At 66.4% G+C, this 47,390-nt stretch carries 43 protein-coding genes and 1 pseudogene; 18 read left to right on the top strand and 26 right to left on the bottom strand.

Translation table 11 applies throughout. From position 1 onward, the window contains the following. Positions 1-294: 294 nt before the first annotated feature. Both ABWP84_RS07720 and ABWP84_RS07715 read right to left on the bottom strand, forming a co-directional pair. Positions 295-1,041, bottom strand: a complete 747-nt coding sequence (locus ABWP84_RS07720) for a CHAP domain-containing protein (RefSeq protein ID WP_353211433.1) — start codon at positions 1,039-1,041, stop codon at positions 295-297. Between the two features lie 456 nt (positions 1,042-1,497). After that, the gene (locus tag ABWP84_RS07715) at positions 1,498-2,352 is read right to left on the bottom strand and encodes an ATP-binding protein (protein ID WP_353211432.1); all 855 of its coding nucleotides are present in this window, start codon (positions 2,350-2,352) and stop codon (positions 1,498-1,500) included. Between the two features lie 120 nt (positions 2,353-2,472). On the opposite strand from ABWP84_RS07715, the gene yajC reads away from it, so the two are divergent. Beyond that, entirely contained in the window at positions 2,473-2,805 is a 333-nt protein-coding gene (gene yajC / locus ABWP84_RS07710; protein ID WP_353211431.1) for a preprotein translocase subunit YajC, read from the top strand. Positions 2,806-2,809: 4 nt separating this feature from the next. Beyond that, positions 2,810-3,676, top strand: a complete 867-nt coding sequence (locus ABWP84_RS07705) for an alpha/beta hydrolase (RefSeq protein ID WP_353211430.1) — start codon at positions 2,810-2,812, stop codon at positions 3,674-3,676. Positions 3,677-3,725: 49 nt separating this feature from the next. On the opposite strand, the gene ABWP84_RS07700 is transcribed toward ABWP84_RS07705, so the two are convergent. Next, a complete protein-coding gene (locus ABWP84_RS07700) occupies positions 3,726-4,364 on the bottom strand; it encodes a superoxide dismutase (protein ID WP_353211429.1) in 639 nt (212 codons plus the stop codon). A gap of 76 nt (positions 4,365-4,440) precedes the next feature. Between ABWP84_RS07700 and ABWP84_RS07695 the strand changes: the two genes are divergently transcribed. Together ABWP84_RS07695 and galE are read left to right on the top strand one after the other, a co-directional pair. Further along, positions 4,441-5,220: a squalene/phytoene synthase family protein gene (locus ABWP84_RS07695; RefSeq protein ID WP_353211428.1), complete on the top strand. Its 780-nt coding sequence runs from the start codon at positions 4,441-4,443 to the stop codon at positions 5,218-5,220. Positions 5,221-5,288: 68 nt separating this feature from the next. Then, positions 5,289-6,284 carry a UDP-glucose 4-epimerase GalE gene (galE, locus tag ABWP84_RS07690; protein ID WP_353211427.1) on the top strand — a complete coding sequence of 332 codons (996 nt, stop codon included), beginning with the start codon at positions 5,289-5,291 and terminating at the stop codon, positions 6,282-6,284. 198 nt (positions 6,285-6,482) lie between these two features. On the opposite strand, the gene ABWP84_RS07685 is transcribed toward galE, so the two are convergent. The 9 genes from ABWP84_RS07685 to ABWP84_RS07645 form a co-directional block, all read right to left on the bottom strand. Then, complete coding sequence (locus tag ABWP84_RS07685; protein ID WP_353211426.1) at positions 6,483-7,691, bottom strand: MFS transporter; 1,209 nt, start codon at positions 7,689-7,691, stop codon at positions 6,483-6,485. Further along, positions 7,688-9,046: an amidase gene (locus ABWP84_RS07680; RefSeq protein WP_353211436.1), complete on the bottom strand. Its 1,359-nt coding sequence runs from the start codon at positions 9,044-9,046 to the stop codon at positions 7,688-7,690. The genes ABWP84_RS07685 and ABWP84_RS07680 overlap by 4 nt, the downstream gene beginning before the upstream one ends. A 70-nt stretch (positions 9,047-9,116) precedes the next feature. Continuing rightward, complete coding sequence (phoB, locus tag ABWP84_RS07675) at positions 9,117-9,833, bottom strand: phosphate regulon transcriptional regulator PhoB (protein ID WP_353211425.1); 717 nt, start codon at positions 9,831-9,833, stop codon at positions 9,117-9,119. Positions 9,834-9,847: 14 nt separating this feature from the next. After that, positions 9,848-10,570 carry a phosphate signaling complex protein PhoU gene (gene phoU, locus ABWP84_RS07670; protein WP_353211424.1) on the bottom strand — a complete coding sequence of 241 codons (723 nt, stop codon included), beginning with the start codon at positions 10,568-10,570 and terminating at the stop codon, positions 9,848-9,850. Between the two features lie 14 nt (positions 10,571-10,584). Further along, a complete protein-coding gene (gene pstB, locus ABWP84_RS07665; protein WP_408904251.1) occupies positions 10,585-11,418 on the bottom strand; it encodes a phosphate ABC transporter ATP-binding protein PstB in 834 nt (277 codons plus the stop codon). Between the two features lie 10 nt (positions 11,419-11,428). Beyond that, on the bottom strand, positions 11,429-12,337 hold the full coding sequence (gene pstA / locus ABWP84_RS07660; RefSeq protein WP_353211423.1) for a phosphate ABC transporter permease PstA: 909 nt from the start codon (positions 12,335-12,337) through the stop codon (positions 11,429-11,431). Positions 12,338-12,341: 4 nt separating this feature from the next. Further along, on the bottom strand, positions 12,342-13,307 hold the full coding sequence (gene pstC / locus ABWP84_RS07655) for a phosphate ABC transporter permease subunit PstC (protein WP_353211422.1): 966 nt from the start codon (positions 13,305-13,307) through the stop codon (positions 12,342-12,344). Positions 13,308-13,376: 69 nt separating this feature from the next. Continuing rightward, positions 13,377-14,444 (bottom strand): phosphate ABC transporter substrate-binding protein PstS, encoded by a 1,068-nt coding sequence (gene pstS, locus ABWP84_RS07650; RefSeq protein ID WP_353211421.1) that lies wholly within the window; start codon positions 14,442-14,444, stop codon positions 13,377-13,379. A gap of 126 nt (positions 14,445-14,570) precedes the next feature. Then, positions 14,571-15,374, bottom strand: coding sequence for an enoyl-CoA hydratase-related protein (locus ABWP84_RS07645; protein ID WP_353211420.1), 804 nt, complete (start codon positions 15,372-15,374; stop codon positions 14,571-14,573). A 95-nt stretch (positions 15,375-15,469) separates the two neighbouring features. Here ABWP84_RS07645 and ABWP84_RS07640 point away from each other — a divergent pair, with 95 nt between their 5' ends. From ABWP84_RS07640 to ABWP84_RS07605, 8 genes and pseudogenes are all read left to right on the top strand, one after another. Further along, positions 15,470-17,149, top strand: a complete 1,680-nt coding sequence (locus tag ABWP84_RS07640) for a gamma-glutamyltransferase (RefSeq protein WP_353211419.1) — start codon at positions 15,470-15,472, stop codon at positions 17,147-17,149. Positions 17,150-17,647: 498 nt separating this feature from the next. After that, positions 17,648-18,280 carry a ribosome maturation factor RimP gene (gene rimP, locus ABWP84_RS07635; protein WP_353211418.1) on the top strand — a complete coding sequence of 211 codons (633 nt, stop codon included), beginning with the start codon at positions 17,648-17,650 and terminating at the stop codon, positions 18,278-18,280. Position 18,281: 1 nt separating this feature from the next. Continuing rightward, positions 18,282-19,805 carry a transcription termination factor NusA gene (nusA, locus tag ABWP84_RS07630; protein ID WP_353211417.1) on the top strand — a complete coding sequence of 508 codons (1,524 nt, stop codon included), beginning with the start codon at positions 18,282-18,284 and terminating at the stop codon, positions 19,803-19,805. After that, positions 19,798-20,424, top strand: a complete 627-nt coding sequence (locus tag ABWP84_RS07625; protein WP_353211416.1) for an RNA-binding protein — start codon at positions 19,798-19,800, stop codon at positions 20,422-20,424. Before nusA ends, ABWP84_RS07625 begins: the two co-directional genes overlap by 8 nt. 151 nt (positions 20,425-20,575) lie before the next feature. Beyond that, positions 20,576-20,752 (top strand): annotated as a pseudogene (locus tag ABWP84_RS07620) (translation initiation factor IF-2 associated domain-containing protein); the annotation flags it as partial. Between the two features lie 438 nt (positions 20,753-21,190). After that, a complete protein-coding gene (infB, locus tag ABWP84_RS07615; RefSeq protein ID WP_408904252.1) occupies positions 21,191-23,791 on the top strand; it encodes a translation initiation factor IF-2 in 2,601 nt (866 codons plus the stop codon). Next, the gene (gene rbfA, locus ABWP84_RS07610; RefSeq protein WP_353211415.1) at positions 23,788-24,189 is read left to right on the top strand and encodes a 30S ribosome-binding factor RbfA; all 402 of its coding nucleotides are present in this window, start codon (positions 23,788-23,790) and stop codon (positions 24,187-24,189) included. The genes infB and rbfA overlap by 4 nt, the downstream gene beginning before the upstream one ends. Before the next feature lie 34 nt (positions 24,190-24,223). After that, positions 24,224-25,033 (top strand): hypothetical protein, encoded by an 810-nt coding sequence (locus ABWP84_RS07605; RefSeq protein ID WP_353211414.1) that lies wholly within the window; start codon positions 24,224-24,226, stop codon positions 25,031-25,033. Between the two features lie 99 nt (positions 25,034-25,132). Here ABWP84_RS07605 and ABWP84_RS07600 read toward each other — a convergent pair whose 3' ends face one another. Further along, complete coding sequence (locus tag ABWP84_RS07600) at positions 25,133-26,455, bottom strand: amidase (RefSeq protein WP_353211413.1); 1,323 nt, start codon at positions 26,453-26,455, stop codon at positions 25,133-25,135. A gap of 62 nt (positions 26,456-26,517) precedes the next feature. Here ABWP84_RS07600 and ABWP84_RS07595 point away from each other — a divergent pair, with 62 nt between their 5' ends. Beyond that, the gene (locus ABWP84_RS07595) at positions 26,518-27,357 is read left to right on the top strand and encodes an NAD(P)-dependent oxidoreductase (protein WP_353211412.1); all 840 of its coding nucleotides are present in this window, start codon (positions 26,518-26,520) and stop codon (positions 27,355-27,357) included. Positions 27,358-27,360: 3 nt separating this feature from the next. On the opposite strand, the gene ABWP84_RS07590 is transcribed toward ABWP84_RS07595, so the two are convergent. After that, on the bottom strand, positions 27,361-27,573 hold the full coding sequence (locus tag ABWP84_RS07590; protein ID WP_353211411.1) for a hypothetical protein: 213 nt from the start codon (positions 27,571-27,573) through the stop codon (positions 27,361-27,363). Between the two features lie 112 nt (positions 27,574-27,685). On the opposite strand from ABWP84_RS07590, the gene ABWP84_RS07585 reads away from it, so the two are divergent. After that, positions 27,686-28,612 carry a 3-keto-5-aminohexanoate cleavage protein gene (locus ABWP84_RS07585; protein WP_353211410.1) on the top strand — a complete coding sequence of 309 codons (927 nt, stop codon included), beginning with the start codon at positions 27,686-27,688 and terminating at the stop codon, positions 28,610-28,612. Between the two features lie 226 nt (positions 28,613-28,838). Here the strand turns inward: ABWP84_RS07585 and ABWP84_RS07580 are convergent, their stop codons facing one another. Genes ABWP84_RS07580 through ABWP84_RS07565 form a run of 4 tightly spaced genes read right to left on the bottom strand, consistent with a single transcriptional unit; the run spans position 28,839 to position 32,406 of the window. Then, positions 28,839-29,885 (bottom strand): dihydrodipicolinate synthase family protein, encoded by a 1,047-nt coding sequence (locus ABWP84_RS07580; protein ID WP_353211409.1) that lies wholly within the window; start codon positions 29,883-29,885, stop codon positions 28,839-28,841. Continuing rightward, positions 29,885-30,892 (bottom strand): NAD-dependent epimerase/dehydratase family protein, encoded by a 1,008-nt coding sequence (locus ABWP84_RS07575; protein WP_353211408.1) that lies wholly within the window; start codon positions 30,890-30,892, stop codon positions 29,885-29,887. The genes ABWP84_RS07580 and ABWP84_RS07575 overlap by 1 nt, the downstream gene beginning before the upstream one ends. Before the next feature lie 12 nt (positions 30,893-30,904). Beyond that, positions 30,905-31,603, bottom strand: coding sequence for an amino acid racemase (locus tag ABWP84_RS07570; RefSeq protein WP_353211407.1), 699 nt, complete (start codon positions 31,601-31,603; stop codon positions 30,905-30,907). After that, on the bottom strand, positions 31,600-32,406 hold the full coding sequence (locus tag ABWP84_RS07565) for a sulfite exporter TauE/SafE family protein (RefSeq protein WP_353211406.1): 807 nt from the start codon (positions 32,404-32,406) through the stop codon (positions 31,600-31,602). Before ABWP84_RS07565 ends, ABWP84_RS07570 begins: the two co-directional genes overlap by 4 nt. Before the next feature lies 1 nt (position 32,407). On the opposite strand from ABWP84_RS07565, the gene ABWP84_RS07560 reads away from it, so the two are divergent. After that, complete coding sequence (locus ABWP84_RS07560) at positions 32,408-33,238, top strand: sulfite exporter TauE/SafE family protein (protein ID WP_353211405.1); 831 nt, start codon at positions 32,408-32,410, stop codon at positions 33,236-33,238. 13 nt (positions 33,239-33,251) lie between these two features. On the opposite strand, the gene ABWP84_RS07555 is transcribed toward ABWP84_RS07560, so the two are convergent. From ABWP84_RS07555 to ABWP84_RS07525, 7 genes are all read right to left on the bottom strand, one after another. Continuing rightward, positions 33,252-34,454 carry an HAD-IIIA family hydrolase gene (locus ABWP84_RS07555; protein WP_353211404.1) on the bottom strand — a complete coding sequence of 401 codons (1,203 nt, stop codon included), beginning with the start codon at positions 34,452-34,454 and terminating at the stop codon, positions 33,252-33,254. Continuing rightward, complete coding sequence (locus ABWP84_RS07550) at positions 34,447-35,019, bottom strand: SIS domain-containing protein (protein WP_353211403.1); 573 nt, start codon at positions 35,017-35,019, stop codon at positions 34,447-34,449. Before ABWP84_RS07550 ends, ABWP84_RS07555 begins: the two co-directional genes overlap by 8 nt. A gap of 100 nt (positions 35,020-35,119) precedes the next feature. Beyond that, entirely contained in the window at positions 35,120-36,229 is a 1,110-nt protein-coding gene (locus ABWP84_RS07545) for a glycosyltransferase (RefSeq protein WP_353211402.1), read from the bottom strand. Further along, a complete protein-coding gene (ggt, locus tag ABWP84_RS07540) occupies positions 36,226-37,869 on the bottom strand; it encodes a gamma-glutamyltransferase (RefSeq protein ID WP_353211401.1) in 1,644 nt (547 codons plus the stop codon). The genes ABWP84_RS07545 and ggt overlap by 4 nt, the downstream gene beginning before the upstream one ends. Before the next feature lie 78 nt (positions 37,870-37,947). Beyond that, entirely contained in the window at positions 37,948-39,588 is a 1,641-nt protein-coding gene (locus ABWP84_RS07535) for a hydantoinase B/oxoprolinase family protein (RefSeq protein ID WP_353211400.1), read from the bottom strand. Continuing rightward, entirely contained in the window at positions 39,585-41,660 is a 2,076-nt protein-coding gene (locus tag ABWP84_RS07530) for a hydantoinase/oxoprolinase family protein (RefSeq protein WP_353211399.1), read from the bottom strand. Before ABWP84_RS07530 ends, ABWP84_RS07535 begins: the two co-directional genes overlap by 4 nt. Before the next feature lie 3 nt (positions 41,661-41,663). Beyond that, the gene (locus ABWP84_RS07525; RefSeq protein WP_353211398.1) at positions 41,664-42,452 is read right to left on the bottom strand and encodes an SDR family oxidoreductase; all 789 of its coding nucleotides are present in this window, start codon (positions 42,450-42,452) and stop codon (positions 41,664-41,666) included. Between the two features lie 143 nt (positions 42,453-42,595). On the opposite strand from ABWP84_RS07525, the gene ABWP84_RS07520 reads away from it, so the two are divergent. Both ABWP84_RS07520 and ABWP84_RS07515 read left to right on the top strand, forming a co-directional pair. Continuing rightward, on the top strand, positions 42,596-43,105 hold the full coding sequence (locus ABWP84_RS07520; protein WP_353211397.1) for a hypothetical protein: 510 nt from the start codon (positions 42,596-42,598) through the stop codon (positions 43,103-43,105). A 34-nt stretch (positions 43,106-43,139) separates the two neighbouring features. Continuing rightward, entirely contained in the window at positions 43,140-44,117 is a 978-nt protein-coding gene (locus ABWP84_RS07515; protein WP_353211396.1) for a D-glycerate dehydrogenase, read from the top strand. Between the two features lie 54 nt (positions 44,118-44,171). Here ABWP84_RS07515 and ABWP84_RS07510 read toward each other — a convergent pair whose 3' ends face one another. Next, entirely contained in the window at positions 44,172-46,484 is a 2,313-nt protein-coding gene (locus tag ABWP84_RS07510; RefSeq protein WP_353211395.1) for a HAMP domain-containing methyl-accepting chemotaxis protein, read from the bottom strand. Between the two features lie 143 nt (positions 46,485-46,627). Between ABWP84_RS07510 and ABWP84_RS07505 the strand changes: the two genes are divergently transcribed. Beyond that, the gene (locus tag ABWP84_RS07505; RefSeq protein WP_353211394.1) at positions 46,628-47,269 is read left to right on the top strand and encodes a flavin reductase family protein; all 642 of its coding nucleotides are present in this window, start codon (positions 46,628-46,630) and stop codon (positions 47,267-47,269) included. The last annotated feature ends 121 nt before the right edge of the window (positions 47,270-47,390 follow it).

Raw genomic sequence — 47,390 nt, 5'->3', positions numbered from 1 at the left:
CGAGGGGCTTTGCCCCTCGAGCACCCCAGCAGGAAACTTAGTTTCCTGCACCTTCATTCAACTGCGGGTTTTTCACATAATTCGTTCAGTTGGAAATGTTTGAGGGAATGAAAATACTATTAAATATTATTTTATGATAAATATAGTGAGAGTTTATAAATAAAATTGGATCTCAAAAATATCAAAGGTCCAATAAAATTATCGACATATATGTCGACCCTGGGGGGGAGAGCGCGAGAGGGCAAAGCCCCTCGCTCTTTCTTTTCCGCCACCAGCAGCCTTGTGCAGTTCCCGTTAGCGCGAGGTGCGCGCCTCGTTGCGGCGGCTGGGCGCCCCCGGGCGATAGGCCACGGCTCGCATTGAGGCGCGTGAGCCAGCATGCCACACCGCACTGCTTTGCCGGCCGGAGATGCCATAGGAGGCGAAGTCAGTATCCGAACCGGTATCGGGGCGGTTGAGGATAAAGCCATGGGTTGAATAAGGCCGGCCGAAATTCTCATTGCTCCAGCCCACCTGCACCCGCACCTGGGTCCAGTCATTATTGGCCGAGACATCCATCACATCCACGCCTTGCATGATCGAGCCGCGGCGGATGCCCGGGCCGCCCCAATTGGCATGGTCGATCTCGATGAGGCGGTTATTGATGACGCGGCTTACCACCGCGACATGGCCCGAGCGCATACCGCCCGAGGCGGGGAAGGAGAGGATGGCGCCCGGCTCTGGGCGGCTGGAACGGGCGTAGCGGCCGGCGGCATTATACCACCAATCACGCCCATTGCCGGAAATCTCCATGCCGGTCACCTGCCGGGCATAGGGCACGCAGGATATGCCCGCGGAGTAGCCCAGGGCGCTGCGGTTTCTGGCCTGCGTGGTGCGCGGGCGGGTGGTGGCAGCGGCCGCGCCGCTGCGAGCGGTGGATGCTCTGGCGCTGTCATTGGGTTGCGCGTTGCGGGCATCGGGCCTGGCCGCCTGCGCCACCACCGGCAATGCGGTGAAGCCGAGGCCGAGACAAAAACCGAGCGCCAGCGTGCGATACCGCATCCAATATTCCTTCTGAAGCCCCACGGGTGCAACTGACCCGTTCCTGCCGCGTTGTGTCCCGTGCCGGGGATGAGGCGGCAACCGCGAAAATTGATACAATGGGTAATTTCGCGTGATTTGCGGAAGTGGCCTGTGGATAACTTTGCCTGATCGGAGGATTTTCCTTCATCCATCCGCATAATCGCGCAATGCCACACTGTGGCGGCAAAACTGCAACAGCCCTGCGAATCACCCCGCGCGAGGTTGCATCACCCGCAGCACTGGCCGTCAGCGCGCCGCAAACTGCCCATGCTGCGCCGCGCAGATTGGCCGAGCCTGCGCTGAACTGCACAGCCAGGCCCAGGCTCGGCGGCGGCAAGCCCTGCCACCCACTGCCATCCGCTCAGAAAATAAGGGCCAAATAAAGCAAGTCGCTGAGAACAAATGCCGCATCACCGCCGCTACCAAGGCGGTGGATCAGAGCTTCACGCCCAGCCGCCCCGCCATATCCTGGATGAATTGCCAGGCCACCCGCCCCGAGCGCCCGCCTCGGGTGACCGACCATTCCACCGCAGCGCGGCGCAGCGCTTCAGTCTCGATCGGCAGCGCCATCGCCTCGGCATAGCCCTCGATCATGGCAAAGAAAGTATCCTGATCGGTGTTGTGGAAGCCGATCCACAAACCGAAGCGGTCACTCAGCGACACCTTCTCTTCCACCGCCTCGGCTGGGTTGATGGCGGTGGATTTCTCGTTCTCGATCATGTCGCGCGGCATCAAATGGCGACGGTTCGAGGTGGCATAGAACAGCACATTGGCCGGCCTTCCCTCGATGCCGCCATCGAGCACGCTCTTGAGCGCCTTATAATCGGCATCCTCGCGCTCGAAGGAGAGGTCATCGCAAAACACCAGCACCCGGCGGCTTTGCAGGCGCAGCACATTGAGCAGGTCGGGCAGGGTGCGGATATCCTCGCGCTGGATTTCCAACAGCACCAGCGCACCGGGATGCGCCTCATTCGCCGCCGCATGGGCGGCCTTGACCAGTGAGGATTTGCCGGTGCCGCGCGCACCCCAGAGCATGGCGTTATTGGCGGTGAACCCCGCCGCAAAGCGCAGGGTATTCTCCATCAGAATGGCCTTTTGTCGCTCCACACCCTTCAGCAGGGTGAGTTCGACGCGCGCGACATGCGGCACGGGATCGAGCCTGGCCGGCGGGCCGGGATGCCAGACGAAAGCATCGGCGCCATCGAGGCTGAGGCGGTCGGCCGGCGGGGGTGCGAGGCGCTCCAGCGCTTCGGCGATGCGGAGAAGAAGGGCGTCGTTCAGGCTTGTCATGGCCGCGCGTTTGGCCCGGATGCGGCGCCACGTCCAGCACCCCGCCCGCATGCGGCGCTTGACGCGCCCGGGCACGCCGCTAGGTTCCGGTCCAACACAAACCTTACGGAGCCTTAACCCATGTTCATCTCGCCCGCCTACGCGCAGGACGCAGCCGGTGCTGGCGCCATGGTGATGCAGCTGGCCCCGCTGATCCTCATCTTCGTGGTGTTCTATTTCCTGCTCATCCGCCCGCAGCAGAAGAAGATGAAGGAGCATCGCGGCATGCTCAGCGAACTCAAGCGCGGCGATAAGGTGATCACCGCCGGCGGTATCGTGGCGGAGATCAAGAAGGTCACCGAAGGCTCGGATGAGATCGAGGCCGAGATTGCGCCCAATGTCCGCGTCACCCTGGTGCGCGGCACCATCGGCAGCGTGATCAAGCCGCAGGCCGCCAACGACGCCAAGGCCTGATCCGATGATGCGCCTGGTGGAAACCCCCCAGGCGATCATCGCCGTGGAGGAGCATGGGCCGGAAGATGGCCTGCCCATCATTCTGCTGCACGGCTTCCCCTATTCCGCCCGCGGCTATGATGCGGTGCTGCCGCATTTGGCGGGGCGGCGGGTGCTGGTGCCGCATTTGCGCGGCTATGGCGAAACCCGGCTGAGGTCCGGCGTGCTGCGCTCCGGCGCGCAGGCGGCGCTGGGGGCGGATTTGCTGGCGCTGATGGATGCGCTGGCAATCCCGCAGGCGCTTCTGGCCGGCTATGATTGGGGCGGGCGGGCGGCCTGCATCATCGCAGCCCTCCACCCCTCGCGCTGCGCGGGGCTCGTGACCTGCACTGGCTATAATATCCAGGACATCGCCCGCAGCGGCGAGCCCGCGCTGCCGGATCGTGAGATGCGCCACTGGTATCAATGGTATTTGCATGGTGAGCGCGGTGCGCTGGGCCTGGCCCGTCACCGCGAGGAATTCGCCCGGCTGCTCTGGTCTATGTGGTCGCCCGATTGGCGCTTCTCCGAGGCGGAATTCGCAGCCTCCGCCACGCATTGGCACAATGCGGATTATGTCGAGACGGTGGTGCATTCCTATCGCCACCGCTACGGGTTGGTGCCCGGCGATGCGGTGCATTACGGCATGGAGGCGGCGCTGGCGGCGCAGCCCGATATCACCGTGCCCAGCATTGATATTCATGGCGGCAGCGACGGGGTGAACCCGGCCCCGTCTGAGCCGTCAGCACGTTTCACCGGCCGCTTTGAGCGCCGTGTATTGCCTGGCGTGGGTCACAACCCGCCGCAGGAGGCGCCGGAGGCTTTTGCCGCCGCGCTGCTGGCGCTGGGCTGAGATAATACCATCCTCGCGGCGGGGCGCCGCGAGGATGGGTTTGGCCTTTTCAGGCCGTCTGGCCGGTGGTCAGGCCACCCTTTTCCATCAGGCTCTCGACGACATCCCAAGCCACCAGCTTGTTCAGGAAATTGTCGAGGTAGTTGGGGCGGACATTGCGGAAGTCGAGGTAATAAGCGTGCTCCCAGACATCGGCGCCGAGGATCGGCTGGCCTTCGCCGGTGGAGAGCGGGTTGGCGCCATTGGCGGTCTTGGTCACCTTCAGCTTGCCATCGGGGGCGATGATCAGCCAGGCCCAGCCGGAGCCGAACTGGGTGACGCCGGCGGCCTTGAAGGCTTCCTTGAAGGCGGCGAGGCCACCGAGGTCGCTGTCGATCTTGGCAGCCAGCTTGGCGGGCAGCTTGTCGCCACCGCCATTGGGGGACATCACCTGCCAGAACAGGTCATGATTCCAATGCTGGCCGGCTTGGTTGAGCACGGGCAGGCCATCGGCGCCGGCGCGGCCAGCCTCGGCCACAATGGTCTCCAGGCTCTTGCCGGTGAGGCCCTTGCTGTCGATCAGGCCGTTCAGGGCCGTCACATAGGCATTGTGATGCTTGCCGTGATGCAGTTCCAGCGTCTCCTGGCACATGCCATTGGCGGCAAGGGCGGAGACGGAATAGGGCAGGGAGGGAAGGCTGAAGGGCATTTTGGTTGCTCCTGTTGGGATGGTAGCGAGGTAAGCGGCGACTGGCGGGGCGTCAACCAACCTATTACACAAGGCCATGCCGCAAGCCCTGTCTGAAATCGGCGCCCTGGCCCGCGCCCGCGAGCCGGACCGTTTTTTCTGCGCCCTTTTCGCGCCGCCGGAGCGGCGTGAGGCGCTGTTTGCGCTCATTGCCTATCATCATGAACTCGGCCGGGCGCGGGAGGTGGCGAGCAATCCGATGATCGCGGCCATTCGGCTGCAATGGTGGCGCGATGCGCTGGAGGCGCCGCGCCGGCATGAGGTGGCGACGCCGCTCTGCGCTGCCATGGCTGAGGGGCTGCTGCTGCGCGAGGATTTGCTGGCCATGGCCGATGCGCGTGAGGCGGAGCTGGATGAGGAGGGCATCCCCAGCGAGGGGGCCTTCGCCGCCTACCTGCGCGGCAGCCATGGCGGTTTTGCGGTGGCGGCGGGGCGGCTGCTGGGGGCGGCACCGGCGGAGTTGGTGGCGCTGCAGGCGATGGGCGCGGCGCAGGGTCTGGCAGCCTTGCTGGGCCATGTGGAGGCCCTGGCGGCGCGGGGGCGGTGCCTTTTGCCGCTGGATGCGCTGGCCGGTGCTGGTTTGAGCCTGCATGAGGCGATGGCCGCGCCGCAGCGCCTGGCGCCGCTGGTGGCCCGGCTGGCGGCGGATGGTATGCCGCCGCGGCCGCGGGGCTGGGCGCCGGGGTTGCTGGCGGCGGCGCTGCCGGCCGTGCTGGCCCGGCGGGATTTGCGGCGGCTGGCGGCGGGGCGGCCACGGCAGCGCGGCACGGCGGATCGGTTGGCATTGCTCTGGGCCGCGTGGCGGCGGCGGGCCTGACCTGCCGTTTCTTGGCCATAAAGCGCTGGTAGAAAAGCCTGACCCTGGATTGTTTTGGAGTATGCGCCTTGGCCCGTTATCTCGTCACCGGCGGTGCCGGCTATGTTGGCAGCCATGTTGTTCTGGCGCTGTTGGATCGCGGCGATGAGGTGGTGGTGCTGGACAATCTCTCCACCGGCCATCGCGCTGCCGTGGCGCCGGGGGCTGCGTTCGTCAAGGCGGATTTGGGCTCTGCCAAAGATGTGGCGGAGGTGTTTGCCGGCTGGCGGTTTGATGCGGTGTTTCACCTGGCGGCGCTCTCGCTGGTGGGGGAGAGCATGCGCCAGCCGCTGCATTATGTCCGGGCCAATGTGAATAATTCGGTGGGGCTGGCGGAGGCTGCGGTGAAGGCGGGGGTATTGCGCTTCGTCTTCAGTTCCACGGCGGCGATTTTTGGCGTGCCGCGGGATATTCCCATTGCCGAGGATGCGCCTGCGATACCGGTGAACCCTTATGGCGAGAGCAAGCTGATGGTGGAGAAGGCGCTGGGCTGGGCGCAAGCCGCGCATGGGCTGCGCAGCGCTTGCCTGCGGTATTTCAATGCGGCCGGGGCTGACCCGGGGGGGCGGGCGGGGGAGGATCATGACCCTGAGACGCATCTCATCCCGCGGACCATTATGGGGGCGTTGGGGCGGACGACGCCCGTGAGTGTATTCGGCACGGATTATGACACGCCCGATGGCACGGCGATGCGCGATTACGTGCATGTGGCGGATCTGGCGGCGGCGCATCTGGCGGTGCTGCCACGGCTGGAGGAGGGCTCGGTCGCTTATAATCTGGGCAATGGTGCCGGGCATTCGGTGTTTGAGGTGATTGCGGCGATTGAGCGGGTGTCTGGGCAGAAGGTGCCGCATCATATCGGGCCGCGTCGCGAGGGGGACCCGCCGGTGCTGGTGGCGAGTTCGGCCAGGATCAAGGCGGAGACGCAATGGCGGCCGGTGCATGACAGGCTGGATGATATTGTGCGCACGGCCTGGGATTGGCATGTGGCTCATCCGGAGGGCTATGGCGACCGGGTGGGGTGATGGTCGGAAAAGTGTTGTATTCGGACAAATACCAGATTTGGTGTGGTTGGGGTGTTGGGCCACAGGATGTGGTGTTTGGGGGCGGATGGGGATGTCAAACAGCGCTGGGGTTTTATAGGAAAATTTACCGGTAAAGGCAAGGTTTATGGTGTGCGGGCGGGGGGGGCGGCGGGTTATGATCGCCGGCGCGGTGATCGGTCAGTGGTTTTGTCCGCCCTCCCGCAGCCTTTCCCGCACCAAAAAAACCGCCAAAACCGCCAACCCAGCCCCCGCCATCACCACCATCCCCAGCCTTGGCCCCAGCCCATCGGCCAGTGCGCCCATGGCCAGCACGCCCAGCGGGCTGCAGCCGATGCAGGTGGTGACCAGGCCCAGCACGCGCGAGCGCATGGCTGGAGGGGCCGCTGACATGGCGATGGAGGTTTGCAGCGCGGAGAAGCGCGCCGTGCCCAAGCCGCCCAGCGACAGCAGCCCCAGCGCCAGCCAATAGGACGGCACCTGCGCCACCAGCAGCAGCAGGACCAAAAAACTGGCCGAGCCGAGCACGAAGCTGGCCGGCCCGGGCGGGCGGCCGGGGCGCAGGGTGAGCCATAGCCCACCCAGCAGCGCGCCGAAGGGCTCGGCTGCTGCCAGCAGGCCGATTGCGGCGCCGGAGACGCCAAAGGCCACCGCGCCGAAGGCCGGCAGCACGGCGCCATAGGCGAAGGCGAAGATGTTCATCACCAGGGTCATCGCCAGCACGAGGCGCAGGCGGGGTTCGCGGCGGGCGAAGGCGGCGGCCTCGGCAATGCCGGCGAAGGAGAGGGGGGGCAGCGGGCCTTCCGGGCGGGGCGGTGGGCGGATGCGCAGCACCAGGCCCAGCGCCACCAGGTGGAAAAAGCAGGCTATGGCGACGGCGAAGGCCAGGCCCGTCCATTGAAACAGCGCGCCGCCCAGCAGCGGGCCGAGGGCGCGGGTGCAACTGCCGGTGAGGGTATCGAAGGCGATGGCGCGCACGATCTCGCCCGGTGGCGCCAGATCGGCCGCCATGCGCCGCCGCGTGGCCATCTCGCCCGACCAGGAGAGGCCGGCGATCAGCCCCTGGGCCATGAGGTGCCAGGGTTGCAGCAGGCCCGTCACCGCCAGCAGCACCACCAAGCCGGCCGAGACGGCGGAAGTGGCTTGGAGGCCGGCCAGGACCAGCCTTCGGTCGAAGCGTTCGGCCAGGGCGCCGGCCATGGCGCCGAGCAGCAGCATGGGCAAAGCGCGCATCATCACCACGGCCGAGACCGCCAGCGCCGAGCCGGTTTGCTCGAACACCCAGAGCGTGCCGGCCAGGATTTCCAGCCAGCGCATGGCATTGGCGATGCCACCCAGCAGCCACACCCGCCGGTAATCCGGCAGGCGCAGCAATGCGACTATGCTCACATCGCCACGGGTGCGGCGGCGGCGTGGAGCCAGCGTGCCAAGGCGAGCATCTGCGCATCCTGATGCGGCTGGCCGATGAGTTGCACCCCCATGGGCAGGCCGCCCACCGCCAGCATGGGCAGGGTGACGGCGGGGCAGCCGAGCGCCGAGGTGCCGGCATTGCAGGAAGGGTCGCCAGTGGGGCGGGGGTTGGCGGCGGCGTCGGGCGCCTGGGGGTTCCAGAGCGGCGCGGGGCCGGGGCAGGCGGGGGCGATCAGCGCATCGGCCAGCGGGGCGATGGCGGCATGGGCGGCGCGCATGGCGGCGCGCTCGGCGAGGAGGGAGGCGTAGTCATCGGCGGTGGCGGTGGCGGAGGCATCGAGCCTGGCGCGCATCCTCGCCGAGATTTTATCCCGCGGCAGGCTGCGATAGGCCCAGCGATTCTCGAAGGCGGTGATGCGGGTGCCGATGGCCATGGCCTGAGAGAGCGCGCGCTCAAGGGCGGCGAGCAGGGGGTGGTCCTCGGGCCAGAGAATCTCGACATCGAGGCTGCGGACGAAGCGCTCGAAGGCGGCTTGGGAGGTGGCGTCGATGCGCGGCCAGCATTCGGTGCGCATGATGGCGAGGCGCATGGGGCGGCGGGGGCCGGGGGTGGCCATGGGGCCCATCACGCCGGGTGTGCCGGGGTCGCCCCCCAGGCGGGAGGAGATTTCGCGGGCGACGGCCCAGATATCCTCGGCGGTATTGCCATGCGGGCCGGCGGTGGATTGGCTGGTGCCCTGGCGCTCGCCGCGGTGAATGCCGCCCTGGGTGGGTTTGAGCGCCCAATTGCCGCAATAGGCGGCGGGGCGGATGATGGATCCGGCCACCTGGGTGCCGATGGCCACGGGTACGAAGCCGGCGGCGACCGCGGCTGCACTGCCCGAGGAGGAGCCTCCGGGGGTATGGGCGGCATTCCAGGGGTTGGTGGTGGGGCCGGGTTCGCTCATGCCAAGTTCGGTGGTGACGGTCTTGCCCAGGATGATGGCGCCGGCCTCGCGCAGCGCCCCCACCATGGCGCTGTCCCGCCGGGGCCAATGGCCTTCATAGGCGGCGCAGCCCATTTGGGTGGGCATATCGGCGGTCTCTATCAGGTCCTTGATGGCGATGGGCATGCCATCGATGGGCGAGAGCGGGCGGCCGGCGGCGCGGCGGGTGGTGGCGGCATCGGCGGCGGCGCGGGCGCCTTCGATATTGAGGGTGACGAAGGCTTGCACCACCGGCTCATGCGCGGCGATGCGCTCCAGGCAGGCCTCCAGATAGGCGCGGGGCGAGGTGGTGCCGGTGGGCACCTGATCGTGAAAACTCAGGCCGCGCCATGACGGATGATAGACCATTTCCAAACCCCCAATTGCTTGGGCGCCAGCTTCGGGGCTGGCGCCGGGCTCTGCAAGGGGTTGGCGGGGCTTATACCTCTTCGCGGTCCAGCGCGTAGCCGGCGCTGCGCACGGTGCGGATGATATCCACCTCGCCCTCGGCGTTGATCGCCTTGCGCAGGCGGCGGATATGCACATCCACGGTGCGCGGCTCGACATGGATGTCGCGGCCCCAGACGGCATCGAGCATTTGCTCGCGCGAGAAAACCCGGCCGGGATGCATGAGGAAGAATTCCAGCAGGCGGTATTCCGTCGGGCCCAGATGCAGGGCCCGGCCATTGCGCACCACGCGATGGGCGTCCTGATCCATCGACAGATCGAGGAAGGTGAGGGTGCCCTTGGTGGGCACGGTGCCCGAGCGGCGCAGCAGGGCGCGGATGCGCGCGAGCAGCGCTTCCACCGCGAAGGGCTTGGTGATGTAGTCATCGGCGCCGATATCGAGGGCGCGCACGGCGTCCTGATCCTCGGTGCGGGCGGTGACCATGATCACCGGCAGGTCCCGGGTGGCGGGGCGGCGGCGGATCTGGCGGCAAACCTCGATGCCGGAGAGGGAGGGCAGCATCCAGTCCAGCAGGACCAGATCGGGTTTGTTTTCCGCGACGCGCAGCAGGGCTTCCTGGCCATCTGTCGCCTCCTCTACCCGGAAACCCTGTTTTTCCAGGTTGTAGCGCAGCAGAGTCAGCAGGGGCGCCTCATCCTCGACGATGAGAATGGTGGGCTTGGCCATACCGGGGAAGCCTTCAGGCATGCGTGCTGCTCCTATCATTGCGGTGGGCGGACGACGGCATAGGCGGAGCTGTCGGATTTTGGCCGCTCATCGGGCAGGATATGGCCGCTGATGGCGTAATGGACGCGCTCGGCGATATTGGTTGCGTGGTCGCCGATGCGTTCGAGGTTCTTTGCCACGAAGAGCAGGTGGGTGGCGGCGGTGATGTTGCGCGGGTCTTCCATCATGAAGGTCAGCAATTCGCGGAAGATGCCGTTATAGATGTCATCGACCGGCTGATCGGCGTTCCAGACCTCATCGGCGCGGGCGAGATCATCATTGACCAGCGCGTCGATGGCACCTTTGAGGTTTTCCTGCACCAGATGGGCGAGGCGGCAGAAGCCGTTGAGGCTGGCGAATTGCGGCTGGCTGGAGATGACGATGGCGCGCTTGGCGCCATTGCGGGCGTAATCGCCGATGCGCTCCAGATCCGAGCTGATCTTCATTGAGGTGACGATGAGGCGAAGATCGCCGGCCATGGGTTGGCGCAGGGCGAGGAGCCTCACGCAGAAGGCCTCGATCTCGCGCTCCAGCGCGTCCAATTGGGCGTCGCGCGACACCACTTCGGCGGCGAGTTCGGTGTCGCGGCGGATGAGGGCGCTGGCGCTATCGGCCACCTGGCGCTCTGCGAGGCCGCCCATGCGGGCGATCATGTCACGCAGGCGCTTGAGATCTTCCTCATAGCTGCGGACGATATGCGGGGTTTCACTGCTGGGCATGGTGCCGTCCTTCCTCAGCCGAAGCGGCCGGTGATGTATTCTTGGGTCTTCGGCTGGGCTGGGTTGGTGAAGAGCTGCGCCGCGGGGGCGATTTCGATCAACTCACCCAGGTAGAAGAAGGCCACCTGGTCGGCGCAGCGTGCCGCCTGCTGCATATTGTGGGTGACGATGGCGATGGTGAAGTCGCGCTTGAGTTCATCGATCAGCTCTTCGATCTTGAGGGTGCTGATCGGGTCGAGGGCGGAGGTGGGTTCGTCGAACAGGATCACCTCGGGCTTCACCGCGATGGTGCGGGCGATGCATAGGCGCTGCTGCTGGCCGCCGGAGAGGCCCATGGCGGAGGATTGCAGCCTGTCCTTCACCTCGCCCCAGATGGCGGCGCGGGTGAGGGCCCATTCCACCCGCTCAACCATGGCTGACTTCGACAGCTTCTCATGCAGGCGCACACCGAAGGCGATGTTCTCATAAATGGTCATGGGAAAGGGGGTGGGTTTTTGGAACACCATGCCGATGCGCGAGCGCAACTCATTGATGTCCACATCATCATCGAGCAGGTTCTTGCCGTCCATGATCACCTCGCCCGTGGCCTTTTGGCCGGGGTAGAGGCTGTACATCCGGTTGAGCACCCGCAGCAGGGTGGATTTGCCGCAACCCGAGGGGCCGATCATGCCGGTGACTTGGCGCTCGGGCAGGTCGAAATTGATGGCGTTGAGCGCCTTCTTGCCGCCGGTGGCATAGACGAAATCGAGGTTGCGCACGGCGATGGCCAATTGGCTGTTCAGGGCTGCGCTGGAGCGCGCCTCGACGCCGCCGAAGCTGCCCGACATGGAGTTTTCAGTGGTCGACATCACGATTTCCTTACTTGCGGCGGGCGACAAGGATGCGGGCCACCACATTGATGGTGAGCACGCCCAGGGTGACGAGAAGGGCACCTGTCCAGGCGATTTGGATCAGGTCGGGGAAGCCGGAATTGGCCTGCTGGTAGATCGAGATGGGCAGGCTGGCCATGGCGCCGAACATGTTCCAACTGACCACGTTATTGCCGAAGCTGGTGAGCAGCAGCGGTGCGGTTTCGCCAGCGATGCGGGCAAAGGCCAGCAGCACGCCGGTGACAATGCCCGACAAGGCCGCCCGGTAGCAGACCAGCGTGACCATCTTCCATTTTGGCGCGCCCAGGCCCACCACCGCTTCGCGCAGCGTATTGGGGATGAGTTGGAGCATATCCTCGGTGGTGCGAACCACAACGGGGATCACAATGATGGACAAGGCCGCAGCACCCGCGATGCCCGAGAAGCCGCCCACCGGACGCACCAGAATCTGGTAAACGAACAGGCCCACCAGCACCGAGGGTGCGGAGAGCAACACATCGGAGACGAAGCGAACCACTTCGCCCAGCTTGCTGCCCTTGGCATATTCCGAGAGATAGGTACCGACCAGGATGCCGATCGGCGTGCCGATGAGGATGCCCAGCCCGGATTGTACCAAGGTGCCCAAGATGGCGTGCAGCAGACCACCACGCGGCGCGTCAGGGTCGCCATAGGTGGTGGGCTGGAATTCCCGGCTCAGCGTGATCCAGTCCAGCGTGGCGACACCGCGCCATAGCAGCGTGACCATGATCGAGCCGAGGAAGAACAGCCCGATCAGGGTGGCGATGATGCACAAGATGCGCACCGTTTGGTCCACGAGGCGGCGGCGGCGGCCCAGGGCGCGTGCCGCGACGATGTTTTTCTGCGGCATGCCCAGGGTTTTGGCGGTTGAGGCGTTCATGGGGTCAGCCCTTCAGACGCGAGCGCAGCAGGTAGCGCGACGCCGCCAGCACGATGAACGAGATGATGAAGAGAATGAAACCCAGCGCCAGCAGCGCCGATTGCTGCAGGCTGCCCGATAGGCTCTCGGGGAATTCCATGGCCACGACCGAGGCGATGGTGGTGGTCGCATCGAAGAGCGAACCTGGCAGGCGGTTCGCATTGCCGATGACGAAGGTCACCGCCATGGTCTCGCCCAGCGCGCGGCCCAGGCCCAGCATGACGCCGCCGGCCACTGAAATGCGGGTATAGGGAATGACCACCTGGGAGACGACCTCCCAGCGCGTGGCCCCCATGCCATAGGCGCTTTCCTTGAAGACCGCCGGCACCTGCTCGAAGACATCGCGCATGGTGGCGGCGATGAAGGGCAGGATCATGATGGCGATGACCAGGGATGCCGCGAAGATCGAGGTGCCGGCGTAGTTTGTGCTGGTAAAGGCCCAACCGATCAGCGGGATGGAGGAGAGTTCCTCGCCCCAGGCGAGTTGGATGTGGTTCTGGATGAACGGCACCACGATGAACAGGCCCCACATGCCAAAGATGATGGAGGGCACCGCCGCCAGCAATTCCACCGCCGTGCCGACCGGGCGGCGCAACCATTGCGGGGCCAACTCGGTCAGGAAGAAGGCGATGCCGAAGGCCAGCGGCACGGCGAGGATGATGGCGAAGATGGAGGAGAGCAGGGTGCCGATGATGGCGATGGCGGCGCCGAATTCCTCGCGCCCCTCCACCGGGTTCCACTTGGTGCTGAATAAAAAGTCGAAGCCGAAATGGCGGAAGGCGGGCAGCGCGCCGATGAAGAGCGTGACGATAATGGCACCCAGCAGGCCCAGGACCAACAGGCCGGCGCCGCGGCACAGCCATTCAAACACGCTATCGCCAAAGGCGCCGGAACTGCGCCGCGTGGTGCGCTTGGTGATGACGTCAGACAAGTGAAGCCCCTTCCGAGAAGGTGTAGGGAGGGGCGCGCCGGGCAAGCAAGCCCAGCGCGCTCCGTGAGATCAGCGGCGGGTGGGGTTCCAGACGGCCGCGCCGGCCGGGTCCTTGATATTGTTGGTCCAGGCGCTGCGGACCAAGCTATGGGCGCTTTGCGGCAGGGCGATGTATTCGAGGCGGCCGGCAATCTCGCTGCCATTGGAGAAGGCCCAGTCGAAGAAGCGCATGGTGTTGCGGCTGGCCGCCACCTTCTCCGCCGGCGGGTCGATGGGCAGGAGAATATAGGTCGGGCTGGTGATCGGCCAGGCGGCGGGGTCGGCCAGGTCGATTGTGTCGGCGGCGAAGTTTGGCACCGACCAGTCAGCCGCCGCGGCCGCGGCGAGGAATTGCGGCATTTCGGGCTTGAGGAAGACGCCGGCCTTGTTGCGGATCTGCGTCGTCGTCATCCGGTTCACCACCGCATAGGCGTTCTCGATATAGCCGATGGCGCCGGGGGTGTTGCGGATGATATTGGACACGCCCTCATTGCCGCGCGCGCCATTGCCGGCGGGCCAGGAGATGGCAGTGCCGGCACCGGGGCCGTTGCGCCATTCGGTGGAGACGCGGCTGAGATAGGTGGTGAAGACCCAGGTCGTGCCCGAGCCATCGGCACGATAGGCCGGCGAGACGGGCAGGGGCGGCAGGCGGATGTCGCGGTTCAGCTCGGCGATCTTGGGGTCATTCCAACGGGCGATGCGGCCGAAGAAGATGTCCACGATCACTTCAGGCGTCAGCCGCAGCGCATTGTCGGCCACGCCGGGCAGGTTGGCGCTGAGCACCACGGAGCCGAGCACGGTGGGGAATTGCAGCAGCTTGCGCTCGGTGAGCTGGGCCGTGGTGAGCGGCGCATCGGTGGCGCCGAAATCGACGGTGCGGGCGGTGATCTGGTTGATGCCGCCGCCCGAGCCGATGGACTGGTAGTTCAGCGTGACGCTCAGCGGTTCGCGCGCTGCCTGGCTCCAGCGCTCATAGAGCGGGCGGGGAAAGGTCGCGCCGGCGCCGGTGATGGTGGCCTGCTGCGCCATGGCGGTGCCGGCGAGGGGAAGGGTGGCGGCGCCTAGCATGAGCGAGCGGCGATTGAATCCGTTTTGCACGGTGGTTTCTCCAGAGCGTGTGACTGGGGAGATTGCTCCCCCCGCATGAACCCCCGGTTCTAAGTTGGCTGCAAGTCGTCTTTGTTTCGAGTTCGTGAAGGTTCGATGACGTTGCTTGTGGATGACTTAGCCGCTTGTCGGCGGCTGGTACCAGGCAGGGCGGCGTTTCTCGCGAAAGGCCGCCAGACCCTCGCGGCCTTCGGCGCTGCCGCGCTGGGTGCGGCTTTCATGGCCGAGTTGCGACATTTGCCTGGCATCGAGCTTGAGGCCATTGGCGCCGAGGAAGCTGTCCTTGGTATTGGCCATGGCGGTGGGGCCGCTGAGCATGGTTTCGTCGAGTATATGGGCGAGGCGGGCCTCAATCGCGTCTTCGGCCACCACCTCGTGGACGAGGTTGATGCGCAGCGCCTCGGCGGCATCAAAGCGCTCGCCGGTCAGGGCGTAGCGGCGGGTGTGGCGCAGGCCTATGGCATTGACCATATGGGTGGAGATGGGCGAGGGCGAGACGCCGACCCGCACCTCGGTGAGGCCGAAATGCGCATCAGGGGTGGCGAGGGCGACGTCCACACAGCATACCATGCCAGCCCCGCCGCCAAAGCAGGCGCCGCGCACCAGGGCGAAGGTGGGTTTGGGGAATTCATTGAGCAATTGCATGGCGGTGACGGTGCCCATCGATGCCTCATAGGCGCGATCGGGCGGGTATTCGGCGGCTTCGGCCAGCCAATTCAGGTCAGCACCGGCCTGGAAATGCTTGCCATTGCCGCGGATGACCAGGGCGCGGACCGTGGGGTCGGGGGCGAGGGCGCGCAGGCCTTCGATCAGGGCCTCGAGCAGCGCGCCATTATAGGCATTGCCGAAGCGCGGCCGGTTGAGGGTTGCGGTGACGATGCCGCGTGGGTCGCGGCTGATGAAGACGGGTGATTCTTCCATGGGGGAAGTTTCGGCTGGAAGTACGAGGCTGGCAATCTCCGGCTTTCGGGGGGCTGGTGATGCTGTAGGGTGGTGTTGCAGTTTGGAGAAACGCCATGCGCCCCACCGTTTATGGCCCGCGCCACGCCGTCTCGGCCGGCCACTACCTGGCCAGCACTGCCGCGATGGCGGTTCTGGAGAATGGCGGCAATGCCATTGATGCCGGCTGTGCGGCGGGGATGTGCCTGGGCGTGCTGCTGCCCGATTTGGTGAATGTGGCGGGGGTGGCGCCGATTCTCATCCGGCTGGCCGATGGGCGGGTGGAGAGCATTGCCGGGCTGGGGCATTGGCCGGCGGCGCTGCCGCCTGATGTTTTTATGCGCGAGCATGGCGGGACCATCCCCAATGGCGTGCGCCGCACCGTGGTGCCGGCCGCACCCGATGCCTGGATCACCGCGCTGCAGCGGCATGGCACCTGGCGGTTTGAGGATGTGGCGAGTTTTGCCATTCGCTATGCGCGCGAGGGGTTTGCCGTGTTTCCGCTGTTGCGGGAGAGCATTTTGGCCCACCGCGCGGAATATGAGCGCTGGGAGAGCAACCGGGCGATTTTTCTGCCCGGTGGGCGGGTGCCGGAGGTGGGGGAGCGCTTTGTGCAATCCGACCTTGCCGCCACGTTGCAATATATGGCCGATGAGGCGCGCGCGGCGCCGACTCGTGAGGCGGGGCTGGAAGCGGCCCATGCGGCTTTTTACCGCGGCGATATCGCGGCGGCAATTGTGGCGCATCAGAAGGCGGAGGGCGGCTGGCTTTCGGCCGAGGATCTGGCGGGGTTTCGCAGCCGAATCGAGCCGGTGGTGCGCCGGCCCTGGCGGGGGCATGAATTGCTGACCTGCGGGCCATGGTGCCAGGGCCCGGCCTTGACCGAGGCGCTGTTGCTGGCCGAGGCGGCGGGTATTGGCGGCATGGCGCATAATTCCGAGGATTACCTGCACACGCTGGTGGAATGCGTGAAGCTGGCCATGGCGGATCGTGAGGCGTTTTTTGGTGATCCGCGGTTTTGCGATGTGCCTATCGAGGCGCTGCTCTCGCCTGGGCATATTTCGGCGCGGGCGGCGGGCTTGGGGGCGCGGGCGCATCCGGCGATGCCCGCGCCTATTTTGGGGGCGCTTTCGGTGCCGGCGGCGAGCGGTTTGGACTTGCCATTGGTGGAGGCGGATACCTCTTTCGCGGCGGTGGTGGATCGTTGGGGCAATGCCTTTGCTGCAACACCTTCGGATGGGTCATGGAATTCGCCGGTGGTGCCGGGTTTGGGGATTATTCCCTCGAATCGCGGCAGTCAGTCGCGGCCGGACCCGGCGCATCCTTCGGGGGTGGCGCCGGGCAAGCGGCCGAGGCTGACGCCCAATCCGGCCATCATGGTGACGCGCGAAGGCGGGGTGATGCCCTTTGGTACCCCCGGCGGTGATGTGCAGATTCAGGCGATGCTGCAGGTGGTGCTGAATGTGTTTCAGTTCGGCATGGAATTGCAGGAGGCGATCGAGGCGCCGCGCTTTGCCAGCTATGCGTTTCCTTCGAGTTTTGCACCGTTTGATTATTTTCCGGGGCGGGTAGCGGTGGAGCAGCGGGTGGCGCAGCCGGTGCGTGATGGGCTGGCGGCGCGGGGCCATGAGGTGAAGGATTGGCCGGAGATCACCTGGCTGGCCGGGGCGGTGGAGGCGGTGCTGAGCCTGCCGGAGAAGGGCCTGGTGGCCGGTGGCGCTGACCCACGCCGCCCGGCCTATGCCATAGCGGGGTGAGGCGGGCCGCAACCCTGGGCTGGGTTGGGGCGTTAGCAGCAGCAGAACCCTGATGCCTGGGGATGGGAGATGCTGCGTGAAATCCAATTCCAACCTGATTGTGATCATCCTGGCGTGCCTTGCCATCGGCGCGGCGGGGTATTGGTATTACACGACGCAGTACCGCCGAACCGCGAGTGTCAATTTGGGCGGTGCCAGCATTACGGTGGAAACGCCCCGATAAGGGGTAATTTATCGGGATCAAAGGGCCTTTCGGCTCTTTGCGGGTGGGGTTTGGGGAAGGCAGAGCCTTCCCCAATGCCTGCGTGCCAGCCTTTCGCAGCACCCCCTCCCGAACCCAGAGTTCCCCCCATGCAGAGACCCAAGGGCCGCATAGCCTTCATGCCAAGAGCCTTGCATTGGCATGGGCTGCGCACTATCTAGGGCCTATCACATCCATCGCAGATCGCTTTGGGGGTGGCCTTGCGGGGCCGCTCTTTTTTGTTTTGGGGCCATTGTTTGACCATCGAACGACCAGTGCATGACGCGCTTGAGGGCCGAATCGCCGATACGATTGCGCCTGCGATCGAGGCCATGGGCTATGAGCTTGTGCGCGTGCAGGTGTCGGGCAAGGAAAAGCCCGTGGTGCAGATCATGGCTGATCGGGCGGATGGGCGGGTTTTCACTGTCTCTGACTGTGAGGCGATCAGCCATCAGGTCAGCGCCATTCTCGATGTTGAGGATCCCATCAAGAGCGAATGGATGCTGGAGGTGAGCAGCCCGGGCATTGACCGGCCGCTGACCCGCACCAAGGATTACCTGAATTACCTCGGCCATCTGGCGACGGCGGAGCTGAATATTCCGCAGGAGGGCCGCCGGCGGTTTCGCGGTGTGCTGCTGGGCATTGATGATGCTGCCCTGCGCATGAAGCTGGATGATGGTTCAGATATTGCCCTGGCGCGCGGTAATATTCGCCGTGCCAAGCTGATTTTGACCGATGAGCTGATTGCCGCCACAGCCGGTGCCGTAGCCAGCGGCCTTGATGACGAGGCCGAGGCTGAGGCTGAGGATACCCCACCCCGCCCGCCGAAACGCGGGAAAAAGACCCAACCCGCCGGCGCCAAGCCCGCGGGCAAAGCCAAGGAACACTGAAATGGCTCTCGATGTCAGCGTCGCTCGCCCGGAATTGCTGCTGGTGGCGGATGCGGTCGCCCGGGAAAAAATGATCGAGCGCGACGAGGTGCTCGATGCCATGGAGCAGGCCATGGGCAAGGCCGGCAAGGCCAAATATGGGCTGGAGAAGGACATCCGCGCCACCATCGACAAGCGCAATGGCGAGGTGCGGCTGTCGCGCTGGACTGAGGTGGTTGAGGCGGAGCCGGTGGAGAATGAGGATACGCAGATTCCGCTGCGCATCGCCCAGAAGATCCGCCCCGGCATTCAGGCCGGCGAGTTCATCATCGACCCGCTGCCGCCCATCGATTTCGGCCGGATCGCGGCGCAGACGGCCAAGCAGGTCATCGTTCAGCGCGTGCGCGAGGTGGAGCGGCGCAAGCAGTTCGAGGAATATAAGGACCGGGTGGGCGAGATCATCAATGGCGTGGTCAAGCGCACGGAATACGGCAACCTGATGGTGGATCTCGGCCGGGCCGAGGCGCTGCTGCGGCGTGATGAGACGATCATGCGCGAGGCGTTCAAGAATGGTGACCGGGTGCGGGCCTATATTTATGACGTGCGCGAGGAAGCTCGCGGGCCGCAGATTTTTCTCAGCCGCACCCATCCGGGGTTTCTGGCCAAGCTGTTCGCCCAGGAAGTGCCGGAAATCTATGACGGCATCATCGAGATCAAGGCGGTGGCGCGCGACCCGGGCTCGCGGGCCAAGATGGCGGTGATCTCGCGCGACAGCTCGATTGACCCGGTGGGCGCCTGCGTGGGTATGCGCGGCTCGCGCGTGCAGGCGGTGGTGGCGGAGTTGCAGGGCGAGAAGATCGATATCATCCCCTGGTCCTCCGACAATGCGACCTTCATCGTCAATGCGCTGGCCCCGGCCGAGGTGAGCAAGGTGCTGCTCGATGATGAGGGGCGGCGGGTTGAAGTGGTCGTCCCCGATGACCAACTGAGCTTGGCGATTGGCCGCCGTGGACAGAATGTTCGCCTGGCGTCGCAATTGACCCGCTATGACGTTGATATTCTGACCGAAGCGGAAGAATCCGAGCGCCGTCAGGAAGAGTTCCGCAAGCGCACTGGCCTCTTTGTCGAGGGGCTGGATGTGGATGACGTGATCGCCGGCCTGCTGGTGCAGGAGGGCTTTACGACCGTGGAGGAGATTGCCGCGGTCGAGGATGAGGAACTTGCCTCGATTGAGGGGTTCGATGAGAATATCGCCATTGAGTTGAAGCGCCGCGCGGTGGAATTCCTCGAGCGCCGTGATGCCGAATTGGACACCAAGCGCCGCGAATTGGGCGTGGAGGATGCCATCGCCGAATTCGACGTGCTGACGCCGGCCATGCTGGTGGCGTTGGGCGAGAAGGGCGTGAAGACACTCGACGATCTGGCCGATCTGGCGGGCGACGAGCTGGTCGAGATCCTGGGCGAGGGCGCCATGGATGAGGATACCGCCAATGCGGTGATCATGGCCGCGCGCGAGCATTGGTTCGCCGAAGGGGACAATGGCTGAGGAGGAGGACCCACAAGGGCAGGGTGCTGAGGAGAACGAGCCTCAGGACGCCGAAAAGGGCCCGCTTCGCCGTTGTATTGTCACGCGCGAAAGCCTAGCCAAGGAAGATATGCTCCGCTTTGTCGTGGGGCCGGAGAATAGCCTGGTGCCTGATCTGGCCGGGCGGCTGCCGGGGCGGGGGATGTGGCTCAAGGCGGCTCCTGGTGTGTTGGAGCAGGCCTTGAAGAAGGGGGCGTTTCATCGGGCGGCCAAGGCCCAGGTGAAATTGCCGGAGAATTTTGCGGCGATTCTGGCCTCGATGCTGGAACAGCGGCTAATGGATATGCTGGGCATGGCGCGCCGCGCCGGTGAAAGCGTTGCGGGCTGGCAAAAGGTGCAGGAATGGCTGGTGGCGGGTCGTGTTGGCCTGCTGGTGGAGGCGAGCGATGGCAGCCCGGCGGAGCGGGCGAGGCTGATCGGTGGCCACACCATGCCAGTGGTGCTGGCCTTGCCCTCGGAGAGCCTGGGGCGGGTCTTTGGTCGTGGCGGTGCAGTGCATGTGGCGGTGGCGAAGGGCCGATTGGCTGAATCCATCGCCAGGGAAGCGGCCAGGCTGAAAGCCTTTGCCCCGGCTTCCTGAGTGTCGGCGTGCGCGCGGCTGCAGGAATGCACTGCGCGCCATTGCTCAGCCTGTGCTATGGGTCTAGGGCAGGGCTAGAATTGTGACTGAATGACGCGAGCGATTTTCGCCGCGGACATATGAACAAGACGAATTGGATAAAGACCAAGGTATGAGTGACCAGAACGAGCAGGACGCGGCCAAGAGCCGCCTCAGTCTGCGCCCAGGCGGGCGGTTGGAGCTGGGCAAGACGGTGGACGCAGGCTCCGTCCGCCAGAGCTTCAGCCATGGCCGCAGCAAGGTGGTGCAGGTGGAGGTGCTCAAGAAGCGCGTCATCACGCCCGCGCCTCGTCCCGGCATGGCACCGCCCGCAGCCGCGGCGCCGCGCCCGGCGGTGACGCCGCCGGCCGCTGCCGCCCGCGCGCCTCTCGCCCCCAGCGCGCCTGTTGCTGCTGCGCCGGTTGTGGAGACTCCGCCCGCTCCTGTTCCGGCCCCCGCAGTTGAGCCCGTGGCTGTGGCCCCGGCTCCGGCCTCAGCACCGGCGCCGGTGCCGGTCCAGGCCCCGGTTGAGGTGAAAGCGGTTGAGGCACCTGCCCCGGCCGCGCCTGCTGCCGCCCCCATTGCAGAGGCAGCCGTCCAGGCGCCCGCACCGGCAACGGCAACGGCAACGGCAACGACCCCGGCCCCGGCCCCGGCAACGGCACCCGCACAGGCGCCAGCCAGCACGGCTGCGGCCGTAGCACCCGCGCCATCGCTCGCTACCCTGGCTTCGGGTGCGGGCATTACCATTGCCCCGCCGCCGCCGCCGATCCGCCCGCTTGCCGCCTCGGCGACCATGGCACCGCCCCGGCCCACGCCGCCCGCCCCGCCGCCGCGTGCGGCTGCACCCGCGGGCCAGCGCTCGGCGCAATCCTCCAGCCGCGGCGGTCCGCCGCCGGCTGGCAATCAGCCGCGGGCACCTGGCTCGGGTGCTGCACCCTCCGGCCGCCCGCTGACCCAGGCCGAACAGGCGATCCGCCAGCGCGTGCTGGAAGAAAACCGCCGCATGGAGGCCCAGCGTGAGCGCGAGGCCCGCGAGCAGCAGGCCCTGATGGTTCGCTCCGCGGCCGAGGAAGCGGTTCGTCGGGCTGAGGAAGAGAAGCGCCGCGCCGAGGAAGCCGTGCGCGAGGCCGAGGAGAGCGCGCGTCGCGCCGCTGAACTGGCGAGAAATCCGCCTCCGCCGGCCCCCGCCGCCGCTCCGACCGCCCGCCCGGGCCGTGCCGAGGCCCCGGTTGTGCGCCGCAGCGCCGTGGCCCCGGCCGCCGCTCCGGCTGCCGCCCCCGCCACGCCCGCTGCCCGGCTTTCGCTGCGCCCGCGCGGTGATGAGGGCGATGATGACCGCCGTGGCGCCGCTCGCCGCCCCGGTGGTGGTGCGCCCAGCGGCCCCGGTGGGGTGCGCCGCGCCGCCCCCGCCCCGGCCCGCAAAACCCCGCTCGCGCCCGACCGGCGCAACACCGGCCGGGTTGACGTGGCCGCCGCCATTGAGGGCGAGGATGAGCGCAGCCGCTCCATCGCCTCGATGCGCCGCGCCCGTGAGCGTGACCGCCGCCAGCAGGAACTGGCGCGGCTGCGCTCCGGCCAGGAAAAAGTCACGCGTGACGTGATCATCCCTGAGGCCATCACCGTGCAGGAGCTGGCCAACCGCATGGCCGCGCGTGGCGGCGAGGTGGTGAAGGCGCTGTTCCGCATGGGCGTGATGGCGACGCTGACCCAGACCATTGATGCCGATACCGCGCAGCTTGTGGTCGAGGAATTCGGCCATCGGGTGAAGCGCGTGGCCGAGTCCGACGTGGAAGTGGGCCTTGAGGGCGACACTGATGTGGACACCGACATGGTGGCCCGCGCGCCGGTGGTGACCATTATGGGCCATGTTGACCATGGCAAGACCAGCCTGCTCGACGCCCTGCGCAAGACCGATGTGGCGGCGCGCGAGGCCGGTGGCATCACCCAGCATATCGGCGCCTATCAGGTGCAGATGCCTGGCGGTGAGCGCATCACCTTCCTCGATACCCCCGGCCACGAGGCGTTTACCGCCATGCGTGCCCGTGGCGCTGGCGTGACCGATATGGTCGTGCTGGTGGTCGCCGCCGATGATGGCGTGATGCCGCAGACGATCGAGGCCATTCGCCACGCCAAGGCGGCCGATGTGCCGATCATCGTGGCGGTCAATAAGATCGATAAGGATGGCGTGAACCTCGACCGTGTGCGGCAGGAATTGCTGATGCATGAGATCGTGGTGGAATCTCTGGGTGGCGACACCCAGGAAGTGCAGGTGAGCGCCACCAAGCGCCTCAACCTCGACAAGCTGGCCGAGGCGATCAGCCTGCAGGCCGAGGTGCTGGACCTGAAGGCCAACCCGAAGCGGGCGGCCGAGGGCACGGTGATCGAATCCAAGCTCGATCGCGGCCGGGGGCCTTTGGCCACCGTGCTGGTGCAGAAGGGTACGCTGCGCCAGGGCGATATCGTGGTGGCCGGCGCCGAATGGGGCCGGGTGCGCGCCGTGGTCAATGACAAGGGCCAGCAGGTCAAGGAAGCCGGGCCTTCCAGCCCGGTGGAACTGTTGGGCCTCTCTGGCGTGCCGGGGGCGGTCGAGAATTTCGTCGTTGTTGAGAACGAGGCCCGCGCGCGGGAAGTGACGGAATTCCGCCAGCGCAAGCTGCGCGAGAAGCAGGCCGCCAGCCTCTCCGCCACCCGCGGTACATTGACCGATATGCTCGCCCGCATCGCGCAGGGCGAACAGAAGGAAGTGGCCGTGGTGGTCAAGGCCGATGTGCAGGGCTCGGCCGAGGCGATTGGCGTGACGCTTGGCAAGCTCGGCAATGAAGAGGTGCGGGTGCGGGTGCTGCATTCCGCCGTGGGCCAGATCACCGAGAGCGATGTGCAATTGGCCAAGGCCAGCAATGCCATCGTGGTGGCGTTCAATGTTCGTGCCACCAGCCAGGCGCGGGAGATGGCGCAGCGCGATGGTGTGGATATTCGCTACTACTCGATCATCTACGAAGTCTCCGATGACATTGAGAAGCTGTTCAAGGGCAAGCTGGCCCCGGTGCAGCGCGAGAAGTTCATTGGTTACGCGCAGATCCTGCAGGTCTTCGAGGTCAAGCGACTCGGCAAGGTCGCGGGTTGCCGCATCACCGAGGGCGTGGTCAAGCGCGGCTGTGGTGTGCGTCTGCTGCGCGAGGGTGTGGTCATCCATCAGGGCGAACTCAGCACGCTGCGTCGCTTCAAGGATGATGTGAAGGAAGTGGCCAATGGCTATGAATGCGGCATGGGCTTCCTGAATTACGACGATATCCGCGTGGACGACCAGATCGAGTGCTACGAGGTTGAGACTGTAGCCGCAGCATGAAGACCCAAGCTGCGGGCCCCAGCCAGCGCCAGCTGCGGGTGGCGGAGGAGGTGCGCCATGCCCTCTCCTCCGTCTTTCTGCGTGGTGAGTTCCGTGACCCGGTGCTGGTGGGAGTGCGTATTACCGTCACCGAGGTGCGGGCATCGCCTGACCTCAAGCATATGACGGCCTTTGTCAGTGGCTTGGGGCGGGATGTGCCGCCGGAGCAATTTGCCGCGCTGAAGCGGGCAGGGGCCTATTTCCGCGCGGAAGTGGCCAAGGCGGTGAAGCTGCGGGTGGCGCCGGATATCCACTTCCAGGCTGATACGGCGCTGGAATATGCCATGAAGATGAATGAGGTGTTTGCGCGGCCTGAAGTGGCGCGTGACCTCGCCCCGGTGGTCAAGCGCGAGGATTGAGCTAACCTGCGGGCAACCCCCGGAGGATAGCACCATGTTGGCCCGTCTCACAGTTTTGGCCGCCCTGCTTATTGGCACGGCGCAGGCGCAAACCCAGCCGGCCATTCGCGATCTGGGGCCAGAGGCGGCGAGATCGGCGATTTATGTCGGCAATAGTTTTTTCTACTATAACAACAGCATGCATGGGCATGTCAGCCTGATGCAGCGCGCGGCGGGGATGGCGGCGATGCGCACCACCTCCATCACCATCAGCGGCGCGGGTTGGGAATGGCATGATGTGGCCAGCTATTTCCGGCCCAATGCGGTGGGCAGCTATAGATTTGATGCGCGCAACAATGTGGTCTTCAACAGCAATGCCCGGCTGTTTGACCTGGCGATCATGATGGATTGCAGCCAATGCCCGATCCATCCGCGGCTGGGGCCGGTCTTCCATGATTATGCCCGGCGGCATAGCGAAACCGTGCGCGCGCATGGGGCGCGGCCGGTGTTTTTCATGTCCTGGGCCTATAAGGATATGCCCGAGATGACCGCGCAACTGGCCGAGGCCTATACGGTGGCGGGCAATGCGAATGATGCGCTGGTTATCCCGGCGGGGCTGGCCTTTGCCCGCAGCATGGCCGAGCGGCCGGGGCTGGATCTTTATGTTGCCGATCTGCGCCATCCGAGCCTGGCGGGCACCTATCTGGCGGCGGCCACGACCTATGCCACGCTGAGCGGGCATTCGCCGGTCGGCAATGGCTATGATGCGGGGCTGGGTGCTGAGACCGCCGCTTTCCTGCAACGCATGGCCTGGGAGACGGTGCAGGGGTATTTTGGCGCGGGGCGGCGGGCGGCGTCGAACTAGAGCCTGTTCCGTTCGCCTTGGCTCACTGCACAGGCTCTAACCTTTTGTTTGTCGAGCATCTTTATCCGCTCAAACGATTCCGTTTGAGCGGATGATGCTCTAGGCGAGCGCGGCCTCGACCGCCCGGGCCACGGCAAAGAGCTTGCCATCGCCGCCATTCTCACCGGTGATCATCAGCCCCACCGGTGCGGTGCCCGGCTGGTGGCAGGGGATGGAGATTGAGCAGCGGTCCAGGAAATTGAACACGGCGGTGTTGCGCAGCAGCGCCATGTTGATGCGGTTGTATTCGCGCTCATCCTCGACCTCGGCGATGGAAGGCGGCGTGAGGGGGCAGGTGGGGGCCAGCACCGCGTCAAAGGGCGCGGTTTGCGGCGCCACGGCGGCGATGAGGTTTTTGCGCGCGGCCAGCAGCGCCAGGTAGTTTTCTGCCGTCATGGCCTCGCCGCGGCGGATGCGCTTGAGGATGCGCGGGTCGTAATCCTGGCCGGCGCGGTCGATGATGTCGTGATGCCAGGCCCAGGCCTCGGAGGCGGCGAAGCCGCCGGTGCCGTTGACGGCGGGTAGGGTTTCGATTTCGGGGATGCGGATATCGGTCAGCCTCGCGCCCAGGGCGGAGAGGCGGGCGAGGGTCGCGGCATAGGCATTGGCCACCGCATCCTCCATGCCCTCCTCCATGTAATTGCGCAGCACCGCGAGGCGGAGGCCGGCCAGCGGCAGGGCAGCGTGCTGAGCGGGGTGGTCGGCGATGATGCCATCGATGATCTGGCAGCAGGCGACGCTGCGGGCGATGGGGCCAATGGAATCGAGTGAGGAGGAGAGCGGGAAGGCGCCTTGCAGCGGCACCCGGCTGGCGGTGGGCTTGTAGCCGACCACGCCGCAGAGCGCGGCTGGGATGCGGCAGGAGCCGCCCGTATCTGAGCCGAGGCCGCCAAAGCCCATGCCATCGGCGGCGGCCACGGCGGCACCTGAGGAGGAGCCGCCAGGCAGGCGGCCCGTCGCGCGGTCATAGGGCGTGGTGGGGGTGCCGTAATGCGGGTTCACGCCCAGGCCGGAAAAGGCGAATTCCACCATATTGGTGCGCCCCATTACCACCATACCGGCGGCTTGAAGGCGGGCGACCACCGGGGCGTCCTGCGCGGCGGGGGCGGCGCCGTTCAGGGCGCGGGAGCCGGCGCGGGTGACCTGGCCGGCCTCGTCGAAAAGGTCTTTTACCGCCACGGGGATGCCGGCGCAGCGGCTGGGGGCGCGGCCGGCGCGGCGCAGCATATCCTGCGCATCGGCCGTGGCACGGGCGGCTTCGTGATGCAGCACCATGAAGGCCGCGGGCTGGCGCGCCACGGCGGCGAAGCTCTCTTCCAGCAGGGCGCGGGCGGTGGTGGTGCCGGCGGCGAGCGCCTGGGCCGCCTCTTCGATGGTCAGCATGGTTTGACATCCTCTGATGGTCGCCGCCACGCTAGCCTTTGGCAGTGAAGGCAGGAACCCAGGTGAGCGACGACAAACCCATTCTTCTGACCGGCGCCTCGGGCGGGCTGGGGCGCATGCTGGCGCGCGGGCTGGCGGGGCTGGGGTATCGGCTGCGGCTGACGGATATTGCGCCCTTTCCGGATGCGATGCCGGAGGGGGCGGCTTTTGAGCGGGCCGATTTGGAGGATGGGGTGACCATCGCGCGGCTGGCGGAGGGTGTGTCGCATATCCTGCATTTCGGCGGGGTTTCGACCAACCAGCCCTTTGAGGAGATTTTCGGCCCCAATCTGCGTGGGCTGTTTCATATTTATGAGGCGGCGCGGCGGGAGGGGGCGCGGGTGGCGTTTGCCAGTTCCAACCACAGCATTGGCTTTCACACCCGGCCCGAGGCGGGGGACGACGCGCTTGATGCCGATTGTCAGTTTCGGCCTGACAGTTTTTATGGCCTGTCCAAGGCCTATGGCGAGCTGATGGGGCGGATGTATTGGGATAAGCACGGGGTTGAGAATATAAATTACAGAATTGGATCGTGCTTTGTAGAGCCGATTGACCGGCGAATGCTCTCCACCTGGCTGTCGCAGGGGGATTTGCTGCGGCTGGTGCAGGCCACCATCACGGCGCCGGTTCTGGGGCATGCGGTGATCTGGGGCTGTTCGGCCAATCCGCAGAGCTATTGGGAGCAGGATCATCGCGGCCGCATCGGCTGGGCGCCGCAGGACAATGCGGAGGTGTTCCGCGACAAGGTTGGGCAGATTGTCAGCGATGCCCCGGCCAATGAGCGCCATCAGGGGGGCGGCTATTGCGCCCAGGGCTATTCAAGGGCCACGCCGCCGCCGCTGGATGCTTTCGACCTTGATTGAGGCTCAGCCCAGCATGGCGAGGGCGAAGAGGGCGGCCATGGCCGCGAGGGTCAGGCCACTGAGGGCCCAGGCGGGGGCGAGGTCTTCATGTTGCATCCAGGGGTCCTCCTCGGTGGTGTCGGATGGCTGGCCCGGCCATGGTCTGCCCGGGAGCCTGTCACCGCGCCGCGGCGGCATCTGAAGGGCGCGTGGCAGGGCGTGCGAGGTGGCGATCATGGCGTTATCCGCTCACTGGATTGTTTTGTAAAATACCCAATTCACGAAATAAAATGTGTATTCTTGCCCTGGCGCGCCAGGGGCCGCATGCTGCGCATTAGGGAGATATTTCATGGCCAAGATCATCATCAGCTGCGCCGTTACCGGTGCCATCCATACCCCCAGCATGAGCGAGCATCTGCCGATCACGCCCGAGCAGATCGCCGCCGAAAGCATTGCCGCCGCCGAGGCAGGGGCCGCCATTATCCATCTGCATGCGCGCGACCCGAATGACGGCCGGCCCACGCCGGACCCGGCGGTGTTCATGCAGTTCCTGCCGCGCATCAAGCAGAGCACCGATGCGGTGGTGAATATCACCACCGGTGGCGGCTTGGGCATGACGCTGGATGAACGACTGGCCGCGCCGCTGCTGGCCAGCCCCGAGATGTGCAGCCTCAATATGGGCAGTATGAATTTCAACATCGCACCCAGCGCGGCGCGGGTGAAATCCTGGAAATATGCCTGGGAGAAGCCCTATCTGGAAAACACCACCAACTACATTTTCCGCAATACTTTCCAGGATATCGAGCAGGTGGTGGAGCGGCTGGGCAAGGGCCATGGCACGCGCTTTGAGTTCGAATGCTATGATGTTGGGCACCTCTATAACCTTGCCTATATGCGCGACCGCGGCGTGGTGGAGGGGCCGCTCTTCATCCAGACCATTTTTGGCATTCTGGGCGGGCTGGCGGCGGAACACCGCAACCTGATGTTCATGCGCGAGACGGCGGACCGGTTGTTCGGTGACCAATATGTCTGGTCCGTGCTGGCGGCGGGGCGGCACCAGATGGGGTTCTGCACCATGGCCGGCATTATGGGCGGCAATGTGCGGGTGGGGCTGGAGGATAGCCTGTGGATTGGGCCGGGGCAGCAGGCGACGTCCAATGCGCAGCAGGTGGCGAAGATCCGGCGCATTTTGGAGGATGTTGGGCATCAGATCGCCACCCCGGCCGAGGCGCGGCAGATGCTGGCGCTCAAGGGCGGGGATAGGGTGGCGTTTTAACAGAGTTCTGAAGAAGGCTGATTGCGGAGTAGTAGAGCGAACGGCCTTTGCCCTCTAGCACAATTTCGCCTCCACGAATTATAGGCGAAAATCAATAATCTAACGAAGGTGCAGGAAACTAAGTTTCCTGCTGGGGTGCTCGAGGGGCAAAGCCCCTCGATCTTCACTTTCCTCGCTGTTCGTCGTTCAGCGTCGTGCGGGTTGGCGCGCTATCTTCGCTGTGAGGTTAATCCGACAGCCATTCATGCAGATGCGCGCGGACAAAAGCGTCATCGGTCCATTCCGGATAGCGCGCTGCCATGGCGGCGATCAATTCGCCCTGGCCGGGGCTGAGGCCCTCGCGTTCATCGAGGCACCAAATGCCCTCCAGCAGGCCCTGGCGGCGCAGCACCTCGTGGCAGCCGGCGATCACGCCGTGGAAATGATGTGCCACGTCAAAGATCGCGGCGTTCATCTCGGTGATGACGGCGTCCAGCGCCAGGGTCTCGGCTGGTATGGCGGCGCCGGTGGCCTGGCAGCGGGCCAGCAGCCGCGCAGCACCTTCGGTCCAGACACTCCAATGGCCGAGCAACCCGCCGGTGATGCGCAGCGTCACCCTTTCGCCGCCATGGGCGAGGGTGAAGGGGGTGAGGAGATCAGCCACGATATGGTCGTCATTGCCGGTGTAGAGGGCGATGCGGTCAGCCGCGCCGGCCTCGAGCACGCCGCGCAGCACATCGAGCGTGGCGTAGCGGTTGAACGGCGCGATCTTGATCGCCACCACATTGTCGATGCTGGCAAAGCGCTTCCAGAACCCAGCGGAAAGCACCACGCCGCCGACCGCGGGCTGCAGGTAGAAGCCAAAAAGCGGCATTTCTGCCGCCACCGCCTGGCAATGGGCGATCATCTCGTCTTCGGAGGCGCCCTTCCAGGCGGCGAGTGAGAGCAGCACGGCGTGGTAGCCGCAGGATCGTGCGAGTCGCGCCTCACGCTGCGCCTGCTCGGTGCGGCCCACGGCGCCTGCCACCAGCAGGGTGTTGGGCGTGGCGGCGGCGGCGGCGATTTCCAGCACGGGGGCGTGCATCCCCACCTCGCGAATGGCGAATTGGGTGGTGTGGACTCCCACCGCCAGGCCGCCCGCGCCGGCGGCGAGGTAGTAGCGTGACAATGCGCGTTGCCGCTTTGCGTCCAGGCTGCGATCCGCCCGCAGCGCCAGCGGATGGGCGGGAATGCAAAGGCCCGTCCGCAGCCGCTCCACCATGCCCGTAGGCCAGTCTTGCCAGGAGAGGCCCATCAGAATCGTCCGTCCCGCACTTCGAATTTGGTGGCGCGGCCGAGCGAGCGGCCGCCGCGCGCCACCCAATCGGCCACCCAATCCACCATGGTCAGCAAGGGCGTTCGGGGATAGCCGAAGAGCGCGAAGGCCCGCGCGGCATTGGAGAGCAGCGCTTGGGGCGCCTCCTCACCGGTGAAACTGGCGGGCCGACCGAGGCGCTCGGCGAATTGCTCGGCCAGCCAACGCAGGGAGATGGTTTCGGGGCCGGTGACGTTGAGGATGGGGGATTCGGGCGTTGCGTGGCGGAGTGCCCGCAGCGTCCAGGCATTGGCATCGCCCTGCCAGATCACATTGGCATGGCCCATGGCCAGTGGCAGAGGCGTGCCAGCAAAGACCTTGCCCGCGATATCGGCCAGCACGCCATAGCGCAGGTCGATGGCATAGTTCAGGCGGATGCCGAAGCTGGGGGTGTCGCGCGCCCGGCCGGCATGCTGGAACATCCGCTCCCGGCCCAGCACGCTGGCGGCGTATTCGCCGACCGGGGCGGGGGGCGTGGTCTCATCGGCGCCGCCTGAGATCACCGGCACCAGGGGCAGCACATTGCCGGAGGAGAGAAACACCGTGCGGGCGGCGGGAAAGCGCTCGGCCACCATGGCGGGGAGGAGGGTGTTCATCGCCCAGGTGGTGTCCTCAGCGCCGGTGCTGCCGAATTTGCGGGCGGCGAGGAAAATGAGGTTGGGCGCATCGGGCAGGGCGGCGAGGGCGGGGCGATCCATCAGATCGGCGCTCAGCGTCTCGATGCCCCAGGATTGCATGCGCTGCCGCAGGCCTGGCTCGCTCCAGCGGGCGACCGCGATCACCCGGCGCGCAGGGTCGGCCCGTTTTGCGGCGCGGCAGAGGGTGGGGCCCATTTTGCCGGCCGCACCGAGCACCAGAATATCGCCCGGGGCGGCGGCGAGGTCCTCGCGCAGCGCGTCATCGGGGCGGGAGAGGAGGTCTTCGAGGGCGGCTTCATCGGCGATCATCGACCGAGCCTGTCACGCCTCGTGCCACCATGCCAGGGCGGCGCGGGCCAGCGCCGCCACCGTATCCACCACCGGGAAGGGCAGGGCGGGGCCGGCGGCGATGCCGAGTGGGATTTCGGTGCAGCCCAGCACCACGGCCTGGGCACCCTGGGCATGCAGGCGGGTGGCCATTTCGGCGAGGGGCGCATAGGCGCCGATCAGGTCATTGGCCTTCACCTGCTCGATGGCGGGGGTGACCAGGCGGGCCATTTCGGCCGCATCGGGGGTTATGACCTCGTAGTTGGTGAGGCGCTCTTGATAAAGCCGCATGGCCAGCGTGCCCGCGGTGCCCATCAGGCCGATGCACCCGGAGGCGATGCCTCGCGCCCGTAAATCGGCCGCGGCGGCATCGACGATATGCAGGATGGGCAGAGCAGTGGCCGCCTGCATGGCATCGAACCAGCCATGCGCGGTGTTGCAGGGGATGGCGATGGCACCGCAGCCCGCCCCCTCCAGAATGCGGATGCCGCGCAGCAGGGCGGGCAGTGGGTCTGGCCCGGTGCCCAGGCGGGCGGCCGTGCGGTCGGGTACCCGGACATCGCTGACCAGGATGGCGGGCAGATGGTCCTGGTCACGCAGGGCGGGGGTTTGCAGGGTGAGGCTGCGCATGAATTCGGCGCTGGCCAAAGGCCCCATGCCGCCCAGCACGCCCAGCATCTTGTCCGTATTCATGCGAAGAACCCATCCCATGTCAGCTTCACGCCCAGCAGGAAGAGCGCCACGGTGATGATGCGATAGAACAGCGCCTCTGGCATCCGGCTTTGCAGCCAAATGCCCAGATAAACCCCCAAGGGGCAGAGTGGCAGCAGCACGAGTGCGGTGCCGAGATTGGTCAGGTCCAGCAGGCCCATGGCGCCATAGGGTACCAGCTTGGCGTAGTTGATGAGGCCAAAGAGCACGACATTGGTGGCGGTGAAGACCTCGCGCGGGAGTTTGCGCGGCAGCAGATAGATTTGCATCGGCGGGCCGCCGGCATGGGCGAGGGTGGAGGTGGCGCCGGAGGCGATGGCGCAGATGGCGCCCTTGAGGGCATTGAAGGGCGCGGCGGGTGCTGCCGCCAGCAGCCCCACGAGGAAGCGCCAGGCCAGGAAGGCCAGGGTGATGACGCCGAGCACCCCTTGCACCGTGCGCGGGCCGAGCACGCCAAACAGCGCCGCCCCCAGCGCCACCCCCACCATGCTGGCCGGCAGCAGCAGGCGCATCTCCCGCGCATCCCATTTGCCCCACCAGGCGCGCACGCCCGAGATGTCCATGGCGCAGAGCAGAATAAGGGCAATGCCCGCCGCCTGCGGCACCGGCACCATGAGTGCCATGACCGGCACCATGATGTTGGAGGTGGCGCCGGCAAAGCCGCCCTTGCCGATGGCCGAGACCAGAACGGCAGGAATGGCGATGGCATAGAATATGGGATCATTGATGATATTCAGTGGCCTGGCCTTGTGCAGGTGCGAAGTAAGTGTAAGCGATTCTGACATAATGGAACACCCTACTTCGCTCCTCTCCCTATTCGCCCTGGCCGCTGGCATGGCCGCCACGGGGCTATTTTCGGGGGTGCTGGCCGGGCTTTTGGGGGTGGGGGGCGGCATCGTCATTGTGCCGGTGCTGTTCAATATCCTGCCCATTTTTGGCGTGCCGGAAGCGGTCCAGATGAAGATTGCCGTGGCAACTTCTCTGGCGACCATCATCCCCACTTCGATCATCTCGGCGCGCAAGCATTTCGCCAAGGGCACGATGGATATGGCGCTGTTGCGCTCACTGGCGCCGGCGATGTTCGTGGGCGCCTTGGCCGGCACCGTGCTGGCGGTGGTCCTCAAGGGGCCGGTTCTGAGCGGTATTTTTGCCGCGGTCGCCCTGCTGGTGGCGATCAATATGGGTTTTGCCGGGCTGGAATGGCGGCTGCGGCAGAGCATGCCCCCCGGCTTGGCGCGAATTGGTATTGGCGCGGGCATTGGCGGTTTCTCGGCGGTGATGGGCATTGGCGGGGGCACGCTGGGCGTGCCGGTGCTGTCGATGTTCGGGGCGAATATTCGTGGTGCGGTCTCCACCTCCTCGGCCTTTGGGCTGATCATTGCGGTGCCGGCCACCATCGGCCTGGTGCTGGCGGGGCTTGGGGTGGAGGGGCGCCCGCCCTATTCGCTGGGCTGGGTGAGCCTGATTGGCTTTGTACTGATTGCCCCGGCATCTATTGTCGCAACGCCTTGGGGGGTGGCGCTGGCGCATAGCATTTCGCCGCTGCTGCTCAAGCGGGTTTTTGCCGTGTTTCTGGCGCTGACCAGTGCGCGCATGGCCTATAGCCTTTTGGGCTGATCCGCGCCCGGCCTTATGGTGGCGGTAGCAACTTGGCGATGAAGGCGGCGAGGTCGCCGCCCGCGAAGAGATGCCCGGGCAGGCCTGCGGCCTGGGCAGCGGCGATGTCGCTCGCCTTGTCGCCGACCAGGAAACTGCCCGCGCGGCGCACCGGCCAGGCGGCCAGGAGATCATTGATCATGCCCGGTGCCGGTTTGCGGCGCGGGCAATCCAGCCGGTATTGCGCCAAGGCGGCCTCGGGGTGGTTTGGGCAATATTCCCAGGCGTCGATATGCGCCCCGGCTTGGGCGAAATGCTCCGCCATCGCGCCATGCATCACCGCCACCTGGGATTCGGGGAAGAAGCCCTTGCCCACCCCGGCCTGGTTGGTGACGACGAAGACGAAATAGCCGGCATCGTTCAGCCGCTTGATCGCGGTTGCGGCGCCGGGCATCCAGCGGATTTCCTCAGGCTTATGCGGCCAGCCGGTATCCTCGATCAGCACGCCGTCACGGTCGAAAAACACGGCCGGGCGGTGGGCCATGGCGGGGATGATGCTTTGCGCCGCCGCGAGATCCTCGGGGATGCCGATATCGATGAAGGCGCCATCATAAAGCGCGCCGCGCAATTGGCCGCAGGCGGCGAGGCGGGGGAAGATATCGGCTTCCATCGAGACGGCACCGGGGCCGATATGGGCCACAATATCACGCCGCATCAGGTAGATGCCGCCATTGATCGGCCCTGTCCGGTCAGGCGCGCGGGCGGCAAAACCGCTGATGCGGCCTTGGGGGTCGATTGCCACGGTGCCATAGCGCTCCCCCGGTGCCTCGCGCCGCAGCGCCAGGGTGGCCAGGGCATCGGCGGCGTGCAGGGCGAGATCGAGCAGGTTCACATCAAAGCGGGTATCGCCATTGAGCAGCAGGAAACGCTCTTCCAGCCGGTCGGCGAAGAGGCGCAAGCCGCCGGCGGTGCCCAGCGGCTCGGGTTCGACCAGCACCTCGATCTGCGCGCCGTGGATGGTTTTGCCGTCATAACGCGCGACAATGCTCTGGCCGAGATAGCCGGCGAGCAGCGTGATGCGGGGTATGCCATGGCGCGCCACCTCCTCGATCAGCCAATCCAGGAAGGGGCGGGAGGCCACTTCCACCATGGGTTTGGGGATGCTGTCGGTGAGCGAGCCGAGCCTGGTGCCGCGGCCGCCGACCAGAATGGCGGCCTGGCGCAGCACCTCAGGCATGGAACATCGCCTCTTCCACCGCAGCACAGTAGCAATGGTAGAAATTGAGGTGGATTTGCTGGATGGCCGGGGTGAAGCGCGAGGGCACGGCCAGCAGATGGTCGCACAGGGTGGCCATCTTGCCGCCGCCCTGGCCGGTCATCCCGATGGTGATCATGCCCATGGCGCGGGCGGCTTGCAGGGCGAGGACCACATTCTCCGAATTGCCGGAGGTGGAGAGGCCGAGCAGCACGCCGCCGGCCTCGCCATAGGCCTCGACCTGGCGGGAGAAGATGGTGGCGTAGCTATAATCATTGGCCCAGGCGGTGAGCACGGCGGGGTTGTCGGAGAGGCAGATGGCCTTGAGTGCCCTGCGTTCCTTGAGGAATCGGCCGACCATCTCGCCCACGATATGCATCGCATCCGCGGCCGAGCCGCCATTGCCGCAAACCAAAAGCGGCCGCCCGGCGGTGAGGGCGGTGACGGTGGCGGCAATGGCTGCGTTCATGCGCGCATCGAGTTGCAGGGCGCGGGTGTCGGCGAGCAGGGTCTGGGCCTCTTCGAGCCAGGTGTCGAGTGTGATCATCAGGCGATTCCTCATCCAAGCCCCTCGCGGCGGCTGCCCGGCTTACTCCTGCAGGCCGCCTGGGTCGAGCCTTGAGCTGGTGTTTTCATATATAATGAAATCATGGGTCTGGCGCTTTTGGCGGCTGCGGCGATGCAGCCAGACGCCGCAGCAGTGAGGCCTGCTCATGCCAATCCGCCATGGCCGCGCCGCGCGCCTTCGCCCCCGCGGCGAGAAGCGCCAGAGCCTGCGGGGCCAGCAGCATGCGCAGCGCCGCCGCCAGCGCCTCGGCCGTGATGGCTTCGGCCAGAAGCCCGTCCTGGCCATGGCTCACCTGCTCGCTGAGGCCGCCCGCTGGCATCGCCACCACCGGCACGCCCATGGCATGGGCAATGGGGATGACGCCCGATTGGCTGGCCTCGCGATAGGGCAGCACCAGCGCATCGGCTTGGGCGATCAGGCCGGGGATATCGGCCTCGGCCACCCAGCGGTTTTCGATGCTGACCCCAGGCATGGCGGCGAGGCCGGGGGCCAGTGCCTCGGCCGGGCCATCGCCCACCACGCGCAGGCTGATGGCATTGGGCGGCAGCAGGCGCAGCGCGTCGCGCAGTAGGTCGAGGCCCTTATAGGCGCGCAGCCGGCCGAACATCAGCAGCCGCAACGGTGCGCCTGCCGGGCGCGGGGGGGCGGGGGTGGCGGGGGGCGGCGGCAGGTCGAGATGCGCGCCCAAGGTCATCCGCGCCGTGGGCAGGCCGGGGCGGGCGGCCTGCACCGCGCCTTCCACCGATTCGGAGAGCACCACGGCCAGTTGGGCTGCGGATAATTCCCGCCGGAAGCGCCAGCCCCACAAGGCCCCGGGGTCGCCCGGATGGGGGTTGGCATCATGGATGATGGGGATATAGCGGATGCCTGCGGCGGCCAGGGCGGGGGCGAGCAGCGGCGTCCACAGATGGGTCATCACGCTGATCACCGCATCGCAGCCCTGGGCCTGCGCCACCAGGTGCCGGCGCAGTGCTGGTATGCGGGCGAGGCCGGTGACGAAGCCCAGTGCTGAGCCATAGGTGGGCACAGCATCCATGGGCAGGCCCAGCGCCTGGGTTTCGGCCAGCAGGTCGGATTGTGCTGAGATGCTGAGGCGGAGTTCGGCCATCGGCGCCAGGGCGCGGGCGAGCGATATCAGCATTTGCGGCCCGGCGCCGCGCCGCCCCCAATGCCAGAGCAGCAGCTTCAAGGTGCGTCAGGGAAGAAGCGCACCCCGGCCCGGGCCTTGCCGCCGGCGATGCCGATGGGCGTGCCATCCGCCCGCCAGCAGGCGGCGCCCTCCATCATGCCATCCTCGTGGAAGCGGATGGCGCACATGCCGCCCGCCACCGTGGCCACTTTCTGCACCGGGTGGCCCATGGCAGCGAGGGCAGCGCGCGTGGCGTCATCAAAGCCGGCCTCGACCTCCAGATTGCCGCCCTGGGTCCAGATGCGCGGCGCTTCCACCGCCTCGGCGAGGGACATGCCGTGATCGACCAAATTCAGCACCGCCTGGAAGGTGCTGGCGAAGATGCGCAAGCCGCCGGGCAGGCCGAGTGCCGCCCAGGGGCGGCCATCCTTGAGGATCATCATCGGCGACATGGAGGTGGTGACGCGTTTGCCTGGCGCGATGGAATTGGCCAGCCCTGGCCTGGGGTTGAACAGCGCCATGTAGTTGTTCGGGATCAGGCCGGTCTCGGGTAGCAGGAAGCGGGCGCCGAAGAGCGAGTTGATGGTGTGGGTGGCGGCGACGATGCGCCCCTCCGAATCGGCCACGGTGAGGTGGGTGGTATGGGCCTCGCCCGGTGCCACGCCCGGGCCCCAGTGGCGGGCGCGGGCGGGGTCGAGTTCTGCCCGGCGCTGGGCGGCGTAGTCTTTGGAGATCAACCGCTCCACCGGCACGCTGACGAAGGCTGGGTCGGCGGTGGCGGCGGCACGGTCGGCGAAGGCCATTTTCAGTGCCTCGGCCACCAGATGCAGGCGGGCGGGGTTGCCGAAGCCCAGGCCTGCGATGTCGCAGCCTTCCAGCAGGTTGAGCATTTGCGCGACATGCACGCCCGCGGCCGAGGGAGGAGGCGGGGCCAGCACCTCGAAGCCGCGATAGAGGCCGCGAATCGGCGCGCGCTCAACCATGCGCTGTGCGGCGAGGTCGGCCAGGGTGAGGATGCCGCCGCGGGCGGCGATTTCCCGCGCTGCCGAGGCGCCGATGGCACCGCCATGCAGCGCCTCTGGGCCGCCGGCGGCTATCGCCTCCAGGGTTTCGGCCAAGGCGGGGTTGCGCAGCGTACTGCCGGGCGCGATGGGGCTGCCGCCGGGCAGGAAGAGCGCGGAAATGGCGGCATCGCGGGCCATATCCGCGCCGGCCTCAGCGGCGCAATCGGCGAGATAGGGCGAGACGGTGAAGCCACGTCGGGCGAGGCGAATGGCCGGTTGCAGCACATCGGCCAGCGAAAACCGCCCGCCACGTGCCAGGGCCGCGCTCCAGGCCAGCAGATTGCCAGGCACGGCGACGGAGAGGGGGCCTACCATATTCACCCGGTCCACCGCCTCGATCACCAGCGGATCATCCGGTTTGGCCGGGGTGAACATGGTGGCATGGGCGGCGGCTGGGGCGGTGGAGAGGCCATCGAGGATGGTGTGGCTGCCATCGGCCTGCCGGAGATGGAACACCCCCCCGCCGAAGAGGCCGACCATCATCGGTTCACAGACTGCGAGGGCCAGCAGGCCGGCGACGGCGGCATCGACCGCGGTGCCGCCCTCGGCCAGCATGGTGGCGGCGGCGGCCGAGGCGGCGGGGTGGTTGGTCACCACCATGGATTGGCCGAAGGCGGGGCGTTTTTGGGTTGTCATGCCTGGATGCTAAGGCATGACCTGTTGTTGTGGGAACTGGCTGGCGGTGAAAGCCCGCGCGCCGGGGGGGGCGGGGATTTACTCCGCCGCACCCGGGGTGATCAGCCCATCCTCGATGTCGCGCTGCACCAGCGCCGGGTCACGCGCTGCCGCATCGCCCATGCCACCGCCACCGGGCAGGTGCAGCACCAGATGCCGGCCCTTGGGGATCACCTGAAATCCCTTGGTGCGCAGCGTGGTGCCATTGGCATCATCCAGCGACACCCGGCCCGAGGCGCCATCGCCGCCGCCGAAACGGCCGCGGGGGGCATTGGCCACCCGGTCGAAGATGGCGTTTACCGCGAATTCGGCGTTGGACTTGGCGCCGATCTCCATGATCTGGCCAAAGCCGCCGCGGGTTTTGCCGGGGCCGGCCGAATCGGGGCGCAGCTCCTTGCGCCAGAAGATGACGGGGGCGACGTTTTCGGTGGCCTCCACGCTCATCGTGCGCACGCCGGAGGGGAAGGCGGTGCCGTCCAGCCCGTCCTTGGTTGGCCGGGCGCCGGTGCCGCCGGAATTGAAGGTGATGATCTCGAAATCATCGACCTCGGCATCCTGGCCGGAGACTTGGCTGCCACCGCGCAGTGGCGGGTTCCACAGGGCGGAGGAGCCTTCGGCGACGACGCGCCCCGGCACGGCCTGGCCCAGGCAGCCCATCATCAGGTCGGGGATCAATTGGCCGACGACATGGCGGACGCTGACGGGGTAGGGGCGGGGGGCGTTGAGGATGCAGCCCTCGGGGATGACCATGCGGAAGGGGGCGAGGCTGGCCCAGTTGTTGGGGATGTCGGGTGCCACCACCACCTTGATGCCAAAGCAGGAATAGGCCCGGCAATAGGCCGGCGGGACGTTGATGCCGCGGTTCGACAGGCCGGAGGTGCCGGCGTAATCGACCACGATCTCGTCCTGCGCCACCGTGAGTGCTGCCCTCAGCGTGACCGGCGCCTCATAGCCATCGGAGTTGATGCTATTGTGGAAGGTGCCGCGCGGCAGGGCGTTGATGGCGGCCTGGGTGGCGGTGAGCGAGGCGTCGAAGATATAGGCGGCGAGGCTGTCGAGCCCTTCTAGGGCGTATTCGTCCAGCATTTCGGCCAGGCGCTTGGCGCCGGCATCGTTGCAGGCACAGAGGGAGTAGATGTCGCCCTCAAGTTCGACCGGGGTGCGGCTGCCCACGCGGATGAAGTCGAAGAAGGTCTCGTTTGGCTTTCCCGCCTCGAAGCATTTCACGATGGGGATGTAGAGGCCTTCCTCAAAAACCGAGCGGCCCTCGGGGCCCATGCCCAGGCCGCCGATATCGATGATATGGGCGGTATTGGCGAAGAGGCCGACGATTTTTCCGCGATGGAAGGCGGGGGAGACGACGGTGAGGTCGTGCAGATGGCCGGTGCCGAGCCAGGGGTCGTTGGTGATGTAGTGGTCACCCTCGCGCATGGTTGCGGCGGGGAATTTGGCCAGGAAGTGGCCCACCGATTCCATCATGGAGTTGACGTGGCCGGGGGTGCCGGTGACGGCCTGGGCGAGCATTCGGCCCTGCAGGTCGAAGACGCCGGCGGAGAGATCGCCCGCCTCACGCACCGTGGTGGAGAAGGCGGTGCGGATCATCACCTGCGCCTGTTCCTCGACCACCGCGATGAGGCGGTTCCATTGGATTTGGCGTTGGATTTTTTCGAGCGCGTTCATGCGGCGTCTCCACGGGTGAGTTCCAGATAGCCCAGCCCATCCACCGCGCAGGCCCAGCCCGGGCCCACAAGGGTGCTGGTCTCGTCCTCGGATATGATGCAGGGCCCCATGACCCGGCAGCCCGGTGGCATGGCGCTGCGGTCATAGACCGCCCAGTCAGCCGCGGTGCCGATGGCCGTGTCCAGCACCGATTGGTGGCGGATGGGGGCAGGGGCGGGGGCGGGTTCGGGTTCGGCCACCGGTTCCACCGCATCGATCAGGGTGCTGACGACGACGGCGAAACTCATCACCTCGACATCGCTGCCGGGCACCGGGCGGTCATAGAAGCGGGCATATTCGGCATCGTAATCGGCGCGGATTTTCGCCACATCGCCCGGCGTCAGGTCGCCCTTCGGCATGGCCACTGCAATCTCATGGCCCTGGCCGACATAGCGCATATAGGCCGTGCGGGTTTCTGTGGTCGGTGCGGAAAAGCTGCCGGCGGAAACCACCCGCGCGGCCTCGGCACTCATATCGGCCAGCAGGGCATTCACGCCCGCCACGTCGAAACTGCCGAAACGCTGGTAGAGGCTGCGCACCACTTCGTAGGCCACGGGGGCGCGCAGGAAGCCAATGGCGCTGCCCACGCCGGCGCCGCTCGGCACCAGCATCCGGCTCACGCCGATTTTTTCCGCCACGCGGTAGCCATGCACTGGCCCGCCGCCGCCAAAGGCCACCACGGTGCGGCCCTCATAGGTCTTGGCCGATTCAATGGCATGCACACGCGCCGCATTGGCCATGTTCTCATCCACCATCTCGACCACGCCGAGGGCGGCCATTCCGGCTTCCAACCCCAGCGGCTTACCCACGGCGGAGAGCATCGCAGCCCCGGCCTGGGCCGGGTGGAGGGTGAGCGCGCCACCGGCGAAGGTTGCAGGGTCATAACGCCCGAGCAGGAGATTGGCGTCTGTCACCGCGGGCTTCTCGCCACCGCGGCCATAGCAGGCGGGGCCGGGCACGGCGCCGGCACTTTCCGGCCCGACCTGGATGCGGCCCAACCCATCGACATGGGCGAGCGAGCCGCCACCGGCGCCGATCTCCACCATCTCGATGACGGGGATGCGCAGCGGCAGGCCCGAGCCTTTCTGGAAGCGGCCGATGCGCGCCACCTCGAAGCTGCGGCTGGCCTGGGGGGCGAAATTGTCGATCAGGCAAACCTTGGCCGTGGTGCCGCCCATGTCGAAGGAGAGCACCTTCGACAGACCCTTTTGCCGGGCCACGAAGGCGGAGAAAATCGCGCCGCCCGCAGGCCCGCTCTCGACCAGGCGGATGGGGAATTTGGCCGCCGTCTCGATCGAGGTGAGGCCGCCGCCCGAGAGCATCATGAAGACCGGCACCGCCATGCCCATGGCATCCAGCCCGGCGCGCAGGCGGGCGAGGTAGCCGGCCATGAGCGGCTGCACATAGGCATTGGCGACGGTGGTGGAAAACCGCTCCCATTCGCGCATTTCGGGGCTGACTTCGCAGGACAGCGAAATCCGCACCTCGGGCCAGATCGCCCGGGCGATCTCGGCCGCTTTCTGCTCATGCGCGGGGTTCACGAAGCCATGCATGAAGCCGATGGCCAGCGACTGCATGCCCTCATCGCGCAGGAAGCGCACGGCGTTGGCCACCGCCGCCTCATCGAGGGGGCGAAGGATTTTGCCGGTATTGTCCAGCCGCTCGGCCACCGGCACGCGGTGGCGGCGGCGGACAAGCGGCTGCGGCAGGTCGATATTCAGGTCGTATTGGTCGTAACGGCTCTCATTGCCCAAAGCGAGGACGTCGCGAAAACCCTCGGTGGTGATGAAACCGGTGGGGGCACCCTTGCGCTCGATGATGGCGTTGGTGGCGAGGGTGGTGCCGTGGATCATCAGCGATACATCGGCGGCAGTGAGTCCGGCGCGGGCGAGCACGGCGCGCACCCCCTCCAGCACGCCCTCTTCAGGGGCGGCGGGGGTGGTGAGGACCTTGGCGGTCCAGCGCTGGCCCTCCTGCTCGAGGACCACATCGGTGAAGGTTCCGCCGATATCGGCGGCAATGCGCGCATTCATGGTTCAGAAACCCCGCACCATGCCGCCATCGGCGCGCATGATCTCGCCGGTGATATAGGCGGCGGGCTGGCCGCAGAGGAAGGCGACGAGCGGGCCATATTCATCTGGTTCGCCATAGCGCTGGGCGGGGATGGTCTTGCTGCGTTCGGCGATCACCTCATCGATGCTCTTGCCGGTTTTGGTGGCCATGCCCTGGGCGGTCTCCAGGCTGCGATCGGTGCGGATGGCGCCGGGGGCGACGATGTTCACCGTCACGCCATCGCCGGCCACCTCGGCGCTCAGCGTCTTGAGATAGCCCATCACCGAGGCGCGCAGCGTGTTGCTCAGCACCAGATTGGGGATGGGCTGCTGCATGCCGGTGCTGCCGATATTGATGATCCGACCGAATTTCTGCGTCCGCATCCCCGGCAGGAGTTTCTTGGTGATGTGGATGGGGGCGGCGACGATGCGCTGGAACCAGGGCAGGAGGAGTGCCTCGTCCAGTTCCAGGGCGGTGCCGGGCGGCGGGCCGCCATGGTTGAGGATGAGGATATCCACCCCACCCATCGCCGCCACGGCGCCATCGGCCAGGCTGTCCATATCCGCATTGCTGGCGACATCGGCGGGGATGCCGATGGCCGAGGCGGCGCCCAGGGCGCGAAGTGCGGCCGCCGCCACATCCAGGCTGGCCTGGCTGCGGCCGCTGACCACGAGGTGGCAGCCCTCGCGCGCCAGCGCATCCGCCACGCTGCGGCCCAGGCCCTTGGATGCACCCATCACCAGCGCGCGCTTGCCCTGCAAACCCAAATCCATGCTCAAACTCCCCGAAATATGTCCTGGGGGCGACAATCCAGCACCCGCACTGGGCTGGCAAGCCGGGGCGCTGCGAAGCCTGGGAAGTTGCCGCTGATGGGGGGAGTGTTTAGCTTGCTCCACGAATCAACCGGAATACCGCCATGACCCTCGCCCTCCGCCGTAACCTGCTTTTGGCCAGCCCCGCGCTTTTGCTGGCGGCCTGCGCCAGTGAAACGCCGCAGCCGGTGACCGCAGCCCCCGCTGAACCTGCGGCGCCCGCCGCCCCTGCCGAGGTTGCGGCCAATGCCCGGCCTGATGCCCGGGTGGAGATGACCAATTGGCAGGTTGGCTATATCGGCCAGGTGGGTTGGGGCAGCGGCGTGCTGATCTATCGCGGCCGGCGGCTGGCCTTCCGGGTGCGCTCCGCAGGCGTGGGCGGGCTTGGCGTGGCGCGGGTCACCGCCGTCGGCGATGTGTTCGATATGCGCGATGTCAGCCTCTTTCCCGGCACCTATGCACAGGCGCGCGGTGGCATGGTGGTGCCGGGTGCGCAGATGACTGGGTTTGTCTGGCTGCAGAACGCCAATGGTGTGCGCATTCGCTTGCGGCCGCGCCGCACTGGCCTTGCCCTGCAATTGGGTGCGGATGGCGTGTTGATTGAAATGCGCTAAACCCCCTGGCTGTCTTTCGCCTGGGGAAATATCCATGTCCAAGCCCATCCTGCTCGTCACCCGCAAACTGCCAGCGGAGATCGAGGCGCGTGCTGCGCGTGATTACGACGCGCGGCTCAACCCGCATGACGAGCCATGGTTCCGCGATGGGATGGAGATTGCCCGCCGCGCCAGCGAGGCGCGCGCCGATGGCGTGCTGATCGCGGCGGGGGACCCGATGAATGCGGCGGTTTTTGCCGCGCTGCCCGATAGTGTGAAAATCGTCACCACCTTCTCGGTGGGCTATGATCATGTGGATGTGGCCGCCGCAAAGGCGAACAACATCATCGTGACCAATACGCCTGAGGTGCTGAGCTTTGCCACCGCCGAATGTGCCTTTACCCTGCTGCTCATGGCCGCGCGCCGCGCTGGCGAGGGTGAGCGCATGGTGCGGGCCAATCAGTGGGAGGGCTGGGCGCCGACCCAATTGATGGGCGTGACGCTGGAGGGCAAAAAGCTCGGCATTCTGGGCTTTGGCCGCATTGGCCAGAAGCTGGCCGCCATGGCGCGCGGCTTTGGCATGCAGATTCATTATCGTGACCTGCGCAAGCTGCCGGCCGAGGTGGAGCAGGGTGCCATCTTCCACGAGACCGATGAAGGTTTCCTGCGCGCCATCGACATGCTCTCCATGCATGTTCCGGGTGGTGATGGCACCCGCAAATGGCTCGATGCGGCGCGGCTGGCGCAGATGAAGCCGGGCAGCATCGTCATCAATACCGGCCGTGGAGGCAGCGTGGATGATGCGGCGCTGGTGGCCGCCCTCACCTCTGGCCATATCCGCGCCGCCGGGCTTGATGTGTATGATGGCGAGCCCAAGGTTTTCGCGGGTTATCTGGGGCTGGAGAATGTGGCGCTGCTGCCGCATCTGGGCAGTGCCACCATCGAGACCCGCGATGCGATGGGCGAGCGGGCCTTGCAGAACCTTGATTGCGTTCTGCGCTTTGATCTGCCGCCGCCGCACCGGGTGGCTTGAGGCTGCAAGGGGCCCTTCTTCCGCCCCAAATTGTGTCTGAACGCGGCCGGGGCTTCATGCGCGGATGCTGGCCAGGAATTGGTCAGCCTTGCCGCGCAGATTATTCGCCTGCTGGGTCAATTCCACCGAGGTTTGCCGCATGCCCTGCGCCGCCGTGCCGGTGGCGCCCGATGCGCGCTGAACATCGCCTATCCTGCGCACCACGGCCCCTGTGCCCTCCGCCATCTGCGCGGCGCTGCGGGCGATCTCACGCGTGGCCGCCCCTTGTTCTTCCACCGCGCCGGCGATGGCGGTTGTCACCTCATTCATCCGCTCGATCGTGGTGCCAATATTGCGCAGCGCCGTCACCGCATCCTCGGTCGTGCTGCGGATGGCGTTGATTTGGGCGGCGATTTCCTCGGTGGCGCCGGCGGTCTGGCTGGCGAGGTTCTTCACCTCGCTGGCGACGACGGCAAAGCCCTTGCCGGCCTCACCCGCCCGCGCTGCCTCGATGGTCGCATTCAGGGCGAGGAGGTTGGTCTGCCCGGCGATATCGCTGATCAGGCGCACCACATCGCCGATTTTGGCAGCCGCCTGCACCAGGCCCTGCACCGTTGCATCGGTGGCGCGCGCCTCCTGCGCGGCGGCGCGCGCCACCTGGGCGCCATCGCTCACCTGGCGGGTGATCTCGGCCACGCTCATCGCCAACTCCTCGGCGCTGGCGGCGACGTTTTGCACCTCATGGCCGGCGCGGGCTGAGACTTCGGCCACCGCATCCGCCTCACGCCCGCCGGTATCGGCGGCATGGCCCACCATTTCCACCACATGGCGCATATGCTCGGCCGATTGCACGACGGCCTGCACCACGCTGCCAATTTCGGCCTGAAACGCATCGGCCAGCCGGGCCTGATGGGTGATGAGCCGCCAGATCAGCATGGTGGCGACATAGTGGCCGCCGGTGTCGCGAATAGCGCTGAGCTTGAGTTCAAAGCTCTCGGCGCCAATGCGCAGGCGGCTTTCATGGGGCAGGCGGGCAGGGTCGGCCATCATAGGCTTCAGCGCCGCAATGTCGCGGCTGATGGTCTCCACCCCCAGGCCGGGCAGCGCATCGGCGCGCACCGGCAATGCTGCTTCCACCCGGCGCATCAGCGCCTGGCCTTCGGGGTTCATATAGGTGATGGCAAAGCCATTCTGCGGGTCGGCCACCATCACGCCATGGCCCATTTGCTCGAGCATCTGGCCGCGGGCGAAGGCTTTTTCGGCCGCGCCGCGCAGGGCTTCCAGCGCGACGGCGATGCGGCCGATTTCATCGCCGCGGGCCTGATCGGGCACCGGGGCGGAGGTTCGCCCCGCGGCGATCTCGCTCACCTGCGCGGCCATGCGCCGCAATGGCGCGCCCACGAGCTGCGCGGTGAATGCGCCAAAGAGAACCAACATGCCCCCCACCGCGGCGCCGGCGACCAGCACCTGGTTGGAAATGGCGATCATCGCCCAGGCCGTGCGCTGGGCAGCGCCCTGGGCATCGCTGCGCAGGATGGCCACCACCTGCCCGACATTGGCCTGGGCACGATCACTAATCGGAATGATCTGCCCGATCCGCGCGGCCTCTATCGCCATGCCCATGGCGATCACCGCATCCGCCTGATGGGCGATTTCCTCGGCAATCTCGCCGCTGCGCCTGACCACCGCCAATGTTGAGGCCGGTACCGAGGCTTCCAACCGGCGCAGATGCACCCTTTGCTGGCCTGCGGCGCGACGAACGCGGTTGGCTGCGGCGGCATCGGCTGTGGCCAGATAGCGGTTGGCGCCCAGCCGCACCTCATTCAGCGCATTGGCAAAATTGCCCAGGATTTCGCGCGCATTTTCCAACGCCTCCCCCGACAGCGCGAAGCTGATATGCGAGGCGAGGCTCTCCAGCGCCTGGTCGGCATCAAACATGCGCGGCATCAGCTGTTCGTCACGGGCCTGGATCAGCTCGGCCCGGCGGGCGACGGTTTCGCCAAAGCTGGCGCCCAGCGCGTCAATATCCTGCAGCAGGGCCTGCAGGCCCGCGCGCGCCTCGGCGGGCCGGGCGAGGTTGAGCGCCTCACCCGCCGCGCGCCGGGCTTCACGCATGGCGGCCTGCATGGCGGCCTGCTCGGCCTCGATAGTGGCAGAATCCTGCGCCAGCAGCGCCCCGCGCTGGCCGAGATTGGCACGGGCTAGTTGCAGCGATGCCTCGGTGGCGGCGACCTGGGCCTGGGCTGCTGCCTCCTGCAGGGCGAGAGTTTCATGCGCCACCTCTGCCTCCAGGCGCACCATCACCACAAGGGCGAGCAGCATGAGCACCGCGAAAAGCGAACTGACCGCCAGCTTCTTGCCGACCGAGAGGTTCCGGAACACCCGCATCGCCATATCTCCATCCAGGGGCGGGGATTTATAGGCAATCACTGACTAATCGATGATGAACCGCGCTGCCCGGCGCGCGGCCCCTCGACAGGCCGGCCATGGCCGGGCAATTGCCGGCAGAGCAAAGACCAAGGACCCATCCCATGCTGTTCGACTTCGAAGCCCTGCCTGCCCGGGAGCGCTATAAGCTGCTCGTCTCCACCATCGTGCCCCGCCCCATTGCCTGGGTGGTGACGCAGGATGGCGCGGGCGTGGTCAATGCCGCGCCCTATTCCTTCTTCAATGCCTTCTCCGATGATCCGGCGGTGGTGGCCATTGGCTGCGGCCCCCGCCCCGAGGGTGGTGCGAAGGACACGCTGGGCAATATCAAGGCGACCGGCCAATTCGTTGTCTGCCTCGTCCCCGGCTCGGCGCTGGAGCAGATGAATTTGACCGCGATCGATTTCGCGCCGGGCGTGGACGAACTCAACGAAGCAGGGCTGCACAAGCTGGCCAGCACCAGGGTCAAGCCGCCGCGCATCGCCGAAAGCCCGGTGGCGTTTGAATGTGAGACTTTTCAGATGGTCCCCGTCGGCCACCACACCATCGTCATGGGCAAGGTGCTGGCGCTGCATGTGAAGGATGAGGCGGTGCTGGACGCCGAGAAGAATTATATCGACACGCCGGCGCTGGACCTCGTGGGGCGCATGCATGGCCGGGGCTGGTATACCCGCACCAATGACCGCGTGGATGTGCCGCGCTACACGGCGGCGGAATGGGCGGCGCTGAAGGCGGCTAAGGGCTAGGAGCCTCATCCGTTCGAACGGAACGGGCGCTGGCGGGCTGCTGGAAGACGATAATCGAGAGAAAAGAAGATCGAGGGGCTTTGCCCCTCGAGCACCCCAGCAGGAAACTCAGTTTCCTGCA

It is taken from the genome of Rhodovarius sp. (genome assembly GCF_040399605.1).
In the GTDB taxonomy this organism is placed as follows: domain Bacteria; phylum Pseudomonadota; class Alphaproteobacteria; order Acetobacterales; family Acetobacteraceae; genus Rhodovarius; species Rhodovarius crocodyli_A.
Note: the sequence above shows the minus strand (reverse complement) of the source record. Positions and strands in the feature narration are given on the sequence as shown.

Coding starts and splice junctions, on each gene's coding strand:
- ABWP84_RS07575 (WP_353211408.1), bottom strand. CDS start 30,892: ATGATCGCCGATGAAGCCGCCCTCGAAGACCTCCTCTCCCGCCCCGAT.
- yajC (WP_353211431.1), top strand. CDS start 2,473: ATGTTCATCTCGCCCGCCTACGCGCAGGACGCAGCCGGTGCTGGCGCC.
- phoU (WP_353211424.1), bottom strand. CDS start 10,570: ATGCCCAGCAGTGAAACCCCGCATATCGTCCGCAGCTATGAGGAAGAT.
- ABWP84_RS07695 (WP_353211428.1), top strand. CDS start 4,441: ATGCCGCAAGCCCTGTCTGAAATCGGCGCCCTGGCCCGCGCCCGCGAG.
- ABWP84_RS07705 (WP_353211430.1), top strand. CDS start 2,810: ATGATGCGCCTGGTGGAAACCCCCCAGGCGATCATCGCCGTGGAGGAG.
- pstB (WP_408904251.1), bottom strand. CDS start 11,418: ATGTCGACCACTGAAAACTCCATGTCGGGCAGCTTCGGCGGCGTCGAG.
- ABWP84_RS07565 (WP_353211406.1), bottom strand. CDS start 32,406: ATGTCAGAATCGCTTACACTTACTTCGCACCTGCACAAGGCCAGGCCA.
- ABWP84_RS07720 (WP_353211433.1), bottom strand. CDS start 1,041: ATGCGGTATCGCACGCTGGCGCTCGGTTTTTGTCTCGGCCTCGGCTTC.
- ABWP84_RS07515 (WP_353211396.1), top strand. CDS start 43,140: ATGTCCAAGCCCATCCTGCTCGTCACCCGCAAACTGCCAGCGGAGATC.
- phoB (WP_353211425.1), bottom strand. CDS start 9,833: ATGCCTGAAGGCTTCCCCGGTATGGCCAAGCCCACCATTCTCATCGTC.
- ABWP84_RS07700 (WP_353211429.1), bottom strand. CDS start 4,364: ATGCCCTTCAGCCTTCCCTCCCTGCCCTATTCCGTCTCCGCCCTTGCC.
- ABWP84_RS07570 (WP_353211407.1), bottom strand. CDS start 31,603: ATGAATACGGACAAGATGCTGGGCGTGCTGGGCGGCATGGGGCCTTTG.
- ABWP84_RS07560 (WP_353211405.1), top strand. CDS start 32,408: ATGGAACACCCTACTTCGCTCCTCTCCCTATTCGCCCTGGCCGCTGGC.
- rbfA (WP_353211415.1), top strand. CDS start 23,788: ATGAAGACCCAAGCTGCGGGCCCCAGCCAGCGCCAGCTGCGGGTGGCG.
- ABWP84_RS07585 (WP_353211410.1), top strand. CDS start 27,686: ATGGCCAAGATCATCATCAGCTGCGCCGTTACCGGTGCCATCCATACC.
- ABWP84_RS07715 (WP_353211432.1), bottom strand. CDS start 2,352: ATGACAAGCCTGAACGACGCCCTTCTTCTCCGCATCGCCGAAGCGCTG.
- ABWP84_RS07580 (WP_353211409.1), bottom strand. CDS start 29,885: ATGGGCCTCTCCTGGCAAGACTGGCCTACGGGCATGGTGGAGCGGCTG.
- ABWP84_RS07550 (WP_353211403.1), bottom strand. CDS start 35,019: ATGATCACACTCGACACCTGGCTCGAAGAGGCCCAGACCCTGCTCGCC.
- nusA (WP_353211417.1), top strand. CDS start 18,282: ATGGCTCTCGATGTCAGCGTCGCTCGCCCGGAATTGCTGCTGGTGGCG.
- ABWP84_RS07590 (WP_353211411.1), bottom strand. CDS start 27,573: ATGATCGCCACCTCGCACGCCCTGCCACGCGCCCTTCAGATGCCGCCG.
- ABWP84_RS07530 (WP_353211399.1), bottom strand. CDS start 41,660: ATGAATGCGCGCATTGCCGCCGATATCGGCGGAACCTTCACCGATGTG.
- ABWP84_RS07555 (WP_353211404.1), bottom strand. CDS start 34,454: ATGCCTGAGGTGCTGCGCCAGGCCGCCATTCTGGTCGGCGGCCGCGGC.
- ABWP84_RS07525 (WP_353211398.1), bottom strand. CDS start 42,452: ATGGATTTGGGTTTGCAGGGCAAGCGCGCGCTGGTGATGGGTGCATCC.
- pstA (WP_353211423.1), bottom strand. CDS start 12,337: ATGAACGCCTCAACCGCCAAAACCCTGGGCATGCCGCAGAAAAACATC.
- ABWP84_RS07625 (WP_353211416.1), top strand. CDS start 19,798: ATGGCTGAGGAGGAGGACCCACAAGGGCAGGGTGCTGAGGAGAACGAG.
- ABWP84_RS07605 (WP_353211414.1), top strand. CDS start 24,224: ATGTTGGCCCGTCTCACAGTTTTGGCCGCCCTGCTTATTGGCACGGCG.
- ABWP84_RS07535 (WP_353211400.1), bottom strand. CDS start 39,588: ATGAACGCGCTCGAAAAAATCCAACGCCAAATCCAATGGAACCGCCTC.
- ABWP84_RS07645 (WP_353211420.1), bottom strand. CDS start 15,374: ATGGAAGAATCACCCGTCTTCATCAGCCGCGACCCACGCGGCATCGTC.
- ABWP84_RS07640 (WP_353211419.1), top strand. CDS start 15,470: ATGCGCCCCACCGTTTATGGCCCGCGCCACGCCGTCTCGGCCGGCCAC.
- ABWP84_RS07520 (WP_353211397.1), top strand. CDS start 42,596: ATGACCCTCGCCCTCCGCCGTAACCTGCTTTTGGCCAGCCCCGCGCTT.
- ABWP84_RS07505 (WP_353211394.1), top strand. CDS start 46,628: ATGCTGTTCGACTTCGAAGCCCTGCCTGCCCGGGAGCGCTATAAGCTG.
- ABWP84_RS07510 (WP_353211395.1), bottom strand. CDS start 46,484: ATGCGGGTGTTCCGGAACCTCTCGGTCGGCAAGAAGCTGGCGGTCAGT.
- ABWP84_RS07680 (WP_353211436.1), bottom strand. CDS start 9,046: ATGGTCTATCATCCGTCATGGCGCGGCCTGAGTTTTCACGATCAGGTG.
- ggt (WP_353211401.1), bottom strand. CDS start 37,869: ATGACAACCCAAAAACGCCCCGCCTTCGGCCAATCCATGGTGGTGACC.
- ABWP84_RS07600 (WP_353211413.1), bottom strand. CDS start 26,455: ATGCTGACCATCGAAGAGGCGGCCCAGGCGCTCGCCGCCGGCACCACC.